This window comes from Paenirhodobacter sp. (assembly GCF_050177655.1).
Lineage (GTDB): Bacteria > Pseudomonadota > Alphaproteobacteria > Rhodobacterales > Rhodobacteraceae > Rhodobacter.
In genome coordinates, this window is record NZ_JBFXGV010000022.1 from 1 (window position 1) to 48,770 (window position 48,770).

Genomic DNA, 48,770 nt, shown 5'->3' on the forward strand with positions numbered 1-48,770 from the left:
AACCGCATGTCCGACACCGCTGTGGCGATGGGCAAGCTGATCTGAGGCCGGAGGGGGCGCTGCCCCCGCCGAGGCCCTGCCTCGGCCCCCCGGAGTATTTACGCCAAGAAAAAGGGGCTGCGGTTTCGCGGCCCCTTTTGTCTGGCCCTGCAGGCGCTGCAATGCTGCATTGCGGCAAATCCGGGTTGTTAGCGCAAACGAGAACCCCCATCTTGGCGCTTCGGGCAATCCGGCCCGGGATGACCCTGAGAGGGAAGAATGACCCAGTTGATCCAACGTCTGAGACATGCCGCGGAACGGCGGGCGCGCTACCTGCGCACCCGCGACGAGATCGCGCGGATGCCGCTCGACATCGCGCTCGATCTCGAGATCTACCCGGGCGATGCCGCCCGGCTCGCGCGCGAGGCGGTCTACGGCCGCGGCTGAGTGCGACGCACCGGCAAGACGACGAGGGAACGGGGCCTGCGGGCCCCTTTTTCTTGCGCGGGGGCAACACTGTCGCGGTTGTGATCCCCGCGCGCCCCGGGGCCGGTGGCCCTTCCCGGGGGCCTGTGTCAGAGTGTTGAGAACCCTTGACAATCTGGCCCGGAAAGGACTGGCCCTTGCTCAGCCCGACGCAACTTCTGCAGGAATTCGTCACGCTCTGGGTGGTGATCGACCCGATCGGCACGCTGCCGGTGTTCCTTGCGGTCACGGCCGGGATGAGCGCGAACCAGCGCCGTTCCGTCGCGGTGCGGGCGGTGATCGTGTCCTTCATCGTGCTCGTGCTTTTCCTGCTGCTCGGCCAGATCGTGCTCGAGGCGCTCGGCCTTGCCCTGCCCTCGTTCCAGATCGCCGGGGGGATCGTGCTCTTCCTCTTCGCGCTGACGATGATCTTCGGCCATTCGAAACCCGAGGAGGAGATCGCCGAGGCCGAGCGCGTGCGCCAGACCTCGGTCTTTCCGGTGGCGATCCCCTCGATCGCCTCGCCCGGCGCGATGCTCACCGTGGTGATCCTGACCGACAACGACCGCTTCTCGCTCGCGCATCAGGCGATCACCGCGACGTTGATGGGGGTGGTGCTGGCGGTGACGCTTGGCATCCTGCTTGCCGCGACGCCGCTGTTCCGGGTGCTCGGCACCACCGGGGCGGCGGTGATCAGCCGGGTGATGGGGATGATCCTCGCCGCCGTCGCGGTCGATGCGGTGCTGCGCGCGCTGGTCGCGGTGGGCGCGCTGCCCTCGTTTTCCTGAGTTCACGAAAGCCTCGCGCCCGGTGCGGCGTTCTTGAGCGGCGGTGAGTGAACCGCCGCCCGCCCTGCGCCGTTTCTTCCGCGGAGAGGCACAGGGCCTCCCCCCTGAGACAAGGGAGAATTTCCATGAAACCGAACACCCGTTTCCTCGCCCTGACGCTTGCCGGCGCACTTGCCGCGGCGCCCGTGATCCCCTCGGTCGCGGCCTTCGCCGAGACCCCGGCGCAGCCCCCGGCCGCGGGCGCGCAGGCCCCGGCGGCAAGCGCCACCGCCGCCTCGGACAAGGCGGTGCTGACCACCGTCGACGACGCCCGCGCCGCGATGCGCGACGTGCATCTCGCGCGGGTCGCGCTTTTCGACGGCGACAGCACCAAGGCCAAGGGGCTCACCGACGACGCGCTGAGCAAGATGCAATCGGCCCAGGCGAGCGAGGCCGACTGGGCGGTGCCCTCGAAGGCCGGCAAGGAGGGCCTGCGCTACCTTCCCTTCGACAGCTCGGTCGCGCTGAACGAGGATTTCGTCGCCACGCCGGAGAACACGAAGACGCTTGGCGACGCCAATGCGAAGATCGCCACCGGCGATTCGAAGGGCGCGGTCGAGGTGCTGCGCGCGCATGACATCGGCGTCACGATCAATGCCGCGCTGATCCCGGCGCGCGATGCGCTCGAGGAGCTGCGCAATGCCCAGACCCTGTTCGAGGGCGGGCATTTCTACGAGGCGAGCATGGCGCTGAAGGCGGTCGAGGACATGACCGTGATCGACAGCTGGAGCGCCGACGCGCTGCCCGATCAGCCCGGCCAGGCGACGCAGGCCGCGCAGGCGACGCCCGCCACCCCGGCCACCCCGGCCCCGGCGACGCCGGCCAAAAGCTGAGGGCGGAAATGACGACGGGGCCCCGCGGGGCCCCGTTCCGGCTAAGCCCGGATCAGAGGCCGAGCCGCTCGATCAGCCGTTCCTTCACCGCCGGGGTGACGAAGCGGGAGACGTCGCCGCCGAGCCGCGCGATCTCCTTCACCAGTTTCGAGGCGATCGCCTGGCGCCGCGCATCGGCCATCAGGAAGACGGTCTCGATGCTCGCGTCGAGCGCGCGGTTCATCCCCACCATCTGGAATTCGTATTCAAAATCGGCCACCGCGCGCAGGCCGCGGATGATCACGCTCGCCTCGACGTCGCGGGCGCAGTGGATCAGCAGGTTCTCGAACGGATGCACCACGATCTCGCCGCCGCAGCGCGCGGTGATCTGGGCGCATTCGGCCTGCAGCATCTCGACCCGTTCTTCCAGCGTGAACAGCGGCCCCTTGTCGCGGTTGATCGCCACCCCGATCACCAGCCGGTCGACCAGCGTCATCGCCCGCTCGATGATGTCGATATGGCCGAGGGTCACCGGATCGAAGGTTCCCGGGTAAAGACCGATGCGCATGGGGCTTCCCTCCTCTTGGATGCCATCACGAAAATGTCAGGGCACGCAACATCATTGCGTGCCCTTTTGCAAGTCTCGTGATGCCGCGCCGCAGCGTTCCTCCCCGGCGCCACGGCCCGGACCGGCTCAGTTGCCCATGATCATCCCGGTCAGCGCCTCTTTCTCCATGTGCAGATCGGAAAGCCGCGCCTTCACCACGTCGCCGATCGAGATCAGGCCGATCATCTCCTCGCCCTCCATCACCGGCATGTGGCGGAAGCGGCCCTCGGTCATCCGTTCCATCACCTTCTCGGTGGTGCAGTCGCGGGTGCAGGTGACGAGCTTGCGCGTCATCACCTCCTCGACCGAAAGCGTCAGCGCCGAGACGCCGTGGCGGCCCAGTTCGCGCACGATGTCGCGTTCCGACAGGATGCCGGCGGCGCGCTTGCCGTCCTCCGAAACGATCACCGCACCGATCTTGCGCGTGGCGAGCACCTGCGCCGCCTGCGCCAGCGTGGAACCCGGCATCACCGTCACCACACCGTCATCGCCCTTCGTCTTCAGGATCTGTTGAACCTGCATCGCATCCTCCCATGCTAGCGCTATCACGCCAGCGTTACCGGGGTGCGACAATCTGTCAAGTCGCCTGTGAGTTGCAATCGACCGGATCGCCCGCGGCCGCCTCCGCCTCGAGCCGCGCGATCTCGGCGCGCAGCCCCTGCCCCAGCGCCTCGGCCAGCCGCGTCAGCCGTTCGGAGCGACGGTCGTCGGCGTGCCGGATCAGCCAGAAGGTGCGCGCGATCGCGATCTCGCGCGGCAGCAGCCGCACCACGCCCGGGCAGAAGGGGATCGCGAAATCATGCACGATGCCCAGCCCGGCCCCCGCGCGCACCATCTGCATCTGCACCGAGACCGAGTTCGAGGCGAGGCCAAGCGTCTCCGCCCCGGTCTCGGCGAGATAGTCGAGCTCCTTGTCGAAGATCATGTCGGGGATGTAGCCGATCATCCGGTGCCCGCGCAGATCGGCGCGCGTGGCGATGGCGGGATGCGCCGCGAGATAGTCGCGATGCGCGGCGAGATGCAAGTGATAGTCGGAGAGTTTCTGCACCGTGAGCCGCCCCGCCGTCGGGCGCGAGACGCCGATCGCCATGTCCGCCTCGCGTTTCGAGAGGTTGAAGAGCCGCGGCAGCGCGACGATCTGAATCTCGAGCCCGGGGTTCGCGTCGCAGATCCGCGCGCAGACCTGCGGCAGAAGGTAATTCGCACAGCCGTCGGGCGCACCGATCCGCAGCTGGCCCGAAAGCGCGCCGCCCGCGCCGGACAGCTCCTCCTCCGCGCCGGAAAAGGCCTGTTCGGCGCGCTCGGCATGCGGCAGGAGCCGCCCGCCCGCATCGGTGAGCGCATAGCCCTGCGGCGATTTCACGAAAAGCTGCGCGCCCGCGACCTCCTCCAGCCGCGCGATCCGCCGCCCCACCGTCGCCGCATCGCATTTCAGCACCCGCCCCGCGCCCGACAGGCTCTCGGCCCGCGCCACCGCCAGAAAGATCCGCAGATCGTCCCAATCCATCGCTGCAACCTTTGCATTTCCGCAAAACGCTTTTGCCAGACTTTGCCTTTTCCGCGCATTTTCGCAAGGCTAGAGTGCCCGCAATCCAACAAGACACCCTGCACGACTTCGGGAGGAAAGAATGAAAGAGATCGGACACTGGATCGACGGCAAGCTGGTCGCGGGCACTTCGGGCCGCTTCAGCGAGGTGCTGAACCCGGCCACCGGCGAGGTGATCGCGAAGCTCGCGCTCGCTACCCCGGCCGAGCTGGACGACGCCGTCGCGCGCGCGGCTGCGGCGCAACCCGCCTGGGCCGCGACCAACCCGCAGCGCCGCGCCCGGGTGATGATGAAATTCGCCGCGCTCATCAACGAGCACATGGACGAGCTTGCCGAGCTCGTCTCGCTCGAGCACGGCAAGACCCTGCCCGACGGGCGCGGCGACGTGCAGCGTGGCCTCGAGGTGATCGAGGTCTGCATGGGCGCCCCGGCGATGCTGAAGGGCGAATACACCGACAACGCCGGCCCGGGGATCGACCTTTACGCGATGCGCCAGCCGCTCGGCGTCGTCGCCGGCATCACGCCGTTCAACTTCCCGGCGATGATCCCGCTGTGGAAGATGGGCCCCGCGCTTTCGGCCGGCAATGCGATGATCCTGAAACCGTCGGAGCGCTGCCCCTCGACCTCGATCCGCCTGGCGCAGCTCGCGCAGGAAGCGGGCCTGCCCGATGGCGTGCTGCAGGTGGTGAACGGCGACAAGGAGGTCGTGGACGCGATCCTCGACAACGAAACCGTGCAGGCGGTGGGCTTCGTCGGCTCGACCCCGATCGCGCAGTACATCTACGGCCGCGCCGCGACCAACGGCAAGCGCGCGCAGTGCTTCGGCGGCGCGAAGAACCACATGATCATCATGCCCGACGCCGATATGGACAAGGCGGCCGATGCGCTCGTCGGTTCCTCGATGGGCGCGGCGGGCGAGCGCTGCATGGCGATCTCGGTCGCGGTTCCGGTGGGCGAAGGCACCGCCGAGGCTCTGATCGAACGGCTCGTGCCGAAGATCGAAAAGCTCAAGGTCGGCCCCTATACCGCGGGTGAGGACGTCGATTTCGGGCCGGTGATCACCGCCCAGGCGAAGGCGCGGATCGAGGGGCTGATCGCCTCGGGCGTGGCGCAGGGCGCGAAGCTTGTCGTCGACGGCCGCGGGCTGAAGATCCAGGGCTACGAGAACGGCTTCTACGTCGGCCCGACCCTCTTCGACGACGTCACGCCGGAGATGGACATCTACCAGCAGGAAATCTTCGGCCCGGTGCTGACGATGGTGCGCAAGACGAATTACGACGACGCGCTGCAGCTGGTGATCGACAACGAATTCGGCAACGGCACCTCGATCTTCACCGCCGATGGCGACACCGCCCGCGATTTCGCCTCGCGCGTCAATGTCGGCATGGTTGGCATCAACTTCCCGATCCCGGTGCCGCTCAGCTACTACAGCTTCGGCGGCTGGAAGAAATCGGCCTTCGGCGACCTGAACCAGTACGGCCCCGACGCCTTCCGCTTCTACACCAAGACGAAGACGGTCACGGCGCGCTGGTTCTCGGGCATCAAGGACGGCGTCGCGCTGAACTTCAAGGCGCTCGACTGATACGGAAGGCCGCGCCCTGCGGGGCGCGGCTGCCTCCGGCGGGAGTATTTTCGCCAAGAAGAAATCCCGGCTTCTTCTTGGCGAAAATACTCCGGGGGAATTGGCCGCAGGCCAAGGGGGCAGCGCCCCTGCCCCCTTGCCAAACCCGTTTCGCGGGTTGAAAATTGAATAGATGTTCATTTCCAGAGTTTCGGGGAGGAAGCCGTGGATTTTGCGCTGAGCGAGGAACAACAGGCCATTTTCGACATGGCCCATGCCTTCGGGCAGGAGGAGATCGCCCCCTTCGCCCGCGCCTGGGAACAGATGGGCACGATCCCGAAGGCGCTCTGGCCGAAGGTCGCCGCGCTCGGGCTGGGCGGGATCTATGTCTCCGAGGACTACGGCGGCTCGGGGCTGAGCCGGCTCGACGCGACGCTCGTCTTCGAGGCGCTCGCCATGGCCTGCCCGGCGGTGGGCTCGTTCCTCTCGATCCACAACATGTGCGGCGGCATGATCGACAAATTCGCCGCGCCGGAGACGAAGGAACGGCTGCTCCCCGCGCTCTGCGCGATGGAAAAGGTCTACTCCTACTGCCTGACCGAGCCGGGTTCGGGCTCCGACGCCGCCGCGCTGCGCACCCGCGCCGAGGCCACGGCGGGCGGCTGGAAACTCAACGGCACCAAGGCCTTCATCTCGGGCGGCTCCTATTCCGACGTCTATCTGACGATGGTCCGCACCGGCGCCGAGGGGCCGAAGGGCATTTCCGCGGTCGTCGTCGAGGCCGGCACCAAGGGGCTCAGCTTCGGCGGGCTCGAGGAGAAGATGGGCTGGCGCGCGCAGCCGACCGCGCAGGTGCAGTTCGACGATTGCGAGATCCCGGCGGAGAACCTGATCGGCATCGAGGGCAAGGGCTTTGCCTATGCGATGGCCGGGCTCGACGGCGGGCGGCTCAACATCGCGGCCTCGGCGCTGGGGGGCGCGCAGGCGGCGCTGAACGCGACGCTGGGCTACATGGGCGAGCGCAAGGCTTTCGGGCAGTCGCTCGACCAGTTCCAGGCGCTGCAATTCCGCCTCGCCGAGATGGAGGTGAAGCTGCAATCGGCGCGGATCTTCCTGCGCCAGGCCGCGTGGAAGCTTGACCACAAGACCCATGACGCCACGAAATTCTGTGCGATGGCAAAGCTTTACGTCACCGACGCCGCCTTCGAGGTGGCCAATCAATGCCTGCAGCTGCATGGTGGCTACGGCTACCTCGCCGATTACGGGATCGAGAAGATCGTGCGCGACCTGCGCGTGCATCAGATCCTCGAGGGCACGAATGAAATCATGCGGCTGATCGTGAGCCGCACCATGCTGGCGGAGCGCGGATGATGGACAGCCCGACCGAAACGATGATCGCGCGCAAGGAGGGCCGCGCCGGGCGGCTCACCTTCAACCGGCCGAAGGCGCTCAATGCGCTCGACCACGAGATGGCGGAGGCGATCGAGCGCGCGCTCGACGCCTGGCGCGACGACCCCGAGGTCGCGCTCGTGGTGATCGACGCGGTGGGCGATCGCGCCTTCTGCGCGGGCGGCGACATCGCGGCGATCTACCATCAGGGCAAGGCCGGCGATTTCCTCACCGGGCCGCGGTTCTGGCGCGCGGAATACCGGCTGAACGCGAAGATCAAGGAATATCCGAAGCCGGTCGTGGCCTTCATGCAGGGCTTCGTGATGGGCGGCGGCGTCGGCGTCGGCGGTCATGCCAGCCACCGCGTGGTCGGCGACACGACGCAGATCGCGATGCCGGAGACCGGGATCGGGCTGATCCCCGACGTCGGCGGCACGCTGCTGCTGGCACGGGCGCCCGGGCGGGTCGGCGAATATCTGGGCGTCACCGGCAGCCGGATCAATGCGGCAGACGCGATTTATGCCGGTTTTGCCGATGCTTACGCGCCGGAGTTGATGTGGCCGGAGCTGATCGCGAAGCTTGTCGAGACCGGCGACACCGGCGCCCTGCCGAAGGGGCTTACGCCCGCGGAGAAGGGGCGCCTCGCCGATCGGCGCCCGCAGATCGAGGCGGGCTTCGGCGGGCGCGACATGCGCGCGGTGGTCGAAAGCCTCGAGGCGGCGGGCACGAAATTCGCCGAGGAAACCCTCGCCGTGATCCGCCGCAATTCCGCGCTCTCGGAGGAGGCGACGCTGCGCCTCGTGCGGATGACGCGGGCGACGCCCACGATCCGCGAGGCGCTGGAAAACGAGTTCCGCTTCACCCTGCGCGCGGTCGAGAAGAGCGACTTCCTCGAGGGCGTGCGGGCGCAGCTGATCGACAAGGACCGGACGCCGAACTGGCGCCACAGCCTTGCGACGCTGCCGCCGGCGCTGGTCGCGGAGATGCTCGCGCCGCTGCCCGCGGAGTGGCGGATCGACTTCGCGTAAGACTTCAAGAACACCGCGCAAATCATTGGGAGGAATGATGAAAGTCGGATTTATCGGACTTGGGAACATGGGCGGCCCGATGGCGGCCAATCTGGTCAAGGCGGGGCATGAGGTGGTGGGTTTCGACCTTGCCGCCCCGATGCCAGAAGGGGTTGCGAAAGCCGCGACGGCGGCCGAAGCGGCGGCGGGGGCCGAGGTGGTCATCACCATGCTGCCCAATGGCGCGATCCTGCGCGCGGTCGGCGCCGAGGCGATCCCGGCGATGGCCCCGGGCGCGGTGCTTTGCGACTGCTCGACGGTCGATGTCGAAAGTGCCCGTGCGGTGGCCGATCAGGCCGCTGCGGCGGGGCTTGGCGCGCTTGACGCGCCGGTCTCGGGCGGGGTCGGCGGCGCCACCGCGGGCACGCTCACCTTCATGGTCGGCGGCTCCGACGCCGCCTTTGCCACGGTGCAGCCGCTCTTCGAGATCATGGGCCAGAAGGCGGTGCATTGCGGCGCCTCGGGCGCGGGTCAGGCGGCGAAGATCTGCAACAACATGATCCTCGGCGTCACCATGATCGCCACTTGCGAGGCCTTTGCGCTGGCCGACAAGCTCGGCCTCGACCGGCAGAAGATGTTCGACGTGGTCTCCACCTCCTCGGGCTACAGCTGGACGATGAACGCCTATTGCCCGGCGCCGGGCGTGGGGCCGACCACCCCCGCGGACAATGGCTACAAGCCGGGTTTCGCCGCCGAGCTCATGCTCAAGGATCTGCGGCTGAGCCAGCAGGCGGCGGAGGCGGCGGATGCCGACACCCCGATGGGGCAGCTTGCCGCGGCGCTCTACACCGATTTCGTCGAAAGCGAGGGCGGCAAGGGCATGGATTTCTCGGCGATGCTGCCGCGGTTCGAGAAACGTCACCGCGGCTGATCACGGCTGCGCGATCTGATCCCGGGGCGCGACGGAAACGTCGCGCCCCTTCGTTTTTCCCTCAGATCCATGACATGAGGGAGGTTCCCGTGTCCGCGAAAACCCGTAATCCGATCCTGGCCGCGCTGGTCGCGGGGCTGAGCGTCAGCCTTGCGGCGCCGATGGCGCTGGCGCAGGGCACTGGCGCGCAGAATTGCATCATCCTGCCCGACGGCACCCGGCAATGCACCGGCGCCGGCCCGCAGGGGCAACAAGGCCAGCCCCCGCGCGCGGGGCAACAGCAGGGCCAACCCCAGAAATGGGGCCCGCAGCAGGGTCAGTCGTCGCAGGGTCAGCCCCCGCGGATGGGTCAGCAGCAGGGCCAGCCGCCGCAGGGTCAGCCCCCGCGGATGGGCCAGCAGCAGGGACAGCCGCCGCAGGGTCAGCCCCCGCGGATGGGCCAGCAACAGGGCCAGCCGCCGCAGGGCCAGCCCCCGCGGATGGGCCAGCAGCAGGGCCAGCCGCCGCAGGGTCAGCCCCCGCGGATGGGCCAGCAACAGGGCCAGCCGCCGCAGGGACAGCCCCCGCGGATGGGCCAGCAGCAAGGCCAGCCGCAGCGCGGCCAAGGGGCCCAGTTCGGTCAGCCCGACGGCACCCCCGGCCCGATGCCCGGCGCCTCGGCGCGGCGCGCCCCGGTGTTCCAGCAGGCACAGAACAGCCGCCTGCCGCCGCCGCCCGCGCATCAGCACTACCGCGTGATGAACGGCACGATCGTGCGCGTCGACAATGACACGCTGAAGGTCGTGGCGGTGATCGGGCTGCTCAGCGCGATCCTGAACTCCAAATAAGGCCACCCCCTCAATGGCGCGCCGGGCCTCCCGGCACGCCCTCCCCAACCAGAAAGAGCAGACATGACCTCGAATTTCCGCAAGCCGATCCTCGCCGCGCTGATCGCCGGTTTCGCGCTCAGCCTCGCCGCGCCGATGGCCAGCGCGCAGACGACGAAGGGCGCGCAGAATTGCATCCTCTTGCCGGACGGCACGCGCAAATGCGACGGCAACGCCCAGCCCGCGCAGAAGGCTCAGCCGGCGCAGAAGGCGCAGAGCACCCAGAAGGCGCAGCTCGCGCAAAAGGCCCAGCCGGCCCAGAAATCCACGCAGAAAACCACGCAAAAGGCCAAGGGCCCGGCCGTCGGCGATGGCGCGCGCAACGCCGCGGTGTTTCAGCAGGCGAAGAACAGCCGCCTGCCCGCGCCGCCCGCGCATCAGCATTACCGCGTCCTCGACGGCTCGGTCGTGCGCGTCGACGACAATACGCTGAAAGTGGTCGCCGTGGTCGGGCTGCTCAGCGCGATCCTGAACGACAACTGAAGACTGTGGCGCGCGCGGCGGTCTCCGCGCCGCCGCGCGCCCCTGCCCGCTTGCGCCCCGCGCCTGTGCGGGTAAAACCGGCCCATGGCCGACTGGATCTCCGAAACCCCCGCCTTCGCCGCGCTCGATGCCGAGTCGCGCGCCGCCCTGAGCACGCTCGAGGTCGTGGACCTGCCGCGCGGCGCGGTGCTGTTCCGCCCGGGCGATGCGGTCGCGGGTTTCGTCGTCGTGCTCTCGGGGCGGATCGAGGTCTATCTGAGCGGCGCGAACGGGCGCGAGCTGATGCTCTACGCGGTCGAGCCCGGGCAAAGCTGCGTGCAGACGACGCTCGGCCTGCTCGGCACCGCCGATTACGCGGGCGAGGCGATCACCGCGCGCCCGACCCGCCTCGTGATGATCCCGCGCGCGCTCTTCTTGCGGCTGATGGACCTCTCGCCCGGGTTCCGCGCGCTCGTCTTCGCCGCCTTCGCCGAACGGATGGACGGGATGATCCGGCTGATGGAGCGCGTCTCCTTCCAGTCGGTCGAATGCCGCCTCGCCGCCTGGCTCTGCGCGCAGGCCGAGCACGGCCGGGTGCAGGCGACGCATCAGGAGATCGCGAGCCGGATCGGCTCGGCGCGCGAGGTCGTCTCGCGCCGGCTCGACGCCTTCGCACGGCGCGGCTGGGTGCGCACCGAGCGCGGCGCGGTGGTGATCTGCGATCCGGCGGCGCTGAAAAAGCTCGCCCTCGCGGAGGGGTGAGCCGGTTCGGTGACCTTGTCACAGACGCGCCGCATCGGATGCGCTAGAAAGGGGCATCGCGCGCCCCCCGGGGCCGCCCCAAACCGGAGCAAACCCATGTTCAAGAAAAACGAAGGCAATCTCGACCGCATCCTGCGCATCGTCGTCGGGCTGGTGCTGATCGGCCTCTATCTCGTCAATCCCGCGGGCGCCTACAACTGGCTCGGCCTGATCGGCATCATCCCGCTGGTCACCGGGCTCCTGGGCAGCTGCCCGATTAACTCGATCCTCGGCATCAACACCTGCCCGATGATGAAGTGATCCCGCGGCGGCCCGGCCGATCGGCGCCGGGCCGCCGACACCGCCGCGAGAGGGCGGAACCGTCTCGCACCCCGGGCGTTTTCAGGTATCTTCCTCGAAAGGAGACCTGAAATGACCCGCACCCCCTTGCTTCCCGTGATCGCCCTGGCGCTTGGCGCCGCCCTCGTGCCGCTTGGCGCGAGCGCGAAGGATCATGGCCGGGACCACGGGCCCGAGGCCTATCGCGCCATGCCCGGCTGCCCGCCCGGCCTTGCGAAAAAGAACAACGGCTGCACCCCGCCCGGCCTCGCCAAGGCCAAACCGCAGGCGCGCATCTGGCGCCCCGGCGAGCGCATCACCACCGAATATGTCGTGCTCCGCGATCCCGCCCGCTACCGGCTCGATCCGCGCGCAACCTATTGGCGCAGCGGCGATTACCTCTACCGGGTGGACAGCCAGACCGGCAAGGTGCTGAACCTGATCGGCGCCGTCTCGGCGCTGCTGAACTGAGCCGATGCGGAGGGGCCTGATCCTCGCTCTCCTGCTTGGCCTGATGCCGCAGGGTCTGCGGGCCGAGCCCCCGGTGGAGCTGCCCGAGGGCGCCTCCGCCTGCCGCATCCTCGCCGCGACCGGCGATCGCTTCTGCAAGTTCGGCAACCGATGGCGGTTGATGAACCCGCATCCGGCCGCCTATGCGGTGGGCGAGGATTTCCCGGTCTACGAACAGTCGATGCTGATGGATCTCGCGCGCTACGGGCTGCCGCCGGTCGACGGGCCCTGGCGCTACTACCTGCGCGACGGGTTCATCTACAAGGTCTCGGCACAGAGTGCGAAAGTGGTCGAGGTGGTCGGCCGCGCGCGCCACCGCTGAGCGCGCAGGGGGCGCTGCCCCCGTCCTGCGGACTCCCCCGGGATATTTGGACACTATAGAAGCAGCCTTCTACAGAGACGAAATATCCCGGGGGTGAGGCCCAGAGGGCCGAGGGGGCGGCGCCCCCTATTCCGCCGCGGTCTTCATCCCCAGCATCGGCGCGAGGTAGCGCCCGGTATGGCTGCGCGGGTTCACCGCGACCTGCTCGGGCGTGCCCTCGGCGACGATCTCGCCGCCGCCGTCGCCGCCCTCGGGGCCGATGTCGATGATCCAGTCGGCGGTCTTGATCACGTCGAGATTGTGCTCGATCACCACCACCGTGTTGCCCTGATCGACGAGGCTGTGCAGCACTTCGAGCAGCTTGCGCACATCCTCGAAATGCAACCCCGTCGTCGGCTCGTCGAGGATGTAGAGCGTGCGGCCCGTCGCGCGGCGGGCAAGCTCCTTCGAAAGCTTGACGCGCTGCGCCTCGCCGCCCGAAAGCGTCGTCGCCTGCTGGCCGACCTTGATATAGCCCAGGCCCACCTCGACCAGCGCATCCATCTTCTCGCGGATCGAGGGGACGGCTTTGAAGAACTCCTGCGCATCTTCGACCGTCATCTCAAGAACGTCCGATATGTTCTTGTTCTTGAACTTGATTTCCAAAGTTTCGCGATTGTAGCGCTGGCCCTTGCAGGTCTCGCAGGTGACATAGACATCGGGCAGGAAATGCATCTCGATCTTGATCACGCCATCGCCCTGACAGGCCTCGCAGCGCCCGCCCTTGACGTTGAAGCTGAACCGCCCCGGCTTGTAGCCGCGCGCCTGCGCCTCGGGCAGGCCCGCGAACCAGTCGCGGATGGGCGTGAAGGCGCCGGTATAGGTCGCGGGGTTCGAGCGCGGCGTGCGGCCGATCGGGCGCTGGTCGATGTCGATCACCTTGTCGAGGTGCTCGAAGCCCTTGATCGTCTCGCAGGGCGCGGGGGTTTCGCGCGCGCCGTTGAGCCGCATCGCCGCCGTCTTGTAAAGCGTTTCGATCGTCAGCGTCGACTTGCCGCCGCCCGAAACGCCGGTGACGCAAACGAATTTCCCAAGCGGGAAATCGGCCGTCACCTGCTTCAAGTTGTTGCCACAAGCCTTTACGACAGTGAGATTTTTTCCGTTCCCCTTGCGACGCTCGAGCGGCACCTCGATACGCCGGGTGCCGCTCAGATACTGGCCGGTGAGCGAGGCCGGATCCTTCGCGATCTCCTCGGGCGTGCCGCGCGCAACGACGCGGCCGCCGTGAATGCCGGCCCCCGGGCCGATGTCGAAGACATAATCGGCGGTGCGGATCGCGTCCTCGTCATGTTCGACGACGAGCACGGTATTGCCCTGATCGCGCAGGTTCTTCAGCGTGCCGAGCAGCCGGTCATTGTCGCGCTGATGCAGCCCGATCGAGGGTTCGTCGAGCACGTAAAGCACCCCGGTGAGGCCGGAACCGATCTGGGAGGCGAGCCGGATCCGCTGGCTTTCGCCGCCGCTCAGCGTGCCCGCCGCGCGGCTCAGCGTCAGATAGTCGAGGCCGACATTCACAAGGAATCCAAGGCGTTCGCGGATTTCCTTGAGAATGGGCCGGGCGATTTCGTTGTTCTGCGCGCTCAACGCCTCGGGCACCGTGGACACCCAGGCGAAGGCCTCCTTGATCGACATCTCGACGATCTGGCCGATGTGCAGCCCGCCGATCTTCACCGCGAGCGCCTCGGGTTTCAGGCGGTAGCCGTGGCAGGCGCCGCAGGGGCGGTTGTTCTGGTAACGCTCGAATTCCTCGCGCACCCAGGCGCTGTCGGTCTCGCGATAGCGCCGCTCCATGTTCGGGATCACGCCCTCGAAGCTGCGCGAAACCTCATAGACCCGACCGCCCTCGTCGAAGCGGAACCGGATCTCCTCCTTGCCGGAGCCACGCAGGAAAAGCGTCTGAACTTCGGGGGCCAAGTCCTTCCATTTCTTGCGTTTATCGAAACCGTAATGTTTCGCCAGCGCGTCGATCGTCTGGGTGAAATAGGGGCTTTTCGACTTCGCCCAAGGGGCGAGCGCGCCCTGCGCGAGGGTCAGCGACTGATCCGGCACGACGAGGCGTTCGTCGAAGAACAGCTCGACGCCCAGCCCGTCGCAGGCCGGGCAAGCGCCAAAAGGCGCGTTGAAGGAGAAGAGCCGCGGCTCGATCTCGGGGATGGTGAAGCCGCTCACCGGGCAGGCGAATTTCTCGGAAAACGTGGTGCGGGCGGGCTCGGTGCCCTCGGGCGCGTCGGCAGGCAGCGCCTCCTCGAAAAGCGCGATGCCATCGGCGAGATCGAGCGCGGTGCGGAAACTGTCGGCAAGCCGCGTCTCCAGCCCCGCGCGCACCACGATCCGGTCGACGACCACGTCGATGTTGTGGCGGAATTTCTTGTCGAGCACGGGCGGCTCCTCGAGGTCGTAGAAGGCTCCGTTCACCTTGACCCGCTGGAACCCCGCCTTGCGCCATTCGGCGAATTCCTTGCGGTATTCGCCCTTGCGGTCGCGGATCACCGGCGCGAGCAGGTAGCCGCGCGTGCCCTCCGCCATCGCCATCACCCGGTCGACCATGTCCTGCACCTGGCTCGCCACGATCGGCAGGCCGGTCGCGGGGCTGTAGGGCGTGCCCGCGCGGGCGAAAAGCAGGCGCAGGTAGTCGTAGATCTCGGTCACCGTGCCGACCGTCGAGCGCGGGTTCTTCGAGGTCGTCTTCTGCTCGATCGAGATCGCCGGCGAGAGGCCCGAGATGTGGTCGACGTCGGGCTTGCCCATCATGTCAAGGAACTGGCGCGCATAGGCCGAGAGGCTTTCGACGTAGCGCCGCTGCCCCTCGGCATAGATCGTGTCGAAGGCGAGCGAGGACTTGCCCGAGCCGGAAAGCCCGGTGATCACGGTGAAGGCGTCGCGCGGGATGTCGAGATCGACCCCCTTGAGATTGTGCTCGCGCGCCCCGCGCACCTCGATGAACTTCTGCTCGGCCATTCTCGCCCCCAAACACACGCCTGCCCTAGATAGGGTAGCGGGGACGAGTCTCCAACCGAAATATGTGAACGAAGGCGGAACATCCTTTGCGCGCGATGCGCGGCCGCCCGTTTTTCACGCGAAGCGCCGGCGCGCGGCGCAGCGGAGGCGCCTCGCATTCACTTTCGCGAATATCTTTTGCGGCAGCGCGGCATTCCCCTTGACCCCTGCGCGCGATCTGCCACATCAGGGGCGATGCGGCACGCCCTCCGCGCGCGCCCCGCGAAAGAAAGGTTGCGAAGATGTTCAATTTCCTGCGTCCCTCGGGTGGTGGCAAGGTCGAGCGCATCGACCCGCGCGAGGCGGTGGCCAAGGTCGCCAAGGGGGAGCTCGTGCTGATCGACGTGCGCGACGGCATGGAAGTGAAGGCCTCGGGCAAGGCGAAGGGCGCGATCAACGTGCCGCTCGCCACGATCAAGATGAAATGCGATCCCTCGAGCCCGGAATGCCTCAAGGAGCTGTCGGTCGAGAAGCCGGTCGCGCTTTACTGTGCCTCGGGCGCGCGGTCGCAGGGCGCGGCGCAGATGCTTGCGGGCATGGGCTATCAGCATGTCTACAACCTCGGCGGGCTTTACGACTGGCACGCCGCCGGCGGCCAGGTGGTGCGCTGAGCCTCGGGCGGAGCTGAGCCACCGGCGGAGGGGGCGCTGCCCCCGCTGCTGACGCAGCCCCCCGAGGTATTTTCGGCAAGATGAAAGGGATCTCCGCGAGGAGATCGGAGGGGGGCGCTGCCCCCCTTTTCACTGCCGCGCGCGCCGGGCGCCCAGCCAGAGGTGCATCGCGATCCCGCCGAGGCAGAGCGGCAGGGTGAAGAGGGTGATCGCCGGCGCGCCGAATGCGCCCACCAGCGCGAGCAGCAGCGGGGTGCCGAGCGTGGTGCCGACATTGCCGAGCTGCGCGACCGCGCCGGCGGCTTTCGCGCGGCCCTCGGCGGTCGGGTTCAGCTCGGGGATCGCGGCGAAGCTGGCGCCCTGGGCAAAGCCGAGGCCCGCGGACATCAGGAAGACCGCGGCGACCTGCAGCGCACCCGTGCTCAGCCCCCAGAGCAGCGCGGCGAGCGCCCCGATCGCAAAGCCGATCTCGACCGTGCGCACCGCGCCGAGGCGCCGGGTGAGCTGCACCCCGATGCCGAGCGAGCTTGCGATCGAGAGGAGCGGCGTCACCGTGGCGGTGATCGCGTGGAAGCGCGGCGCGACGAGGCCCGGGGCCAGCGTCAGCACCGCGACGAAGATCATCGTGTAGAAGACGAAGCCCATCGCCGGCGCGCCGATCCGCGGGCTCGCGTAGATCGCGGCGTGATCGGCGAGCAGCGCGCCCAGGCGCAGCGGCGCGCCGGCGACCGCAGCCTCGGGCGGCAGCACGCGCCAGACCAGCGCCGCGGCGGCGAGCATCAGCGCGCCATGCAGCGCCCAGAGCGCGCCGGGCCCGTGGCTCGCGGCGAAGGGGATGCCGAAGGCCGCGGTGATCGAGAAGGCGAGGCCGAAGAAGGTCGACCAGAGCGTCATCGCCGCGGCCTGATCCTTTGGCGCGGCGGCGCCCGCGATCAGCACCGGCCCGGCGACGACGATGCTCAGATGCGCGAAGCCCTCGACGAGGCGCGTGGCGAGCATCAGCCCGAAGGGCAGCCCGACCGCCTGCACGGCGGAAAGCGCCGCCCCCGCGATCAGCGCGCCGACCAGCATCCGCCGCGCGCCGAGCCGCGCCACCGCGATCCCCGCCGTGGAGCCGAAGACGATGCCGACCGCCCCCACCACCGAGACGATCAGCCCAAGCCCCGCCCCCGCCCCCGCCCCCGGCCAGAGCGGCCCGAGGCTTTCGAACACAGTGGCGACCTTGGCGAACTGTCCCGCCGCGCAAAGCCCGGCGAACCAGATCGCGACGATCGCGCCCCAGCGCGTCTGCATGATCTCTCCGAAAGCGAAGGGGCCCCGCAGGGCCCCGGTGCCGTCACTCTGACGCCGCAGCGCGGCGGGTCAAGCGGTTTTGACCTTTCGGTCACATATGGATGGCCCGCCCGTAAGCGTCGAGCACCGCTTCGTGCATCATCTCGCTCAGCGTCGGATGCGGGAAGACGGTTTGCATCAGGTCTTCCTCGGTCGTCTCGAGCTGGCGCCCGACGACATAGCCCTGGATCAGCTCGGTCACCTCGGCGCCGACCATATGCGCGCCCAAAAGCTCGCCGGTCTTCGCGTCGAAGACGGTCTTCACCAGCCCCTCCGGCTCGCCCAAGGCAATCGCCTTGCCATTGCCGATGAAGGGGAAGCGGCCGACCTTGACGTCATAGCCCGCCTCCTTCGCCTTCGCCTCGGTCATCCCCACCGAGGCGACCTGCGGGTGGCAATAGGTGCAGCCGGCGATCGAGCCCGGCTTGATCGGATGGGCGTGCTTGCCCGCGATCAGCTCGGCCACCATCACCCCCTCGTGCGACGCCTTATGCGCGAGCCACGGTGCGCCCGCGATGTCGCCGATCGCGTAAAGCCCCGCCACCCCGGTGCGGCAGAATTCATCCACCACCACATGGGTGCGGTCGATCTTCACGCCGAGCGCCTCGAGGCCCAGCCCCTCGACATTGCCGACGATGCCGACGGCCGAGATCACCGTGTCGAATTCCGCGGTGGTGGTGCCCTTCGCATCCTCGAGATGCGCGGTCACGCCGACGCCCGGCTTGCGGTCGAGCTGCTTCACCGTGGTCTTTTCGAGGATCTTCATCCCCTGCTTCACGAAGGCCTTCTTGGCGAAGGCGGAGATCTCCGCATCCTCGACCGGCAGAACGCGATCCATCACCTCGACGACCGTGGTCTCGGCGCCGAGCGTGTTGAAGAAGCTCGCAAATTCGATGCCGATCGCACCCGAGCCGATGACGAGGAGTTTCTTCGGCATGCGCTTCGGCACCAGCGCGTGCTTGTAGGACCAGACGAGATCGCCGTCCGCCTCGAGCCCCGGCAGGCTGCGCGCCCGCGCGCCGGTGGCGAGGACGATGTTTTTCGCGGTAAGCTCCTCGCTGCCCTTCTCGGTCTTCACCGAGACGAGGCCGGGTTTGGGCAGCGTGGCCTCGCCCATCACCACGGTGACCTTGTTCTTTTTCAAAAGATGCGCGACGCCGCCGGACAGCTGCTTCGCCACCCCGCGCGAACGCGCCACGACCGCGTCGAGGTCATAGCCGAGGCCCTCGGCCTTCAGCCCGAATTCCTTCGCGCGATGCATCAGGTGGAAGACCTCGGCCGAGCGCAGGAGCGCCTTGGTCGGGATGCAGCCCCAGTTCAGGCAGATGCCCCCCAGATGCTCGCGCTCGACGACGGCGACCTTCAGCCCCAGCTGCGCGCCCCGGATCGCGGCGACATAGCCCCCGGGCCCCGCGCCGATCACGATCATGTCGAAGCTTTGAGACATCCTATGCCCTCCGTTTGAAAACTAGTTTGATATTAAACTATTTCAGAAAGGGCTTCAACGGGGCTTTTCCTGCCCCGTTTCCGGCAAACCCAGGGGGCAGATCCCCGCCCCCTGCCGGTCTCAGGCGGCGCGTTTCGCCGCGCCCTGCGCCCGCAGCGCCCAATCGTAGCCGCCCGCCCAGAGGAAGGCCGCCTCCTCGTCAGAGGAGCGCCGCCCGGCGAGGTCGTTGCGCCAGGGGAAACGTCCGAAGCGGCGGATCACCAGATGCCGCGCGCGGGCGTCGTGGATCGCGCCCTCGGGCATGCGCTCTTCGAAGAGGCGCAGGCCAAGTTCCTGCGCGCGCAGGTCTTCGGCGTGGATGAAGGGCATGTAGAAGAATTGCCGCATCGGCCCCTCGATCTTCAGATCGAAGCCCAGCTCGATCGCCCGGCTTGCCGCGGTCCGCGCGCGCTCGTCCGAAAGCCAGCACTCGCGACAGCCGCGGAACATCCGGCGCGGAAACTGATCGAGCAGCAAGGTCAGTGCCAGTGCCCCTTCGGGCGATTGCAGCCAGTGGTCCTGACTGCCGGACATCGCCCGGCGCCAAAGCCATTCGAAGCGCCTCCGGATCATCTGATCCAGTGCGGGATCGGTATCAAACCAGCGTTCCGGCCCGACAACATCGCGCCAGAACGCGATCACAGCGGTGATGCGTTCCATGCAGATTGCCTTCCAATTCAGCGAGAGTGGCGACAGAATTGCAACAAAATGGGCGTTTTTTCAAGTTCATTCGCCGATTTGACAGGATGTCGCAGAACAGACGCGAACGCGAGGTTGACAAGCGCACCGCAAGGCGGGGTGAAGCGTCACAATTGCATCAACTGCCCAGCACCCGGGCAAGAACTGCATGCAAATTACGCAACCAGGCCTGAAAAACTCGTTTCAGAAAAACCGACTCATCCGTTGATTTTACAGGATTTTCAGCATGCTACGGGATACCGGGGCAGCATGCGACGGGATACCGACTCAAGCCCCGGTCAATGCGACGGCGTGCCCTCCTGCGCCGCCTCGAGCGCATCGGCGACGGCGAGCGTCGTCGCCCCGGGCGAGAGCACCGCATAGGCGCCGGTATCGGCCGGATCGAGCGCGGGGCGGCGCGTCATCCGCCAGCCGGCATAGCCCATGACCCCGGTCATCAGGAGCGCGACGTAAAGGAAGAAACCGCCATTGCCGACCGTCTCCATCAGCCAGCCGGTGACGATCGGCCCGGTCATCGCGCCGACGCCATTGACGAACAAAAGCCCGCCCGAGGCCGCCGCCATGTCGGAGCTGTCGACATAGTCGTTGGTATAGGCCACGAGCAACGCGTAGAGCGGGTTCGCCACGCCGCCGATCACCGCGCCGAGCACGGTGAGCAGCCAGAAGGCCGGCGCAAGCGCGAAGGCCGCGAACATCGAGACCGCCCCCACCGCGGCGACGATCAGGATCAGCAGGCGCCGGTCCATCCGGTCGGAGATCCAGCCGATCGGATATTGCGCGACGAGCCCGCCGAAATAGATCGCGGCGACGAAGGTCGAGATCTGCGGCACCGAAAGCCCCGCGCGCGTGCCCCAGACCGCGGCCATGCCGAAGAGCGCCGAGAAGGTGCCCCCCATCAGGAACATGCCGACGACGCCAAGCGGCGAGGCGGTGAAAAGCTTGCGAAAGCTCAGCCGTCGCACCTCGGCGAAGGCGGGCGCGGGCGCCACCGAGAGCAGGATCGGCGTGAAGGCGACCGAGACCAGCACCGAGGGGATCACGAACAGCAGATAGCCCGCCGGATCGGCCGCGTTCATCAGCATCTGCCCGGCGATGATGCCGATCATCTGCACGATCATATAGGCCGAGAGCGCCTGGCCCCGGGTGTCATTCGTGCTCGAGGCGTTCAGCCAGCTTTCCGCGGTGATATAGACGCCCGAGAAGCTGAAGCCGATCAGCACCCGCATCGCCGACCAGGCGACCCAGTTCGGCACCGCCGCGTAAAGGATCAGCACCGCCGAGATCAGGCTCCCCAGCGCCGCGAAGACACGGACATGGCCGACGCGGCGGATCATCACCGGCGTGATCTGCGAGCCGAAGAGGAAGCCCGCGAAATAGGCCGACATCACCACCGACATCTCATAGGTGCCGATCCCCTCGATGCCGCCGCGGATACCGAGCAGCGTGCCCTGCATGCCGTTGCCGACCATGAACAGCATCACCCCCAGAAGGAGCGGCCAGGAGTTGCGCAGAACGGTCAGCATTTTCAGCTCCGGTTGGTGAAAGGGCAGATATAGGGTGCAGTCGCCCGAAGTTCAGGCAGAATTGCGACGTTCCGGTATCAGGAGCGACGCGTCGCCATAGGAAAAGAAGCGATAATTCTCCGCCAAGGCATGGGCGTAGACCGCCTTGATCCGCGCCGCGCCCATCAGCGCGGAGACGAGCATCAGGAGCGTCGACTTCGGCAGGTGGAAATTCGTCATCAGGGCATCGGTGAGCTGGAAGCGGAAACCGGGGTAGATGAAGATCTCGGTGGTGCCGCGGAAGGGGGCGATGCGCCCCTGCCCCACGGCGGCGCTTTCGATCAGCCTGAGCGCGGTGGTGCCGACCGGGATGATCCGCCCGCCCGCGGCGACGGTGGCGTTGATCTCCTCCGCCGCCTGCGCGGAAACCTCGCCCCATTCCGAATGCATCTTGTGGGTGGTGACGTCCTCGACCTTCACCGGCAGGAAGGTGCCGGCGCCGACATGCAGCGTCACCTCGGTGAACCCGACGCCCTTCGCATGGATCGCCTCGAGCAGCGGGCGCGTGAAGTGCAGGCTTGCCGTGGGCGCCGCGACCGCGCCCGAATGGCGGGCAAAGACGGTCTGGTAATCGGTCTTGTCCTGCGCGTCGGGGGCGCGCAGCGCGGCGATATAGGGCGGCAGCGGCATCGCCCCGGCCTCGGCCAGCGCGGTGTCGAAGTCGGGGCCGGTGAGGTTGAAGGCGAGGCGCAGCTGCGCCTCCCCGATCGCGACGACGCGGGCGGAGAGATCGGCGGAGAAGACGATCTCCTCCCCCTCGCGCAGCTTGCGCAGCGGTTTTGCGAGCGCCGTCCATTCGCCGCCCGGCGCGGGTTCGAGGAGCGTCACCTCGACCTTCGCGACCACCCTGCCCTGCCCGGTCATCCGCTCCCGCGTGCCCGACAGCCGCGCCGGGATCACCTTCGTGTTGTTCAGAATGAGCCGGTCGCCCGGGCGGAAAAGATCCGGCAGATCGCCGACATGCAGATCGCGGATCGCATCGCCCTCCGCCACCAGCAGCTTGCCCGCCTCGCGCGGCACGGCCGGGCGCGTCGCGATCAGCCCCTCGGGCAGATCGAAATCGAAATCCTCGAGCTTCATCGTCACTCCGTCTTCAGCTTCGGCGGGGTGCGGCGGAAGATTTCGCGGAACATGCCCGGGGTCAGGATCGAGAGCGGGTTGATCGTCACCTTCGGCGCCGCGGCGGTGCCGCCAAGCCCGTAGGTGAAGCCGAACAGCCCCTCCCCCTTGCGCGAGACGACCTGGCCGATCCCGTTGAGCAGATAGAGCGGCGAGATCACGCCCTGCATGTCGATCGTTCCCGTGTCGAAATAGTAGTTCCCGGCCATCGTCACCGCCATCGAGGCCCCCGTGGCCTGGCCGCTTGTGACGCTGAGCCCGCCGGGCGTCAAGCGGAAGGCGGCCTCGGCCTCGGAGAACAGGATCCCCTCGCCGTTCAACTGCTCGAGAAGACCGACGACGGAGACCGCCGAAAGCATCGAGGCGAGCACCGGCGCATCCTTCACCCGGATGTCATGCGCCTTCGCCGCGCCGCTGTAGCTTGCCGCGCCGATCGGCGAGAGGGTGAGGTCGAGCGCGCCCCCCCGCGCCTTGGAAAAGATCCCCGCCGAGGCGAGCGCGGCGCCGGCGTCGGGGCCGGTGATATGCACCGCGGTGCGCCCGTTCGCGGCGGGGCCGACCGCGCCCTCGATCGAGGCGCCGCCGTTCACCCGCGCCGAGAAGGCGCCCGAAAAGCCGCCGCGCGTCGAGAAATCGCCGCGGAAGGGGGCGAGCGCGATCCCCTCCGAGATCACCAGCCGGTCGAGTGCGGCGGTGACCCGGTTGCCCGCGCCACTGCCCGCCTTGCCCGCGCCGGTGCCGAAACGCGCCTTGCTCAGATCGAGCCGCCCGCCGGTGACCGAAACGTCGGGCGCGCGCGCGGCGCCGCGCCCGATCAGATCGGCCGAGCCGGAGAACCAGCTGCCGATCGCGAGCTTGCTGAACTGCGCGCGCTCGAAGCCGCCTTTCGCGGAAAGCGTCAGCCGGCCTTCCGCGCTCAGCCCCGCGCCCGACAGCGCGAGCCGCTCGACCGTCGCGGGCGTGCCAAGCGCCCCGGCAAGCGCCAGATGCCCCTTCGTGCCCGCGGGTTTCGCCCAGCTCACCTCGGGCACCGCGAGCGCAAGGCCGACCAGGTCGCTTTCGAAATCGTAGCGCGGCGGCTTGCCCTCGACGAGATCGAGCGCGAGATGGCCCCAGCCCGCCCCTTTCACGCTGCCCTTCGGCAGCGCGATGCCAAGCTGGTCGAGCCCCTCGGGCGTGATCTTGACGTAACCGTCGACGGCGGAACGCCCCTTCGCCTCGGGCCCGAAACGCTGCGACCAGCGCGCGTCGAAAGGCACGCTGTCGAAGCTGCCGCGCCCGCCGATCACCATGCCGGAACGATCGGCGGTGAGGCGCAGCTCGGGCGCGGCGATCACCTTGCCGGGCACGACCTTGTCGGAATGCACGTCGGTGAGCCGCGCGAGCACGTCGAAATCGACATCCTCGGGGGTGATCTTCTTCTTCATGCGGAAGCGCAGATCGGTGCGCGCCTCGGCCCAGCCCTCGGCGATGTCGGTCGACTTGCCGGCCTTCGACAGGAAGCGGAACGGCTCCTGATCGAGCAGCGAAAGCGCGGCGGGGATCGGCGCGCGGGTGACGAGGCGGACCTCCGCACGGGCGTCGCGCTCGCGGATGTCGGGCACCCGCATCACCGAATCCGCGACCTCGATGCGCCCGCCCGAGGGCGCCTCGACCGAGCCCTCCTCGACCATCAGCGCATGGGTGTTGTCGTGGATCGTGGCAAAGCCGCGCCCCTCGCGCACCGGCGGCAGGGTGCGCAGGATCGTCACCTCGGCGCCGCGGAATTCATAGCCGAGCTCGAAGCGCGGCTCGGCGCCCGGGGTCAGGCGCAGCGCCGCGCGGGCGTTGCGCAGCTCGCCCGTCGCGACGTTCTCGGCCAGCCAGTGCCGCGTCGGCGGCACCAGCGCCGGCGGCCAGAGCGCGAGCAGATCGGTATTGGTGATATGGTCGATGCCCGCGTCGAAGGCGACGCGCCAACCGTCCTTGCCCGCCGAAACGGTGCCGCGCGCGGAGATGTGGCGATCGCCCTCGGCGAGTTCGAGCTGGCCGATCTCGACGCGGAACGGATCGAGCCGCATCCGCAGGTCGATCGCGCCCTGCGAGATCCGCGCCGGGGTGACGAAAAGCCCCTCCGGGTCGGCCTCGATGTCGCGCAGCGCGATCTGGGTCAGCGCCTCGCGCGGCAGGCCGTTGGCGAAGTCGCGCAGCAGGGTCTGGCCCGAGGCCTTGAGCCGCAGCGCCCGGCTCTGGAAGCTGAGCTGGGAGATCGCGACGCGCTGCGCCGCCATGTCGTAGCTCAGATGCACCCCGGCGCTTTCGAAGGGGACCGGGCGCGCGCCCTCGCTCGGGCTCAGCGCGCCGGCGCCGATGCGCAGCTCCGCCTCGGTCCGCCCGACCGCGCCCGCGGCATCGACCGTGGTGCGGAACGAGCCCGAGATCGGCGCGTCGAGCAGGCCGAGCATCGCCAGCGCGGGCGATTGCACCGCGAGATCGGCGGCGGGCACATCGGTCACCGCGGCGCCGAATTCGGCCTCCGGCCCGGATTTCGAGGTCCAGGCCGAAAGCGCGACCTGCGCGGGCAGCTTGTCGCGCTCGCCCACGTCGAAGGCGAGCGTCAGCCCGATCTTCGCCGCGTCCTGGCTCAGCCGGAAACTGCCGTCGCTCACCTGCCAGACCTTGCCGAGCCGCGCGTCGTCGAGGCGGATCCGCAGATCCTCGGCGGTGATCTCCTCGAGCCGCGCGAGCACCGGGGTGGCGAAGGCCGCCTCGATCGCGTCGGTGGCCTGGGTGACGGTGTCGAATTGCAGCGCGGGCATCGAACCGGCGCCGCCGAGGTCGATGTCGATCCGCCCGTCGGGCAGCCGGCGCAGCGCCACCGTGCCGCCGCGGATGCGGAAGCTCTTCGGTTCGATCCTGCCCTGCAGCAGCGCCTCGGGGCGCAGCGTGCCGCGCAGCTCGGGCAGGATCGCGAGCGGCAGGCCCGAGGGCAGTTTCACCAGCACGTTGCGCAGCCGCACATGCGGCGCGAAGCCCTCGTCGACGACGACATCGGCGCCGCCGAGGCTGACCTGCAGCCGCCCGTCGAGCGCGGCATTCGCCTTCGCCTCGATCCGGGTGATGAGCCAGCCCGGCGCCGAGATCGCCTGATGCGAGAGCATGAGAAAACCGAAGAGCGCGGCGAGGCCGATCAGCGGCAGGCTCAGGATCAGCCAGATGCCGACACGCGCGCGCGGCCGGGTCGAGGGCGTGGTCGAAGGCACGGTCGAGGGCGCGGTCCGGAGCGGCGCATGATCCGGCCCGGCCGGAGGCATCGCCCCGGTCGCCGCTTCCCCCTCTGCGGGAAGCGATGCCTGCGCTTCGGTCTTCTCCATCCGGCCTGCTGCCTGCTCGCTGCCTGTTCCTGGTTGACAGTGCCTGTCTTCTGCCCGCTGACTCTAGCACCGCAGGCCAGAGAAGGAGAAGCAAATGATCGGCATCGGCGAGAAGGCGCCTGATTTCACCCTGCCGCGCAGCGCGGGCGACGGGGAGCTGACGCTTTCCACCCTGCAGGGCGGCAAGGTCGTGCTTTATTTCTACCCGCGCGACGACACGCCCGGCTGTACGCTCGAGGCGATCGACTTCACCCGGCTGCGCACCGAATTCGAGGCCGCCGGCACCACGGTGATCGGGATCTCGAAGGACACGCCCGAGAAACACGCGAAGTTCTGCGCGAAACACGGGCTTGGCATCATCCTCGTCTCGGATGCCGCGGGCGACACCTGCGAGCGCTACGGCACCTGGGTCGAGAAGAAGATGTATGGCAAGGTCTCGATGGGGATCCAGCGCGCCACCTTCCTGATCGACGCCGCGGGCACGGTGGCGCAGGCCTGGCCGAAGGTCTCGGTCACCGGCCATGCCGAGGAGGTGCTCGCCGCCGCCCGCGCGCTCGGCTGAACCCGGGCGATCGGCGAGAATCTGCCCATTCGGCGGGGGCGCGCCTGCCCCTTCGGGAACCGCGGACGAAAGCGGTTGCGCCGCAGGGCGGCGGGTTGATAAGCCCTGTCCAGTTTCGGACTCCCCTTGCGGGGTTCTTCCCGGGCGCGGCAGTGCCCCCAGACGATGGCGGTGTGCCCGGCCCCGGCCCGGCCCGCCAAAGAACGAGACAGGACGATCCGGTGCCCAAACGCATCTTGAACCGCGTCAATGCGACCCTCGAACGCTGGCTGCCCGAGCAGCGACTGTTCCTGAAATCCGAAACCGCCACCCGCTTCCTGCGGCTGCGCCCATTGACGCAGGCGCTGGTGCTGGGGGTTTCGGGGCTGGTCTTCCTCTGGTCGGTGATCGTCACCTCGCTGCTTTTCATCGACGGCATTTCCTCGGGTTCGGGGCGCGAACAGGCGGTGCTGTCGCAGGCCGCCTTCGAGGCGCGGCTCGATGCGCTGGCCCGCGAACGCGACCGCCGCGCCGCCGAGGCGCTCGCGGCGCAGAACCGGTTCCAGCTCGCGCTCGATCAGGTCTCGCGGATGCAGTCGCAGCTGCTCTCCTCCGAGGAGCGCCGGCGCGAGCTCGAGACCGGGATCGACGTGATCCAGACCACGCTGCGCAGCACGATGACCGAACGCGACGACGCGCGCGAGGCGCTGGCGAAGGCGCAGGGCGGCGGCGCGAAGACCGCGACGCTCGTCGCGCGCGCCGATGACATGGCCTCGACCGTCGATCTGCTGTCGACCGCGCTTTCCGACACCGCGAAACAGCGCGACGTGGCGAGCCGCGCGGCCGAGGACGCCAAGCTCGAGACCGAGCAGATCGCGCTGGAAAAACGCCTGCTCGAAGAGCGCAACGACGAGATCTTCACCACGCTCGAAGGCGCGGTGGAAGTGTCGATGGCGCCGCTCGACAAGATGTTCAAGAACGCCGGGATGAACCCCGACCAGATCCTGAGCCAGATCCGCAAGGGCTATTCCGGCACCGGCGGCCCGCTGATGCCGATCTCGCTTTCCTCGAAGGGGATGGGCGATCTGAACGGCGATGCGGATCGCGCCGGCGGCATCCTGCAAAAGCTCGACGAGATGAACATGTATCGCATCGCCGTCGACAAGCTGCCCTTCGCGCTGCCGCTGTACGGCGGGTTCCGCTTCACCTCGCCCTTCGGCTACCGCTGGGGCCGGCTGCACGCGGGGATCGACCTTGCCGGGCCGGTGGGGATGCATGTCCACGCCCCCGCCGACGGCACCATCACCGCCGCCGAATGGGAGAACGGTTATGGCAACGTGATCAAGATCACCCACCAGTTCGGCGTCTCCACCGTCTATGGCCACCTGTCCAAAATCCGCGTGAAGGTCGGTCAAAAAGTGTCGCGCGGCGACTGGATCGGTGATACAGGCAATACCGGACGGTCCACCGGACCGCATCTGCACTATGAAATCCGGGTGGGTGGCGCGCCCATCAACCCGATGACCTTCATCAAGGCTTCCAAAGATGTTTTCTAAGAGCAAGATCCATGAGCCCGGCCCGAAGGCCGCTGCGGAAACCGACAAGCCGAAGGCCGAGACGCCCGTGCCCTCGCGCCCGCTGGGGGATTTCGTGCCCTCCGCGGCGACGCGGGCGAAGCCGGCCGCCTCGGTGCTGTCCTCGGATCTGACGATCGTCGGCAACATCAAGACCACCGGCGACATCAATATCGAGGGCGTGGTCGAAGGCGACATCCGCGCGCATCTGCTGACGGTCGGCGAGACCGCGACGATCAAGGGCGAGATCATCGCCGATGACGTTGTCGTCAACGGTCGCGTCGTCGGCCGCGTGCGCGGCCTGAAGGTGCGCCTGACCTCGACCGCCCGCGTCGAGGGCGACATCATCCACAAGACGATCGCGATCGAAAGCGGCGCGCATTTCGAGGGCTCGGTGCAGCGTCAGGAAGACCCGCTGCAGGGCGCCAATGCGCCGAAGCTGATGGCGCCGGAACCGACGCCGGAAGCCTGATCCTTCCCGCAGGGAAATGCGCAGGGCGGCCCTCGGGCCGCCCTTTCGCGTTCAGCTGGTCAGCCCGCGATACATGTGCCAGCTCGCGTGGCCGAGCACCGGCAGCACCACCAGCAGCCCGAGGAAGAAGGGCAGCATGCCGAGGAAAAGGCAGCCCGCGATCACCGCCGCCCAGACCGTCATCGCCCAGGGGTTCGCCACCACCGCCTGCACCGAGGTGATGATCGCGGTGATGAAATCGACCTCGCGCTCGAGCAGGAGCGGCAGCCCGACCACAGTGAAGGCGAAGAGCACCGCGGCGAAGGCGCCCCCCACCAGCGTGCCGAAGGCGAGCATCGCCGGCCCGTTGCCGGTCAGCAGCACGCCCCAGGGGTCGGAGGTGACATTGGTCATCGCCTGGAACCCCATGAACATCGCGAAGGTCATATGCGCGATGAAGATCCAGAACATGAAGAGCAGCAGCACGACGACCGCCATCGAGGGCAGCTGCCGGTCCTTCTGCGCGAAGACGACGCCGAGCACCGCGGGCCAGAGGAGCGGCTCGCCCGCCTCGAGCCGCCGGCTCACCTCGTAAAGGCCGACGGCGGCGAAGGGCGCGACCAGCGGAAAGCCGAGGATGAAGGGCATCAGCCAGATCTCCTGCCCGCGCGAGGTGAACACCCACCAGAGCACGAGCCCGCCGAGCACATAGACCGCCGAGAAGAACAGCCCGAAGGCCGGCGCGCGCAGGAAATCGCGCAGCCCCGCGCGCAGCACCTGCGGGATCATCTTCACCGGCATGTCCTTCACCTCCGGCAGCGCCGAGGGCTCCGTCGCAATCTCCACCATGGCATCCTCCCCGATGCTGACGACTGGTCCGGCCCCCTCCCAAGGACCGTTGCGACAAGGGTGCGGCAGCGGTGGCGGCCTGTCGAGAAAATTCCCCGCCGCAGCGCGGCAGCGCGCCCGCAGAACCGCCCTGCCCCAAACCCGCCGCGGGCCCGACGCGCCCGCCCTGCGGCGCGGGGGGCACAGGGCCACAATCTTGCCGCAATCGGCTTGATTTCAGGTCAGTTTACCCGGAAACTGCTTAACAGAACGTGAAGACCGCCTCAGGCGGCGCATGAGCAGTCTCAGATCCGGCACGGAGCACCCGGCGGCAGGCACCGCCCGATCCGGTCCCGGGGAAATGGAAGCGATGGCCGACGGAACCTACACGGATCCGATCTATGTCACGGGCGACATGCTCGCCTCGCTGACCGGGCAGCCGTGGAACAACGGCAACCCGGGCGATGCCAATTTCGGCATCGTGCTGCCGGGCGCGGATGCGCTCGGCTCTTCCGACACGCTCTATCGGCTGGTCTGGACCGGCAACAAGAACGCCACCGCCACCAATTTCGCCAATGGCCAGTTCTGGAAGCTCGAGGTCTACAACCCCTCGATCGACAATGACGGCGACCCGACGACGGGCGGCGCCGGCTGGTCGACGGTGCAGGGCTACAGCAACCTCACCCCGAAGAACGACCTCGTTTCCGGCCTCGGCGGCGGCGACGATTACATCGTCTTCGAGATGAACGGGCATTACCTGCTGCTCGATCTCAACGGCGGGCTGCCGACGACGCCGACGACGCTGCTTTACTACGGTGCCGACACCAATGGCGATCTGGCGATCGGCGACAACGACGGCGAGCTCGATTTCGACGACGCCTATCACGCGATCGACGCGATCTGCTTTTGCGCGGGCACGCTGATCGAGACCGATCAGGGCCCGCGCCCGATCGAGACGCTCGCCCCCGGCGACCGGATCCGCACGCTCGACCACGGGTTCCAGGCGCTGCGCTGGATAGGCACGCGGAGCCTCGACGCGCTCGCGCTGCGCCTCGCGCCGCAGCTGCGCCCGGTGCGGATCGCGCGCGACGCGCTCGGCCGCGGCCTGCCCGCGCATGAGCTGCTGGTCTCGCCGCAGCACCGCATCCTCGTGCGCTCGCGCGTGGCCGAGCGGATGAGCGGCGCGCGCGAGGTGCTGATCGCGGCGAAACATCTCGTCGGTCTGCCCGGGATCGCCGTGGTGCCGGAAAGCGCGCCGGTGACCTATCTGCACCTGCTTTTCGATCGTCACGAGGTGGTTTTTGCCAATGGCGCAGAGGCGGAATCGCTTTACACCGGGCGGCAGGCGCTGCGCAGCCTGACCCGCGCCGCCCGCGCCGAGATCTTCACCCTCTTCCCCGAGCTGCGCGCCGGCGGCCCCGCGCCCGAGGCCGCGCGCCCACTCACCACCGGGCGGATCGGGCGCAAGCTTTCGGAGCGCCACGCGAAGAACGGCAAGCCGCTGGTGATGGCGGGCTGAACGCCTCAGACCGCGCCAAGACCTTGCAGCCGCGCCCAGACCGCGGCGCGCAGCTCCTCGACCGGGCGATTGCCCGACAGCTCGAGCACCGGCTCGGCCCGATCGGCCAGCCAGTTGCGGTGGCGGGTGAGCGAGCGGCCGCCGAAATAGGGCTCGTCGTAGCTTGCCGCCCATTTCAGGAACTCGGCGTGATTGCGCGCCATGTCGCCACCCGGCTTGATCCGGGCGCCGAATTTCTCCGCCTCGCGGCGGCGGATCCGGGCGAGGCGCAGCGGCGTCGGCGTGACGAGAAAGACGATCAGATCGGCGCCCGCGATCACCAGATCGCCCCAGCCATCGGCCGAGCCCGAAAGCACCCAGCCGCCGCCCTCGCCCTGCGCCGCCTGCTCGGCCGCGATCAGCGCGACGCGCTCCGCCTCCGGGCGCTTGACGGTATAGGGCGGGTCCGAGGGCGCCCAGTAGAAATCGTCGGTATCGAGAAGCGGCACGTTCAGCCACTCGGCGAGAGGCCTCCCCAGCGAGGAGGTCCCCGATCCTGCGGCGCCGGTGATATAGACCCGCGCCGCCATCCGGTCAGTCCTCCGCCTGAGCGTCGGCGCGGCTCTTGCCCTCGACCCCCATCGCGAGGGTCGCCGCCATGAACCCGTCGAGATCGCCGTCGAGCACGCCCTGCGTGTCCGAGGTCTCGTAGCCGGTGCGCAGATCCTTCACCATCTGATAGGGCTGCAGCACATAGGAGCGGATCTGGTTGCCCCAGCCCGCCTCGCCCTTCGCCTCGTGCTGGGCGTTGATCGCGGCGTTGCGCTTGTCGAGTTCGAGCTGATAGAGCCGCGCCTTCAGCGCGATCATCGCCGCCTCGCGGTTCTGGTGCTGCGACTTCATCGAGGAGGTCGTGACGATGCCCGTGGGCAGGTGGGTGATCCGCACCGCCGAGTCGGTGGTGTTGACGTGCTGCCCGCCCGCGCCCGAGGAGCGATAGGTGTCGATCCGGATGTCGTTGTCGTTCACCACGATGTCGATGTTGTCGTCGACCACCGGATAGACCCAGACCGAGCTGAACGAGGTATGCCGCCGCGCCGCCGAGTCATAGGGCGAGATCCGCACCAGCCGGTGCACGCCGCTTTCCGATTTCAGCCAGCCATAGGCGTTCGGGCCCGAGATCTTGTAGGCGACGGAGCGGATCCCCGCCTCGTCCCCCGCGGTTTCCGACTGCAGCTCGACCTTGTAGCCCTTCTTTTCCGCCCAGCGGGTGTACATCCGCGCAAGCATGCTCGCCCAGTCGCAGCTTTCGGTGCCGCCCGCGCCCGCGTTGATTTCAAGGAAGGTGTCGTTGCCATCCGCCTCGCCGTCCAAGAGCGCCTCGAGCTCCTTCGCATCGGCGAGCGCCTTCAGCTCGCGCAGCGATTTCTCCGCCTCGGAGACGATCTCGGGATCTTCCTCCATCTCGCCCAGCTCGATCAGCTCGACGTTGTCGGTCAGCTCGCGGTCGATCCGGCGATAGGTCTCGACCTTGTCCATCAGCATCTGCCGCTCGCGCATCAGCTTCTGCGCGCGCGCCGGATCCGACCACAGATCGCCATCCTCGATCATCGCGTTGAATTCCTCGAGCCGGTGCGGAGCGGTTTCCCAATCCATCCGCTGGCCCAGGAGCTTCAGCGATTTCTTGATCGCTTCAACGATATTCTGCGTCTCGGCGCGCATGGCGTCTCGTCCTTCCTTACATTCCGCGCGGTTCTACAACCCCGTGCGCAGCGGAGCAAGGGCGGGGAGGCCCCCCCGTCCCTCGGCGATTGCCTCGGGCGCAAATCCGTGCAGGATTGCGGGCAGAGACAGATATTCCGGAACGACATTTGACCGATTGGTTCAAGACCGAGCTGCGCCACCTCAATGCCGAGGCGCGGGCACGCAACGCGGCGCAGGAAGCCGCGCGGGCCGAGCTGCTGGATCCCTGGCTTGTCACCCGCTGGACAGAGATCGTCGCGCGTGCGGCCCGCCATGTCACCGAAGGAAGGCGGATCTGCGACTATGGCCCCTGGACGCGCGTCTTGCGGGAGCAGTGCCGCACGCCCCCGTTGATCGGTCGTGTGTCCGATACGGACAGCGCCGAGGCGTTGAGCCATATCGCGGCCGAGATCGCGCAACCGGGCTGGCCGGACCCGCGCCCCGATCTGATCGACTTCGCGCTGACCTTCCTCGAGGCCGATGTGATGCTGTTCCGCTCGGGCTATACCAAGCGGCACCTGATCCGGCGCCTGCAGCAAGCGCCGCTCGACGCCGCGCAGATCGCCCGGGCCGGGGCGCTGATCCGCCGCGCGGTCACCGCGGGCACCGGGCTGGAGGAAGCGCGCGCCTATCGGAAATTCGCCGCGCATCTGATCGCGCAGGGCCATCTGCCCGATCTGCCCGGCTGGCTGCAGGACCAGGCGCGCGGCACGGTGCTGAGCTGGAACCGTCTCGACGGCGGGGTGCTCCCGCTGTTCAAAGAGGCTCTGAGCCGGCTTTCGGAGGCGGACCAGGACCGTCTGAACTGGCATTTCCCCGGAATTCCGCCGCGTTACGCGCTGGAATACCCCGACCGGCCGGTGCCGCTCCGCCGGCAGAAGGAAGAGGGGCAGAAGGCACGGTTCAGCGCCTTCCGCATGCTAGTCGCGATCGAGGCCCGGGCCAGGTCAGCCCCGAAACGCTGACGCCCTTCCGCGGCCTCAGTACAGCCCGCCCGAGCTTACCGTGCCGAAATCGGCCTTCTTCGGGATCACCTTGGTCTTGCCGGTCGAGGTGGTGACCTCGGTGGTGTTCTCGTCGGTCTCGCCCTGGGCAAAGAGCGGCAGGTTCTGCCCCATGCCGAAGCCGCCATCGACGATCAGCCCGAGGCCGCGCATCTCCTGGCCCTCGCGCAGGTATTCCGCCTGCACGAAATCGCCCGTCGCGTCATCCGAGAGCCGCTCGCCGGTGAAGCGGTTGAACTTCGCCCAGTAGCCGCCCGGCGGCACCTTGAAGTTCGAACCGCCATATTCCTGCACCGCCAGCTTCATGAAGGCGTTGAACACCGGCACGCAGAGCGTACCGCCATAGGCGCCCCGGCCAAGCCCGCGCGGCTGGTCGTAGCCCATGTAGCACGAGGCCACGATGTTCGAGGTGAAACCGGTGAACCATACGTCCTTCGCGTCGTTCGTGGTGCCGGTCTTGCCCGCGACGGGCACCGGCAGGCGCACGCCCGAGCCGGAACCGCGGCTCACCACGCCCTGCATCATCGAGATCATCTGATAGGCGGTGATCGGGTTGATCACCTGCTCGCGGTTCGAGACGATCCGCGGCCCGAGCCCCTGGGCGATGTTGCGCTCGCGGCAATCCTCGCAGTCGCGCTGGTCGTGGCGATAGATCGTGCGGCCCCAGCGGTCCTGCACGCGGTCGACCAGCGTCGGCTCGACCCGCTCGCCGCCATTGGCGAACATCGCATAGGCCGAGATCAGCTGATACATCGTCGTTTCCTGCGCGCCGAGCGCATTCGCGAGGAAGGGCTGCATCGGATTGTAAACGCCGAATTTCTCGGCGTATTGCGCGACCGTATCCATGCCGATTTCCTGCGCGATACGCACGGTCATCAGGTTACGCGACTGCTCGAGACCGGTGCGCATCGGCGTCGGCCCGTAATATTTGTTCGAGGCGTTCTTCGGCCGCCAGAGGCCCTGCGGCGTGTTCACCTCGATCGGCGCGTCGACCACGATCGTCTCGGGCGAGAAGCCGGAATCGAGCGCCGCCGCATAGACGAAGGGCTTGAAGTTCGAGCCGGGCTGCCGCATCGCCTGCGTCGCGCGGTTGAACACCGAGCTCTGGTAGGAGAAGCCGCCCTGCATCGCCAGCACGCGGCCGGTGTTCACGTCCATCGCCATGAAGGCGCCCTCGACGCGCGGCACCTGGCGCAGCGACCAGCGCTTGAAATCGGCGCCCTCGCCGATCGCCTTCACCTCGACGACATCGCCCACCTCGACGAGATCGGAGGGGCGTTTCGCCCGCGGGCCGAGCTTGCCATCCTTCAAAAGCTTGCGCGCCCAGGTCACGTCCTCGGCCGGGATCCAGTGGCCGTCGGCGTCTTCCTCGATCCCCTCGATGCCGATCCGTGCGGCCTTGTCGGAAAGTTCGAGCACCACCGCCGGATGCCAGCCGTCGACGTCGCGCGGCGCCTTGTCGGTCGGCACCGCGGAGAGCGCAGCGCGCCAGCTGCGTTCGTCCTTGAGCTCGGTTTCCGGGATCACCGCCCCGGTGCCGCGCCAGATGCCAAGGCCCCGGTCGTATTTCTCGAGCGCATCCTGCAGCGCCTTCGCCGCCTGCGCCTGCAGCGCCGGGTCGATCGTCGCGCGGATCGTCAGACCGCCACCGAAGAACTCCTCCTGACCGAAGCTCTTGGAGAGCTGGCGGCGGATCTCGTCGGTGAAATAATCGCGCGGCGGCAGCTGGTCGCGGAACGGCGGGTAATCGCCATTCTGCACCGATTTCAGGGGCTTGGCCTGCTCCGCCTCCATCGTCGCCTGGTCGATGTGGCCATCCTCGAAGAGCCGGCGCAGCACGTAGTTGCGGCGCAGCCGGGCGTCCTCGTAATTGCGCACCGGGTTGAGCTCGGCCGGCTTCTTCGGCAGCGCAGCGAGATAGGCCGCCTCGCCGACGGTGAGCTGGCTCAGCGTCTTGTTGAAATAGGTCTGCGCCGCGGCGGCGACACCGTAGGAATTCTGCCCGAGGTAGATCTCGTTCAGATAAAGCTCGAGGATGCGATCCTTCGAAAGCGCCTCCTCGACGCGGGTCGCGAGGATCAGCTCCTTGATCTTGCGCTCGATCGAGCGCGAGCCGTCGAGCAGGAAGTTCTTCATCACCTGCTGGGTGATCGTCGAGGCGCCGCGCAGATCCTGGCCACGGGTCTTCACCGCGGTGATCAGCGCCGCGATCATGCCGCGCGCGTCATAGCCCTTGTGGATGTAGAAATTCTTGTCCTCGGCGGAGACGAAGGCCTCCTTCACGATCGGCGGGATGTCGGAGATCGGCACGAAGATGCGGCGCTGTTCGGCGAATTCGTCGATCAGCCGGCCCTCGCCCGAATAGATCCGCGAGATCGTCTTCGGCGTGTATTGCGCGAGCTGCTCATGGCTCGGCAGGTTGCGCGAATACATCCAGAAGATCGCCCCGACCGTCAGCGCCGCGAAGAAGAGCGCGGTGACGATCCAGGAGAAGATCCCCCCGAGCGTGGACAGGATAAAACGGATCACGAACACCCCCATGGGGTGCATCCGCGCCCCCGTATCGAAGCCCCTATAACGCGCACGCGCGGGAGGGTCAAAACAAGTTGCCGTCACGCCGGCGGCAAAGCGCCGGAGCGGGGGGCGCTGCCCCCGTCTCCGATCCCGGAGACTCCCCCGGGATATTTTGGCTCTATAGAAACCCATTTCTACAGAGAGGAAATATCCCGGGGGGCCGCGTCAGCGGCGGGGGCGGCGCCCCCTGCCCGGTCAGCCGAGCTGCGCCAGCGCCGGGAAGGTCTCGAGCAGCCAGAAGCTCAGCGCCGAGAAGGCATTGGTGAGCAGCAGCAAGCCCACGATCACCAGAAGCGCGCCCATGGTCTTTTCGATCAGGCCCATATGGCGCTTGATCCGGTTCATCACCCCGATCGCGCGGCTGATGAAGACCGCGGCGAGCAGGAAGGGAATGCCGAGCCCACCGGCATAGACCGCAAGCAGCGCCGTGCCGCGACCAAGCGAGCCGCCCTGCGCCGCGATCGAAAGGATCGCGCCAAGCTGCGGGCCGATGCAGGGGGTCCAGCCGAAGGCGAAGGCGAGACCGAGCACATAGGCCCCCAGCGTCGAGCCGCCGCGGTCGCCCGCGTCGATCCGCGCCTCGCGGTCGAGGATCCCGATCCGGTAGAGGCCGAGAAAATGCAGCCCGAGCCCGATGATGACGAGGCCGGAGATCCGCCCGAACCACTCGCGATAGGCCAGGAAGAACTGCCCCATCGCCGAGGCCGCGAGCCCCATCAAGAGGAACACGGTCGAGAGGCCGAGCACGAAGAAGATCGCCGGCAGCACCGCCGAGCGACGCCCCTCGCGCAGCTCGCCCATGCTCACCCCGCCCATATAGGCCAGATAGGGCGGCACGATCGGCAGCACGCAGGGCGAGAGGAAGGACAAAAGCCCCGCCACCAGCGCGACGAGCGCGGCGGGCAGGAAGGCGGCGTCGATGAGATCAATTCCGAACATGGCCCCCCCATAGCATGGGCGCGCGGGCGCCGTCACCCGCCCTGCGCGCGCGCCCGGTCACAAGGACGTGGACAAATCCGCGCGCCGCCGCTAGCCCGGAGCGATGGAAAGCCCCCGGATCATCGACGCGCGCGGCCTCTTGTGCCCGCTGCCCGTGCTGCGCCTGCGCAAGGTGCTCGCCACGCTCGCGCCCGGCGCCGAGGTGGTGCTCGAGGCGACCGACGGGGCAAGCTGGATCGACGTACCGCATTTTTGCACGCAGGCCGGGCATCGGCTGATCGAGGCGACGGACGAGGGTGGCGTGCTGCGCTACCGGGTGCGGCGGGGCGCATGAAAACGCCGGGCGCTTGGCCCGGCGTTTCGCTTTTCTGTCAGTGGCTTACTTGCTCATCGACCACCAGCCGCGGCGCTTCGGCGCGCTGTCGTCCGCCGCCTCGCCAACCGGCTCGGGTTCCGGCGCGGGCGCCTCGGGATCGGCGCCGAGCCCCGCCTCGGGCGCCGCCACGGTCTCGACCGGGGCCGGCTCGAGCGTGACTTCGGTCACCGTTTCAACCGGGGTCTCGACCAGCTCCGGCGCGCTTTCGGGCGCGGGCTCCGCCGGGGTCTCGGCGACCGGCGCAGGCGCGGCCTCCACCACCGGCGCGGCCTCGACCTCGGCCACGGGCGCCGCTTCGGTCACCGGCTCGGCGACTGCCTCGACCGGGGCCTCCTCGACCACCTTCTTCGCGCGCGAACGCGACGAGGTCGTGCGTTTCTTCGGCGCCGGCGCCTCCTCGGCCCCCTCGGCCGCTTCCGCGCCCTCGACCGGCTCGGTCACCTTCTTCGAGCGCGAGCGCGAGCGCGACGAGGTCGTGCGCTTCTTCGGCGCGGGCGCCTCTTCGGCAGCCTCGGCCGCTTCCGCCGCGACCACCGTCTCGGCAATCGCCTCGGCCTCGGCCTCCGCTTCGCCGGAGATCTCGGGCAGGCTCACCGCCGCGAGTGCCGCCGCCGCCGCGGCGCGGGCCGCGTCTTCCGCGGCCTCGTCGTCGCCCTCGGCCCCCTCGGCTTCCTCGTCGCCGCCTTCGTCCTCGCCCTCGTCAAAGCCCTCCTCGGCGCCATCCGCCGCGTTCGAGCCCGATTTCCGGCGACGCCGACGACGACGCTTCTTCTTCTTCGGCTGGTCCTCGCCCTCGCCCGCCTCGACCGCCTCGGCCTCGCTCTCGGCGCTGTCGTCGAGATCCTCCTCCTCTTCGGGGATCTCGGCCTCGTCGATCTCGGCCATCAGCTCGGCGGTCGCATGCACCGCACTCGAGACGACCTCAGGCACGATCCGCGTCGCCGTCTTGAACTTCTCGATCGAGAAATCGGGGCTGACCAGCGTCGGATCGGCCTCGATCCGCACCGCCATGCCATAGCGCGCCTCGATCGAGGCGATATGCTCGCGCTTGGCGTTCATCAGGTAGTTCGCCACCGCGATCGGGCATTTCACCAGAACTTCGCGGCTCCGCTTGCGCGTGCCCTCTTCCTCGATCGCGCGCAGCACCTGCAGCGCCAGAGAGTCATCCGAACGGATGAGCCCGGTGCCGTGGCAATGCGGGCAGGGCTGCGTCGTCGATTCGAGCATGCCCGGGCGCAGCCGCTGACGCGACATCTCCAGAAGGCCAAAGCCCGAGATGCGGCCGACCTGGATCCGCGCGCGGTCGGTTTTCAGCTTGTCTTTCAGACGCTTCTCGACCGCGGAGTTGTTCTTGCGCTCCTCCATGTCGATGAAGTCGATGACGATCAGGCCGGCGAGGTCGCGCAGACGGCACTGGCGCGCCACCTCATCCGCGGCCTCGAGGTTGGTCTTGAGCGCGGTGTCCTCGATCGAGCCTTCCTTGGTGGCCCGACCCGAGTTCACGTCGATCGCGACCAGCGCCTCGGTGATACCGATGACGATGTAGCCGCCCGATTTCAGCTGCACCACCGGGTTGAACATGCCGCTCAGGTAGCTTTCGACCTGGAAGCGCGCGAAAAGCGGCAGCTGTTCGGCGTAATGCTTCACGTTCTTGGCGTGGGACGGCATGATCATCTTCATGAAGTCCTTGGCCACGCGATAGCCGCGCTCGCCCTCGACCAGAACCTCGTCGATGTCCTTCGAGTAGAGGTCGCGGATCGAGCGCTTGATGAGGTCGCCCTCTTCGTAGACCGGGGCGGGGGCGATCGACTTCAGCGTCAGCTCGCGGATCTGCTCCCAGAGCCGCATGAGATATTCGTAGTCGCGGCGGATCTCGGTGCGGGTGCGCTGGCTGCCCGCGGTGCGGATGATCAGCCCGGCGCCCTGCGGCACTTCGAGTTCGGAGGCGATTTCCTTCAGCTTCTTGCGGTCGGCGGCATTGGTGATCTTGCGCGAGATGCCACCGCCGCGCGCGGTGTTCGGCATCAGCACGCAGTAGCGGCCGGCGAGCGAGAGATAGGTGGTCAGCGCCGCGCCCTTGTTGCCGCGCTCTTCCTTCACCACCTGCACCAGCATGATCTGGCGCACCTTGATGACTTCCTGGATCTTGTAGCGGCGCGGACGCGGCTTGCGCGGCGCACGGATCTCCTCGTGGACATCCTCTTCCGCGACCGATTCGATCTCGTCATCGGCGGGGTGGTCGCGATGGCCGTGATCGGCGTGATCGCCGGTGTCTTCGGCCTCGGTCTCTTCCTCGTCGGAGCTGTCCTCCTCGGCGGCCGGTTCGGAAACCGGCTCCGCGACCTCGGCGCTTTCCGCTTCGGTTTCAACGGCTTCCGCCGCCTCGAGCAGCGCCTCGGCGCCGGGCTCGACGATTGCCGCCTCGAGCGTCTCGACGATCTCGGCGGGCGCGCCGATCTCCTCGACCGCGCCCTCTTCCAGCTCGACCACCGCCATGCCGGGAATGTCTTCCGAGCGGATCACCGCATCCGCGGCGCCCGTCTTCTCGGCCTGGGCCTCGCCCTTCGAGCGCGAACGCGAGCGCGACCGGCGCGAGCGCGACTTCGTCTCCTCGGCCTCCTCGGCCTCGGCATAGGCGCGCTCTTCCTCGATCAGCGCGAGCCGGTCGGCGACCGGGATCTGGTAGTAATCGGGGTGGATTTCCGCGAAGGCGAGGAAGCCGTGGCGGTTGCCGCCGTAATCGACAAAAGCGGCCTGGAGCGAAGGCTCCACCCGCGTCACTTTTGCCAGATAGATATTGCCGGCGAGCTGCCGCTTGTTGATGGTTTCAAAGTCGAACTCTTCGACCTTGTTGCCGTCCACCACCACGACGCGGGTCTCTTCCGCGTGGGTGGCATCGATAAGCATCTTCTTTGCCATTTAGTCCTGTTTCCCATGCCGTCGGGGGCCCCCTCCTTGCGGAAAGCACCCCTGCGGCATGTTTTTTCGTTGAGGCGATGGCGGCGCATGCGCGAAGGGCGGCGGCGGCCAGAGGCCCGCCCGTCATCACCCGTTCAGCTGTCGCACGCATCATCGCGGTTCGTCCCGAGCCCGGGGATCACGCCCCGTACCCAACTGAAAACCCCCGAGATTCAAGGCCTTGGGGGCATAAGAACGGTCTTTCGACCAATCGGTTGACCCTGGGCGCCGACCTGCCATCGCAGGGTCTTCGGCCCGGAAATCAGCGAATTCCGTGGGCGCCGCAGGCACAGACCTGCCGACACCGACATGTCACAGACAATAGCCGGGGCGCCTTGGCAAAGACAATCGCTTTTTCGTCAAGGATTGGTTAACGCTGGCAAAAGGGGGCGCTGCCCCCTCGGCCTGCGGCCTCACCCCCGGGATATTTCGCCACTTTGGAAATACCCTCTTCCAAAGTGTTCAAATATCCCGGGGGGCCGCGTCAGCGGCGGGGGCGGCGCCCCCTCCCCGTCTCAGATGTAATCGCCGCGGCTCAAGCCGTATTTCGCCATTTTCTCGTTCAGCGTGCGGCGCGGCAGGCAAAGCTCCTCCATCACCGCCGAGATCGAGCCCTTGTGGCGCTTCATCGTGTTGTCGATCAGCATCTTCTCGAAGCTCTCGACATATTCCTTGAGCGGCTTGCCCTCGGTCGTCATCGCGGGGCCGGCCTCCTCGTTGTCGGCCATCAAGAGCGAGGTGATCGAGCCGGAGCCGCGGCGCGCCTGCAGCACCGCACGTTCGGCCACGTTGATCAGCTGGCGCACGTTGCCCGGCCAGGGCGCCTGCAGAAGCTGCGCGGCCTCCTGCGCGGCGATCTCGGGCGCGTCACAGCCGTATTCCTCGGCGAATTGCTCGGCCATGCGGGTGAAGAGGGTCAGCACATCCTCGCCGCGCGCGCGCAGCGGCGGCAGGGTGATCTTGTGCGCGGCGAGGCGGAAATAGAGGTCGGGGCGCAGCGCGTCTTCCAGCGTGCGGCCCTCGCCATGGGCGTTGCAGATCGCGACGATGCGGGTCTCCGCGGGGGTGCCCTGCTCGTTGATGAATTGCAGCAGCCGCGCCTGCAGGCCAAGGCTCAGCGCCTCGACATCCTCGAGCACCAGCGTGCCGCCGCGCACCTCCTCGGCGAGCGGCAGCGTGCCGCCCTCCTCGACCGGGCCGAAGAGCTTCGCTGTCAGCGCCTCCTCGGTGAAGGCCGCGCAGGAGACGGTGACGAACTTCTTGCCCGCGCGCGAGCCGGTCGCGTGCAGCGCATGCGCGACGAGGGTCTTGCCAGTGCCGGTCTCGCCGTCGATCAGCACATGGCCGTCCGATTGCGCGAGATCGAGCACATCCTCGCGCAGCCGCTCCATCGGCGCCGAGGTGCCGATCAGCTTGCCCATCACCTGCACGCCCTCCGCCAGATCGCGGCGCAGTGCGCGGTTGTCGAGCGTCATCCGCCGCGCCTGGGTCGCGCGTTTCGCGAGTTCCGTCATGCGGTCGGGGTTGAAGGGTTTCTCCATGAAATCCATCGCGCCGAGCCGCATCGCCTCGACCGCCATCGGCACGTCGCCATGCCCGGTAATCATGATCACCGGCAACCCGCTATCAATCCCCATCAGCCGCTTGAGAAACGCCATGCCGTCCATCCCGGGCATCCGGATGTCGGAGATCACCACGCCGGGCCAATCCGCCCCGATCACCTTCAGCGCATCCTCCGCGCAGGCGTAGGTTTCCGTGTCGAAACCCGACAGCGCCAGCCACTGGCTGACCGATTGCCGCATGTCTTCCTCGTCGTCGACGATCGCGACCTTCATCATCCGTGCCATCCGGTTCACTCCGCTGCTCTGATGCCGCGCGCGCGCGGCTCCGTTGTCGTCTCCGAGATCAGCGGCAGCTGCATCTCGAAGACCGCCCCTCCGCCCTCGGCGTTATGGGCGGTCAGCCGACCGCCAAAATCGCTCACGATGGAGGAGGAAATCGCAAGGCCGAGCCCCGTCCCCTCCCCCGGTTTCTTCGTCGTCCAGAACGGCTCGAAGAGCTTTTCCAGATCGGTGATCCCCGGCCCGTTGTCGCGCACCGAGAAGACCGCCGTCTCGCCGGTGGCAAGCATCAGCTCGATCTCGGCGTCGGGCTTGCCCTTGGTCGCGTCGAGCGCGTTGCGCAACAGGTTGATGATCACCTGTTCGAGACGGATCCGGTCGGCCATCACCATCACCTGCCCGCGCGGCAGCGTGCGCAGGATCCGCACCGTGCGCCCCTTCAGCTGCGGCTCCATCATCGCGAGCGCCGAGCTGATCGCGGCGCGCAGATCGACCGGCTCGAAGGCCTCGCCGCCCTTGCGCGCGTAGCTCTTCAGCTGCCGGGTGATCGCGCCCATCCGCTCGATCAGGTCGTCGATGCGCTGAAACGAACTCAGCGCCTCCTCGGTGCGGGCGCGCTGGATCAGCAGCCGCGCGCCGGCGAGATAGGTCTTCATCGCGGCGAGCGGCTGGTTCAGCTCATGGCTCACCGCCGCCGACATCTCGCCGAGCGCGGCGAGTTTCGACGACTGCGCCAGCGTCTGCTCGGCCACGGCGAGGTCTTTCTGCACCTTCTCGCGCTCGGCGATCTCGCGGTTGAGCCGGGTGTTCAGCGCCCGCAGCTCGACCGATTCGCGCCGATAGGCCGCGGTCTGCACCCGCGCGCGGCGCGAGATCACGTAGAAGCCGACCGCGAGCAGGATCGCGAAGCCCATGATCTCGAGCGCGAGCACCGCGTTCACCCGCTCGCGCACCGAATCGTAGCTCGTGAAGGCGATCATCCGCCAGCCGCGGAAGGGCACGCGGGTCTCGGTGCGCATCACCGCCTGGCCCTTGAGATAGGCGTCCGGCGGCTCGTTCGCCCAATCCGCCGTCGCCTGCAGTGCGCGCTCGATCGCGGTCGGCGCCGAACGCGCGTCGAGCGCCTGCTCCATCGTCAGCCCGCGCCATTTCGGCTCGGTCGTCAGGATGATCCTTCCCTCGCTGTCGACCACCGCGACGGCGTCGGAAATCCCCGCCCAGCTGCGCTCGAATTTCGAGAGCTCCGCCTCGACCACGATCACGCCGATCGCCTTGCCGTCGGAAACGATCGCGCGGGAATAGTTGAATTCGGTGCCCGGGCTCTCGGCGCCCTGGCTTGCGGTGAAGATCGTCTCGCGCGAGCGCTGCGCCTCGACGAAGAAGGGTTCCGTGCCATAGGTCGCGCCAAGCAGGTTGCGGTTCGTCGCCGCCACCACCCGGCCGGTCATGTCGAGCAGCCGGATCGAGGCCGCCGCGATATCGTCGCGCGCCGAGATCAGCTGTGCCGAGCTTTTCGAGAAATCTCCGGTCTCGAGCGCGCGGGTCAGCACCGGGTCGCGTGCGAGCAAAAGCGGCACCACCGAGGTGCGCTGCAATTCCGAAATGATATTGCCGGTGTAAAGCGCGAGCCGCAGCTCGGTGCGCACCCGGGTGGTTTCGGTGAACCGCTCGGTCAGCCAGGCATTGGTGATCCAGATCACCACCATCGCCAGCAGCACGACAAAGCCGACGCCCGCGCGCAGCACGAGCCGGCGCCCGAAGCGCGCGGGCGCTTCGGCGGAAGGGGTGGGTCTGATCCGGGACATGCGCCTCGCCATGGCGCGAATTTAGGCGATGCGCGGGGCGCCAACAAGCGCGCCGCGCGGGATGGGCAAGATCACGCCTGCGCCATCACCCCCATCAGGGCCGCAAAGATCGCCGCACCATCGGTGCCGCCCTGCGCGGGCTCCACGCAGCGCTCCGGATGCGGCATCATGCCGAGCACGCGGCGATTCTCGCTCAGCACGCCGGCGATATCCGCCATCGCGCCATTCGGGTTCTCGACATAGCGGAAGGCGACGCGATCCTCGCCCTCGAGCCGCGCGAGGCCTTCGGCGTCGATCTGGTAATTGCCCTCGGCATGGGCGATCGGGATCACGATCTTCTCGCCCTTGTCATAGCCCGAGGTAAAGGCGCTGTCGGTCATCTCGACGGTAAGCGCGACCGGCTTCGAGATGAACTTCAGCCCCGCGTTGCGCATCAGCGCGCCGGGCAGCAGCCCCATCTCGGTCAGAACCTGGAAGCCGTTGCAGACGCCGAGCACATAGCCGCCCTTGCCCGCGAAATCCGCCACCGCCTGGCCGATCGCCGAACGCGAGGCGATCGCGCCGCAGCGCAGGTAGTCGCCGAAGGAGAACCCGCCCGGGATGCCGATCACGTCGACGCCCGCGGGCAGCTCGGTTTCCTTGTGCCAGACCTTCACCACCTCGGCCCCGGCCTTGGCGAAAGCATCGTAAAGATCGCGGTCGCAATTCGACCCGGGGAAGGTGATGACGGCGGCTTTCATCGCGGAAGCACTCCTGATTTCATCTTGCCGAAAAGTCCTCGGGGTCCGGGGCGGCGCCCCGGTTCCCCGGTCTCAGGCGATCTCGACGGTGTATTTCTCGATCACGGTATTGGCGAGGAGCTTCTCGCACATCGCCTTCACCTCCGCCTCGGCGGCGGCGGTGTCGGTGGCGGCGAGGTCGAGCTCGATCACCTTGCCCTGACGCACCCCCTCGACCCCTTCGAAGCCGAGATGGCCGAGCGCGTGGCGCACCGCCTCCCCCTGCGGGTCGAGAACGCCATCCTTGAGCATCACATGAACACGGGCCTTCATCGCTTGCGGTCCTTTCAGTTGATGAGCGTCGGCTTGATCGGCTCGGGGTTGGTGGGCAGCACGCCCAGACGCTTCGCCACCTCGGTATAGGCGTCGGTGAGCGAGCCGAGATCGCGGCGGAACACGTCCTTGTCGAGATGCGCGCCGGTCTTGATGTCCCACAGCCGGCAGCTGTCGGGCGAGATCTCGTCGGCGACGATCAGGCGCATGTAATCGCCATCCCAGACCCGGCCGATCTCGATCTTGAAATCGACGAGCTTGATGCCGACGCCGTAGAAGATGCCGGAGAGGAAATCGTTCACCCGCAGCGCGAGCGAGACGATGTCGTCGAGATCCTGCTGATTGGCCCAGCCGAAGGCGACGATATATTCCTCGGGCACCAGCGGATCGCCGAGCGCGTCGTTCTTGTAGCTGTATTCCACGATCGGGCGCGGCAGGGCGGTGCCCTCTTCCATGCCCAGACGCTTCGCGATCGAGCCGGCGGCGAAATTGCGCACGATGACTTCGAGCGGGATGATCTCGACCTGGCGGATCAGCTGCTCGCGCATGTTCAGCCGGCGGATGAAGTGGTTCGGGATGCCGACATTGGTCAGCCCGTTCATGAAGAACTCGCTCAGGCGGTTGTTCAGCACGCCCTTGCCTTCGATCGTCGCCTTCTTCTGCGCGTTGAAGGCGGTGGCGTCATCCTTGAAATACTGCACGAGCGTGCCCGGTTCCGGGCCTTCGTACAGGATCTTCGCCTTGCCTTCGTAGATCTTCTTGCGACGCGGTGCCATGGGCTCTCCGTTTCTGGGCCGTTTCCGGGCTGGTCCGGGGCGCCGAAGCGGGCGGCGGGCCGGAGTGCGGGCGCGAACGCCCTTTTGGCCCCTATAGGCCAAGGGGCGGCGCGCCGCAAGGCTCTCGCGGTGGCGCCGCCCCCCGCCGCTGCCGCGACGGCATCCGCGGCGCGCGCGCGGCCATGGATGCGCCCGAAGTTAGCGCTCCCCTCGCAGTCGCAGCGACGAAGTGCCCTTGCTCACGCGCGCGTGTATGGGCATATGTTGAGGAAGAGTAACCAGACCCGGGGGGAACCATGACCACCTTCGACGAACGCGAAAACGCCTACGAGAACAAGTTCGCGCATGACGCCAACCTGCGCTTCAAGGCCGAGGCGCGCGCGGTGAAGCAGCTCGCACTCTGGGCGGCCTCGCTGCTGGGCAAATCCGGCCCCGAAGCGGAGGATTACACCGCCTCGCTGATCGCGGCCGACTTCGAGGAAGCGGGCCAGGACGATGTCGTCCGCAAGCTGATCTCCGATCTCGCCGGCAAGGCCGACGAAGCGGCGATCCGCGGCCAGCTCGGCACCGCGCTCGCCACGGCGGCGCGCGAGCTGACGGAGAACTGACGCGCTTCGGCGCCAGAAGACGACGAGGGGGCACGCCCGGGAATGTCGTGCGCGCCCGGTGTCGGTTTGTCGTGCAGAATGCCGCCGCCGCGCGAGAGCCTCGAAAGACTTCGATAGCGCACCGTCAGAAGTGATCGCCCGCCAAGGCGCCCCGGTTTCCGCGGGCGCCTTTCGCATTCCGCCCGGGCTGTGCCCCCCGGCGCGAAGGCGCCCCCGCCCGGGCGCATTAACCCTGGGCGCATCTGCCCGGGGGAATCCCCCCCTCCATTAACCCGCCATGAACCGCCCCCGGTGCAAAACCGCCCCAAGGAGGAGGATCAGGATGCCGGGCGACAGAGACGGAAAGACGCGAAAGACCGGGACCGGGGCACCTTCGGATGCGCCGCCGCGCGCCGGATTGCGCGCGATCGTGCGGGCCCCGGGCCTGCCCCCCGTCGATGCCACCCTGCTTCGGCAGGCGCTCGGCATCGCGCTCCTGGCCGCCTTCCTGTGGCTGCTGCGCGACCGGCTCGCCGCGCTCGATCCCGCGGAGGTGCTGCAGGCCAGCACGCGGATCTCCGCGCCGCAATGGGCCCTCGCGGGGCTCGCCACCGCGGCGAGCTTCGGCGCGCTCGCACAATATGACGCGTTGATCCACCGGCTGCAGGGCACCCATGTCGATCCGCGCGCCGCACGCCGTGCGGGCTGGAGCGCGATCGCCCTCTCGCAGACCATCGGCTTTGGCCTCGTCTCGGGGGCGCTGGTGCGCTGGCGCATGCTGCCGGGCCTCTCGATCGCCCAGGCGACGCGGCTCACCGCGACCGTCGCGGCAAGCTTCCTCGCCGGCTGGGCGGTGCTGACGGCGCTGGTGCTCGCGCTCGCCCCCAAGGCGCATCTGGGCCTGCATATCCTGGCGGTGCAGGGTCTCGCGGGGATCGGCCTCGTCTTTGGCGGCGCGCTGGGCCTGACCGCGCTTCTGCTGCCCGAGATCCGCCTCGGCGCGCGCCGGATCCGCCTGCCGGGCTTGCGGGCCATGGGGCGCATCCTCGTCCTTGCCGCGCTCGACACCGGCCTTGCCGCGCTGGCGCTCTGGGTGCTGCTGCCGGCGGAGGCGGGGCTTGGCCTCCTCCATCTCTACCCGGCCTTCCTGCTCGCGCTCGGCGCCGGATTCGTCTCCGGCACGCCGGGCGGGATCGGCCCGTTCGAGATCACGCTCGTCTCGCTCCTGCCCGCGGCCGGGCAGACCGAGCTTCTGGGCGCCGTTCTCGCCTGGCGTCTGGTCTATTACGCCGCCCCCGCGCTGATCGCGCTGGCTGCGATCGCGCGCCGACCCGGCCCCGCGATCCGGCTCGGCCCGGTGCTCGCGGCGCCCACGCAAACGGTCAGCCCGCGCGTCGCGCTGCTCGTCGCGACAAGCCCGCAGGCCGAGCTGGGCCTGCTCCACCAGGGGGAGCATGGCGTGCTCTTCGGCCCCGGCGCGCGCTCGGGCTGGATGATCGGACGCGCGCCGCAGACGCTCGTCGCGCTGCTCGATCCGTTCGGTCGCCCCGCCCTGCCCGCGCTGATTGCCGATCTGGAGCGCGCGGCAAAAGCCGAAGGGCGCAGCCCCGTCCTCTACAAGATCTCGGGCCGCGTCGCGGCGCAAATGCGCGCGGCGGGCTGGCAGATCGCCCCCGTGGCGGAGGAGGTCTGGCTCGCACCGCAGGAGTTCCACCTCGACGGGCCCGCCCGCGCCGGCCTGCGCCGCAAGCTGCGCAAGGCACACAAGGCCGGGGTGACGGTCAGTTCCGGCGGCCCGGCCCTGCCCTTCGCCGCGATGGGCGCGATCGCCTGCGACTGGGCCGCGGCCCGTGGCGGGGAGCGCGGCTTTTCGATGGGCCGCTACGCGCCCGAATACCTGCGCCGCCAGGAGGTGTTCCTGGCCTGGCGGGACGGGAGGCTGATCGGTTTCGCAAGCTTTCACGCCAATGCGCGGGAATGGGTGCTCGATCTGATGCGCCCCGCCCCGGATGCCCCGGACGGCACGATGCAGGCGCTGATCGCGGCGGCGATCACGCAGGCCGCCGCGCGCGGGGTCCGCCGGCTGTCGCTCGCCGCGCTGCCGCCCCGCGCGGGCGCGACGACCGGGCCCGCCGCGCTGATCTGGCGCCGGGTCGAGCGTGACGCGGGCGCCGCCGGGCTGCGCCAGTTCAAGATGAGCTTCGCGCCCCGCCTTTCGCCCCGTTATATCGCCGCGCCTTCGCGCAGCGGGCTCATGCTCGCCGCGAGCGGACTGCTGCATGCAATCCGCCGCCCCCGCCCGCTGCCCGGCGCGCCGCCCGGGCCTCGGGGTGATGCGCCCCGTTCAAGGCCATCTTCAAGAGATCGAAATTGCACTTTCGCCCGCCCCATGGCAGGAGATGCGCAAATCTGCGCAAGCAAGAAAGGGCCCGGCCATGACCAATACGCTCAAGCACCTGCTCGAGACCCGTGACTGGCTGATGGCCGATGGCGCGACGGGGACCAATCTCTTCAACATGGGGCTGGCCTCGGGCGAGCCGCCGGAGCTCTGGAACGTCGATCACCCCGACCGGATCGCCGCCCTCTACCGCGGCGCGGTCGAGGCGGGCTCGGATCTGTTCCTGACCAATTCCTTCGGTGCGAACGCGAGCCGGCTGAAGC

General features: G+C 68.2%; 44 protein-coding genes. 23 read left to right on the forward strand and 21 right to left on the reverse strand.

Annotation, left to right across the window (positions count from 1 at the left end):
- Positions 1 to 258: 258 nt before the first annotated feature.
- The 3 genes from AB7U46_RS09635 to AB7U46_RS09645 all read left to right on the forward strand — a co-directional run bounded on the left by AB7U46_RS09635 (position 259) and on the right by AB7U46_RS09645 (position 2,104).
- The gene (locus AB7U46_RS09635) at positions 259 to 426 is read left to right on the forward strand and encodes a hypothetical protein (RefSeq protein ID WP_428336750.1); all 168 of its coding nucleotides are present in this window, start codon (positions 259 to 261) and stop codon (positions 424 to 426) included.
- Between the two features lie 176 nt (positions 427 to 602).
- Complete coding sequence (locus AB7U46_RS09640) at positions 603 to 1,232, forward strand: MarC family protein (RefSeq protein ID WP_428336751.1); 630 nt, start codon at positions 603 to 605, stop codon at positions 1,230 to 1,232.
- Positions 1,233 to 1,357: 125 nt separating this feature from the next.
- Positions 1,358 to 2,104, forward strand: coding sequence for a YfdX family protein (locus tag AB7U46_RS09645; protein WP_428336752.1), 747 nt, complete (start codon positions 1,358 to 1,360; stop codon positions 2,102 to 2,104).
- Positions 2,105 to 2,156: 52 nt separating this feature from the next.
- Here the strand turns inward: AB7U46_RS09645 and coaD are convergent, their stop codons facing one another.
- The 3 genes from coaD to AB7U46_RS09660 all read right to left on the reverse strand — a co-directional run bounded on the left by coaD (position 2,157) and on the right by AB7U46_RS09660 (position 4,197).
- Positions 2,157 to 2,651, reverse strand: a complete 495-nt coding sequence (coaD, locus tag AB7U46_RS09650; RefSeq protein ID WP_428336753.1) for a pantetheine-phosphate adenylyltransferase — start codon at positions 2,649 to 2,651, stop codon at positions 2,157 to 2,159.
- A gap of 126 nt (positions 2,652 to 2,777) precedes the next feature.
- Positions 2,778 to 3,212 (reverse strand): CBS domain-containing protein, encoded by a 435-nt coding sequence (locus AB7U46_RS09655; protein WP_428336754.1) that lies wholly within the window; start codon positions 3,210 to 3,212, stop codon positions 2,778 to 2,780.
- Between the two features lie 55 nt (positions 3,213 to 3,267).
- Positions 3,268 to 4,197: a LysR family transcriptional regulator gene (locus AB7U46_RS09660; protein WP_428336755.1), complete on the reverse strand. Its 930-nt coding sequence runs from the start codon at positions 4,195 to 4,197 to the stop codon at positions 3,268 to 3,270.
- Positions 4,198 to 4,318: 121 nt separating this feature from the next.
- Here AB7U46_RS09660 and AB7U46_RS09665 point away from each other — a divergent pair, with 121 nt between their 5' ends.
- From AB7U46_RS09665 to AB7U46_RS09710, 10 genes are all read left to right on the forward strand, one after another.
- Positions 4,319 to 5,818 (forward strand): CoA-acylating methylmalonate-semialdehyde dehydrogenase, encoded by a 1,500-nt coding sequence (locus AB7U46_RS09665; RefSeq protein WP_428336756.1) that lies wholly within the window; start codon positions 4,319 to 4,321, stop codon positions 5,816 to 5,818.
- Between the two features lie 204 nt (positions 5,819 to 6,022).
- Entirely contained in the window at positions 6,023 to 7,168 is a 1,146-nt protein-coding gene (locus tag AB7U46_RS09670) for an acyl-CoA dehydrogenase family protein (protein WP_428336757.1), read from the forward strand.
- A complete protein-coding gene (locus tag AB7U46_RS09675) occupies positions 7,168 to 8,214 on the forward strand; it encodes an enoyl-CoA hydratase/isomerase family protein (RefSeq protein ID WP_428336758.1) in 1,047 nt (348 codons plus the stop codon). The genes AB7U46_RS09670 and AB7U46_RS09675 overlap by 1 nt, the downstream gene beginning before the upstream one ends.
- The gene (mmsB, locus tag AB7U46_RS09680) at positions 8,138 to 9,124 is read left to right on the forward strand and encodes a 3-hydroxyisobutyrate dehydrogenase (protein ID WP_428336759.1); all 987 of its coding nucleotides are present in this window, start codon (positions 8,138 to 8,140) and stop codon (positions 9,122 to 9,124) included. Before AB7U46_RS09675 ends, mmsB begins: the two co-directional genes overlap by 77 nt.
- Before the next feature lie 89 nt (positions 9,125 to 9,213).
- Positions 9,214 to 9,951 carry a hypothetical protein gene (locus AB7U46_RS09685; RefSeq protein ID WP_428336760.1) on the forward strand — a complete coding sequence of 246 codons (738 nt, stop codon included), beginning with the start codon at positions 9,214 to 9,216 and terminating at the stop codon, positions 9,949 to 9,951.
- A 63-nt stretch (positions 9,952 to 10,014) separates the two neighbouring features.
- Complete coding sequence (locus AB7U46_RS09690) at positions 10,015 to 10,473, forward strand: hypothetical protein (protein ID WP_428336761.1); 459 nt, start codon at positions 10,015 to 10,017, stop codon at positions 10,471 to 10,473.
- A gap of 84 nt (positions 10,474 to 10,557) precedes the next feature.
- A complete protein-coding gene (locus tag AB7U46_RS09695; protein WP_428336762.1) occupies positions 10,558 to 11,214 on the forward strand; it encodes a Crp/Fnr family transcriptional regulator in 657 nt (218 codons plus the stop codon).
- Positions 11,215 to 11,310: 96 nt separating this feature from the next.
- Positions 11,311 to 11,514, forward strand: coding sequence for a YgaP family membrane protein (locus AB7U46_RS09700; protein ID WP_428336763.1), 204 nt, complete (start codon positions 11,311 to 11,313; stop codon positions 11,512 to 11,514).
- A 111-nt stretch (positions 11,515 to 11,625) separates the two neighbouring features.
- Positions 11,626 to 12,003: an excinuclease ABC subunit A gene (locus AB7U46_RS09705; RefSeq protein WP_428336764.1), complete on the forward strand. Its 378-nt coding sequence runs from the start codon at positions 11,626 to 11,628 to the stop codon at positions 12,001 to 12,003.
- Positions 12,004 to 12,007: 4 nt separating this feature from the next.
- On the forward strand, positions 12,008 to 12,364 hold the full coding sequence (locus AB7U46_RS09710) for a hypothetical protein (RefSeq protein WP_428336765.1): 357 nt from the start codon (positions 12,008 to 12,010) through the stop codon (positions 12,362 to 12,364).
- 126 nt (positions 12,365 to 12,490) lie between these two features.
- Here the strand turns inward: AB7U46_RS09710 and uvrA are convergent, their stop codons facing one another.
- Positions 12,491 to 15,361, reverse strand: a complete 2,871-nt coding sequence (gene uvrA / locus AB7U46_RS09715; protein WP_428336766.1) for an excinuclease ABC subunit UvrA — start codon at positions 15,359 to 15,361, stop codon at positions 12,491 to 12,493.
- 281 nt (positions 15,362 to 15,642) lie between these two features.
- On the opposite strand from uvrA, the gene AB7U46_RS09720 reads away from it, so the two are divergent.
- Positions 15,643 to 16,011 (forward strand): rhodanese-like domain-containing protein, encoded by a 369-nt coding sequence (locus tag AB7U46_RS09720; protein WP_428336767.1) that lies wholly within the window; start codon positions 15,643 to 15,645, stop codon positions 16,009 to 16,011.
- 129 nt (positions 16,012 to 16,140) lie between these two features.
- On the opposite strand, the gene AB7U46_RS09725 is transcribed toward AB7U46_RS09720, so the two are convergent.
- The 6 genes from AB7U46_RS09725 to AB7U46_RS09750 all read right to left on the reverse strand — a co-directional run bounded on the left by AB7U46_RS09725 (position 16,141) and on the right by AB7U46_RS09750 (position 25,562).
- Positions 16,141 to 17,304, reverse strand: coding sequence for an MFS transporter (locus tag AB7U46_RS09725; protein WP_428336768.1), 1,164 nt, complete (start codon positions 17,302 to 17,304; stop codon positions 16,141 to 16,143).
- A gap of 91 nt (positions 17,305 to 17,395) precedes the next feature.
- Positions 17,396 to 18,790 carry a dihydrolipoyl dehydrogenase gene (gene lpdA, locus AB7U46_RS09730; RefSeq protein ID WP_428336769.1) on the reverse strand — a complete coding sequence of 465 codons (1,395 nt, stop codon included), beginning with the start codon at positions 18,788 to 18,790 and terminating at the stop codon, positions 17,396 to 17,398.
- A 120-nt stretch (positions 18,791 to 18,910) separates the two neighbouring features.
- Entirely contained in the window at positions 18,911 to 19,489 is a 579-nt protein-coding gene (locus AB7U46_RS09735; RefSeq protein WP_428336770.1) for a DUF924 family protein, read from the reverse strand.
- Positions 19,490 to 19,806: 317 nt separating this feature from the next.
- Positions 19,807 to 21,051, reverse strand: coding sequence for an MFS transporter (locus AB7U46_RS09740; protein WP_428336771.1), 1,245 nt, complete (start codon positions 21,049 to 21,051; stop codon positions 19,807 to 19,809).
- Between the two features lie 51 nt (positions 21,052 to 21,102).
- Complete coding sequence (gene queA / locus AB7U46_RS09745) at positions 21,103 to 22,170, reverse strand: tRNA preQ1(34) S-adenosylmethionine ribosyltransferase-isomerase QueA (RefSeq protein WP_428336772.1); 1,068 nt, start codon at positions 22,168 to 22,170, stop codon at positions 21,103 to 21,105.
- Between the two features lie 2 nt (positions 22,171 to 22,172).
- Positions 22,173 to 25,562, reverse strand: coding sequence for an AsmA-like C-terminal region-containing protein (locus AB7U46_RS09750; RefSeq protein WP_428336773.1), 3,390 nt, complete (start codon positions 25,560 to 25,562; stop codon positions 22,173 to 22,175).
- Between the two features lie 94 nt (positions 25,563 to 25,656).
- Between AB7U46_RS09750 and AB7U46_RS09755 the strand changes: the two genes are divergently transcribed.
- The 3 genes from AB7U46_RS09755 (at position 25,657) to AB7U46_RS09765 (ending at position 28,149) form a co-directional block, all read left to right on the forward strand.
- On the forward strand, positions 25,657 to 26,124 hold the full coding sequence (locus AB7U46_RS09755; RefSeq protein WP_428336774.1) for a peroxiredoxin: 468 nt from the start codon (positions 25,657 to 25,659) through the stop codon (positions 26,122 to 26,124).
- 221 nt (positions 26,125 to 26,345) lie between these two features.
- Complete coding sequence (locus AB7U46_RS09760) at positions 26,346 to 27,659, forward strand: DUF5930 domain-containing protein (protein WP_428336775.1); 1,314 nt, start codon at positions 26,346 to 26,348, stop codon at positions 27,657 to 27,659.
- Positions 27,649 to 28,149: a bactofilin family protein gene (locus tag AB7U46_RS09765; protein WP_428336776.1), complete on the forward strand. Its 501-nt coding sequence runs from the start codon at positions 27,649 to 27,651 to the stop codon at positions 28,147 to 28,149. The genes AB7U46_RS09760 and AB7U46_RS09765 overlap by 11 nt, the downstream gene beginning before the upstream one ends.
- A 51-nt stretch (positions 28,150 to 28,200) precedes the next feature.
- Here AB7U46_RS09765 and AB7U46_RS09770 read toward each other — a convergent pair whose 3' ends face one another.
- Complete coding sequence (locus AB7U46_RS09770) at positions 28,201 to 28,977, reverse strand: DUF2189 domain-containing protein (RefSeq protein WP_428336777.1); 777 nt, start codon at positions 28,975 to 28,977, stop codon at positions 28,201 to 28,203.
- Between the two features lie 349 nt (positions 28,978 to 29,326).
- Between AB7U46_RS09770 and AB7U46_RS09775 the strand changes: the two genes are divergently transcribed.
- A complete protein-coding gene (locus AB7U46_RS09775; RefSeq protein ID WP_428336778.1) occupies positions 29,327 to 30,475 on the forward strand; it encodes a Hint domain-containing protein in 1,149 nt (382 codons plus the stop codon).
- A 5-nt stretch (positions 30,476 to 30,480) separates the two neighbouring features.
- Here the strand turns inward: AB7U46_RS09775 and AB7U46_RS09780 are convergent, their stop codons facing one another.
- Both AB7U46_RS09780 and prfB read right to left on the reverse strand, forming a co-directional pair.
- The gene (locus tag AB7U46_RS09780) at positions 30,481 to 31,044 is read right to left on the reverse strand and encodes an adenylate kinase (RefSeq protein WP_428336779.1); all 564 of its coding nucleotides are present in this window, start codon (positions 31,042 to 31,044) and stop codon (positions 30,481 to 30,483) included.
- A gap of 4 nt (positions 31,045 to 31,048) precedes the next feature.
- Positions 31,049 to 32,176 (reverse strand): peptide chain release factor 2, encoded by a 1,128-nt coding sequence (gene prfB, locus AB7U46_RS09785; RefSeq protein ID WP_428336780.1) that lies wholly within the window; start codon positions 32,174 to 32,176, stop codon positions 31,049 to 31,051.
- Between the two features lie 149 nt (positions 32,177 to 32,325).
- Here prfB and AB7U46_RS09790 point away from each other — a divergent pair, with 149 nt between their 5' ends.
- On the forward strand, positions 32,326 to 33,162 hold the full coding sequence (locus tag AB7U46_RS09790; RefSeq protein ID WP_428336781.1) for a hypothetical protein: 837 nt from the start codon (positions 32,326 to 32,328) through the stop codon (positions 33,160 to 33,162).
- Positions 33,163 to 33,177: 15 nt separating this feature from the next.
- Here the strand turns inward: AB7U46_RS09790 and AB7U46_RS09795 are convergent, their stop codons facing one another.
- Together AB7U46_RS09795 and AB7U46_RS09800 are read right to left on the reverse strand one after the other, a co-directional pair.
- Entirely contained in the window at positions 33,178 to 35,730 is a 2,553-nt protein-coding gene (locus tag AB7U46_RS09795) for a penicillin-binding protein 1A (protein WP_428336782.1), read from the reverse strand.
- A gap of 240 nt (positions 35,731 to 35,970) precedes the next feature.
- Positions 35,971 to 36,714, reverse strand: a complete 744-nt coding sequence (locus AB7U46_RS09800; RefSeq protein WP_428336783.1) for a cytochrome c biogenesis CcdA family protein — start codon at positions 36,712 to 36,714, stop codon at positions 35,971 to 35,973.
- Positions 36,715 to 36,817: 103 nt separating this feature from the next.
- On the opposite strand from AB7U46_RS09800, the gene AB7U46_RS09805 reads away from it, so the two are divergent.
- Positions 36,818 to 37,048 (forward strand): sulfurtransferase TusA family protein, encoded by a 231-nt coding sequence (locus AB7U46_RS09805; RefSeq protein WP_428336784.1) that lies wholly within the window; start codon positions 36,818 to 36,820, stop codon positions 37,046 to 37,048.
- Between the two features lie 45 nt (positions 37,049 to 37,093).
- Here AB7U46_RS09805 and AB7U46_RS09810 read toward each other — a convergent pair whose 3' ends face one another.
- From AB7U46_RS09810 to purC, 6 genes are all read right to left on the reverse strand, one after another.
- Positions 37,094 to 40,009, reverse strand: coding sequence for an Rne/Rng family ribonuclease (locus AB7U46_RS09810; RefSeq protein ID WP_428336785.1), 2,916 nt, complete (start codon positions 40,007 to 40,009; stop codon positions 37,094 to 37,096).
- A gap of 554 nt (positions 40,010 to 40,563) precedes the next feature.
- Entirely contained in the window at positions 40,564 to 41,895 is a 1,332-nt protein-coding gene (locus AB7U46_RS09815; protein WP_428336786.1) for a sigma-54-dependent transcriptional regulator, read from the reverse strand.
- Positions 41,896 to 41,900: 5 nt separating this feature from the next.
- A complete protein-coding gene (locus AB7U46_RS09820; RefSeq protein ID WP_428336787.1) occupies positions 41,901 to 43,694 on the reverse strand; it encodes a sensor histidine kinase in 1,794 nt (597 codons plus the stop codon).
- Positions 43,695 to 43,765: 71 nt separating this feature from the next.
- Positions 43,766 to 44,434, reverse strand: a complete 669-nt coding sequence (gene purQ / locus AB7U46_RS09825) for a phosphoribosylformylglycinamidine synthase subunit PurQ (protein ID WP_428336788.1) — start codon at positions 44,432 to 44,434, stop codon at positions 43,766 to 43,768.
- Positions 44,435 to 44,506: 72 nt separating this feature from the next.
- A complete protein-coding gene (gene purS / locus AB7U46_RS09830; protein WP_428336789.1) occupies positions 44,507 to 44,746 on the reverse strand; it encodes a phosphoribosylformylglycinamidine synthase subunit PurS in 240 nt (79 codons plus the stop codon).
- Positions 44,747 to 44,760: 14 nt separating this feature from the next.
- Positions 44,761 to 45,522 carry a phosphoribosylaminoimidazolesuccinocarboxamide synthase gene (gene purC, locus AB7U46_RS09835; protein WP_428336790.1) on the reverse strand — a complete coding sequence of 254 codons (762 nt, stop codon included), beginning with the start codon at positions 45,520 to 45,522 and terminating at the stop codon, positions 44,761 to 44,763.
- 296 nt (positions 45,523 to 45,818) lie between these two features.
- Between purC and AB7U46_RS09840 the strand changes: the two genes are divergently transcribed.
- From AB7U46_RS09840 to AB7U46_RS09850, 3 genes are all read left to right on the forward strand, one after another.
- Complete coding sequence (locus AB7U46_RS09840) at positions 45,819 to 46,130, forward strand: DUF1476 domain-containing protein (protein ID WP_428336791.1); 312 nt, start codon at positions 45,819 to 45,821, stop codon at positions 46,128 to 46,130.
- A 322-nt stretch (positions 46,131 to 46,452) separates the two neighbouring features.
- The gene (locus AB7U46_RS09845) at positions 46,453 to 48,582 is read left to right on the forward strand and encodes a phosphatidylglycerol lysyltransferase domain-containing protein (protein WP_428336792.1); all 2,130 of its coding nucleotides are present in this window, start codon (positions 46,453 to 46,455) and stop codon (positions 48,580 to 48,582) included.
- Positions 48,545 to 48,770, forward strand: a 226-nt coding sequence (locus AB7U46_RS09850) for a homocysteine S-methyltransferase family protein (RefSeq protein ID WP_428336793.1), incomplete at its 3' end; no start/stop codon positions are given. The genes AB7U46_RS09845 and AB7U46_RS09850, both read left to right, overlap by 38 nt.

What these genes read in the sequence shown, in the direction of transcription:
- AB7U46_RS09810 (WP_428336785.1), bottom strand. Translation starts at nt 40,009, where the DNA reads ATGGCAAAGAAGATGCTTATCGATGCCACCCACGCGGAAGAGACCCGC.
- AB7U46_RS09775 (WP_428336778.1), top strand. Translation starts at nt 29,327, where the DNA reads ATGGCCGACGGAACCTACACGGATCCGATCTATGTCACGGGCGACATG.
- AB7U46_RS09770 (WP_428336777.1), bottom strand. Translation starts at nt 28,977, where the DNA reads ATGGTGGAGATTGCGACGGAGCCCTCGGCGCTGCCGGAGGTGAAGGAC.
- purC (WP_428336790.1), bottom strand. Translation starts at nt 45,522, where the DNA reads ATGGCACCGCGTCGCAAGAAGATCTACGAAGGCAAGGCGAAGATCCTG.
- AB7U46_RS09645 (WP_428336752.1), top strand. Translation starts at nt 1,358, where the DNA reads ATGAAACCGAACACCCGTTTCCTCGCCCTGACGCTTGCCGGCGCACTT.
- prfB (WP_428336780.1), bottom strand. Translation starts at nt 32,176, where the DNA reads ATGCGCGCCGAGACGCAGAATATCGTTGAAGCGATCAAGAAATCGCTG.
- AB7U46_RS09755 (WP_428336774.1), top strand. Translation starts at nt 25,657, where the DNA reads ATGATCGGCATCGGCGAGAAGGCGCCTGATTTCACCCTGCCGCGCAGC.
- AB7U46_RS09750 (WP_428336773.1), bottom strand. Translation starts at nt 25,562, where the DNA reads ATGGAGAAGACCGAAGCGCAGGCATCGCTTCCCGCAGAGGGGGAAGCG.
- AB7U46_RS09845 (WP_428336792.1), top strand. Translation starts at nt 46,453, where the DNA reads ATGCCGGGCGACAGAGACGGAAAGACGCGAAAGACCGGGACCGGGGCA.
- AB7U46_RS09665 (WP_428336756.1), top strand. Translation starts at nt 4,319, where the DNA reads ATGAAAGAGATCGGACACTGGATCGACGGCAAGCTGGTCGCGGGCACT.
- AB7U46_RS09660 (WP_428336755.1), bottom strand. Translation starts at nt 4,197, where the DNA reads ATGGATTGGGACGATCTGCGGATCTTTCTGGCGGTGGCGCGGGCCGAG.
- AB7U46_RS09655 (WP_428336754.1), bottom strand. Translation starts at nt 3,212, where the DNA reads ATGCAGGTTCAACAGATCCTGAAGACGAAGGGCGATGACGGTGTGGTG.
- AB7U46_RS09635 (WP_428336750.1), top strand. Translation starts at nt 259, where the DNA reads ATGACCCAGTTGATCCAACGTCTGAGACATGCCGCGGAACGGCGGGCG.
- AB7U46_RS09690 (WP_428336761.1), top strand. Translation starts at nt 10,015, where the DNA reads ATGACCTCGAATTTCCGCAAGCCGATCCTCGCCGCGCTGATCGCCGGT.
- AB7U46_RS09735 (WP_428336770.1), bottom strand. Translation starts at nt 19,489, where the DNA reads ATGGAACGCATCACCGCTGTGATCGCGTTCTGGCGCGATGTTGTCGGG.
- AB7U46_RS09765 (WP_428336776.1), top strand. Translation starts at nt 27,649, where the DNA reads ATGTTTTCTAAGAGCAAGATCCATGAGCCCGGCCCGAAGGCCGCTGCG.
- uvrA (WP_428336766.1), bottom strand. Translation starts at nt 15,361, where the DNA reads ATGGCCGAGCAGAAGTTCATCGAGGTGCGCGGGGCGCGCGAGCACAAT.
- AB7U46_RS09705 (WP_428336764.1), top strand. Translation starts at nt 11,626, where the DNA reads ATGACCCGCACCCCCTTGCTTCCCGTGATCGCCCTGGCGCTTGGCGCC.
- AB7U46_RS09725 (WP_428336768.1), bottom strand. Translation starts at nt 17,304, where the DNA reads ATGCAGACGCGCTGGGGCGCGATCGTCGCGATCTGGTTCGCCGGGCTT.
- coaD (WP_428336753.1), bottom strand. Translation starts at nt 2,651, where the DNA reads ATGCGCATCGGTCTTTACCCGGGAACCTTCGATCCGGTGACCCTCGGC.
- AB7U46_RS09740 (WP_428336771.1), bottom strand. Translation starts at nt 21,051, where the DNA reads ATGCTGACCGTTCTGCGCAACTCCTGGCCGCTCCTTCTGGGGGTGATG.
- AB7U46_RS09800 (WP_428336783.1), bottom strand. Translation starts at nt 36,714, where the DNA reads ATGTTCGGAATTGATCTCATCGACGCCGCCTTCCTGCCCGCCGCGCTC.
- AB7U46_RS09780 (WP_428336779.1), bottom strand. Translation starts at nt 31,044, where the DNA reads ATGGCGGCGCGGGTCTATATCACCGGCGCCGCAGGATCGGGGACCTCC.
- AB7U46_RS09840 (WP_428336791.1), top strand. Translation starts at nt 45,819, where the DNA reads ATGACCACCTTCGACGAACGCGAAAACGCCTACGAGAACAAGTTCGCG.
- AB7U46_RS09710 (WP_428336765.1), top strand. Translation starts at nt 12,008, where the DNA reads ATGCGGAGGGGCCTGATCCTCGCTCTCCTGCTTGGCCTGATGCCGCAG.
- AB7U46_RS09700 (WP_428336763.1), top strand. Translation starts at nt 11,311, where the DNA reads ATGTTCAAGAAAAACGAAGGCAATCTCGACCGCATCCTGCGCATCGTC.
- AB7U46_RS09805 (WP_428336784.1), top strand. Translation starts at nt 36,818, where the DNA reads ATGGAAAGCCCCCGGATCATCGACGCGCGCGGCCTCTTGTGCCCGCTG.
- lpdA (WP_428336769.1), bottom strand. Translation starts at nt 18,790, where the DNA reads ATGTCTCAAAGCTTCGACATGATCGTGATCGGCGCGGGGCCCGGGGGC.
- purS (WP_428336789.1), bottom strand. Translation starts at nt 44,746, where the DNA reads ATGAAGGCCCGTGTTCATGTGATGCTCAAGGATGGCGTTCTCGACCCG.
- AB7U46_RS09695 (WP_428336762.1), top strand. Translation starts at nt 10,558, where the DNA reads ATGGCCGACTGGATCTCCGAAACCCCCGCCTTCGCCGCGCTCGATGCC.
- purQ (WP_428336788.1), bottom strand. Translation starts at nt 44,434, where the DNA reads ATGAAAGCCGCCGTCATCACCTTCCCCGGGTCGAATTGCGACCGCGAT.
- AB7U46_RS09815 (WP_428336786.1), bottom strand. Translation starts at nt 41,895, where the DNA reads ATGGCACGGATGATGAAGGTCGCGATCGTCGACGACGAGGAAGACATG.
- AB7U46_RS09720 (WP_428336767.1), top strand. Translation starts at nt 15,643, where the DNA reads ATGTTCAATTTCCTGCGTCCCTCGGGTGGTGGCAAGGTCGAGCGCATC.
- queA (WP_428336772.1), bottom strand. Translation starts at nt 22,170, where the DNA reads ATGAAGCTCGAGGATTTCGATTTCGATCTGCCCGAGGGGCTGATCGCG.
- AB7U46_RS09820 (WP_428336787.1), bottom strand. Translation starts at nt 43,694, where the DNA reads ATGTCCCGGATCAGACCCACCCCTTCCGCCGAAGCGCCCGCGCGCTTC.
- AB7U46_RS09675 (WP_428336758.1), top strand. Translation starts at nt 7,168, where the DNA reads ATGGACAGCCCGACCGAAACGATGATCGCGCGCAAGGAGGGCCGCGCC.